Source organism: Diaphorobacter nitroreducens (genome assembly GCF_002214645.1).
Classification (GTDB): Bacteria; Pseudomonadota; Gammaproteobacteria; order Burkholderiales; family Burkholderiaceae_C; genus Diaphorobacter; species Diaphorobacter nitroreducens.
Map to the genome: position 1 here is coordinate 1911937 of NZ_CP016278.1, position 57671 is coordinate 1969607.

General features: G+C 62.7%; 24 protein-coding genes and 1 pseudogene (1 of these 25 running past the window's edge). 7 read left to right on the plus strand and 18 right to left on the minus strand.

What is annotated here, in order from left to right:
• The 3 genes in view from BA022_RS09090 to BA022_RS09100 are tightly spaced (each overlapping or abutting the next) and all read right to left on the minus strand, a layout consistent with a single transcriptional unit that may run on beyond the window.
• Nucleotides 1-167 carry the 5' portion of a penicillin acylase family protein gene (locus BA022_RS09090; protein WP_228403784.1) on the minus strand. 2347 nt of this gene lie to the left of the window's left edge, so the window shows 167 of its 2514 coding nt (coding positions 1-167); it begins with the start codon at nucleotides 165-167; its stop codon lies beyond the left edge, outside the window.
• Nucleotides 155-1201: a histone deacetylase family protein gene (locus BA022_RS09095; protein ID WP_088887287.1), complete on the minus strand. Its 1047-nt coding sequence runs from the start codon at nucleotides 1199-1201 to the stop codon at nucleotides 155-157. The genes BA022_RS09090 and BA022_RS09095 overlap by 13 nt, the downstream gene beginning before the upstream one ends.
• Complete coding sequence (locus BA022_RS09100; RefSeq protein ID WP_088887288.1) at nucleotides 1198-2049, minus strand: formyltransferase family protein; 852 nt, start codon at nucleotides 2047-2049, stop codon at nucleotides 1198-1200. Before BA022_RS09100 ends, BA022_RS09095 begins: the two co-directional genes overlap by 4 nt.
• 345 nt (nucleotides 2050-2394) lie before the next feature.
• On the opposite strand from BA022_RS09100, the gene BA022_RS09105 reads away from it, so the two are divergent.
• Nucleotides 2395-3684 carry a lysine N(6)-hydroxylase/L-ornithine N(5)-oxygenase family protein gene (locus tag BA022_RS09105; protein ID WP_088887289.1) on the plus strand — a complete coding sequence of 430 codons (1290 nt, stop codon included), beginning with the start codon at nucleotides 2395-2397 and terminating at the stop codon, nucleotides 3682-3684.
• A gap of 74 nt (nucleotides 3685-3758) precedes the next feature.
• Nucleotides 3759-5966 carry a TonB-dependent siderophore receptor gene (locus BA022_RS09110; protein WP_088887290.1) on the plus strand — a complete coding sequence of 736 codons (2208 nt, stop codon included), beginning with the start codon at nucleotides 3759-3761 and terminating at the stop codon, nucleotides 5964-5966.
• 37 nt (nucleotides 5967-6003) lie between these two features.
• Here BA022_RS09110 and BA022_RS09115 read toward each other — a convergent pair.
• The 13 genes and pseudogenes from BA022_RS09115 to BA022_RS09175 form a co-directional block, all read right to left on the minus strand.
• Nucleotides 6004-7125 (minus strand): annotated as a pseudogene (locus BA022_RS09115) (transposase); the annotation flags it as partial.
• Nucleotides 7126-7197: 72 nt separating this feature from the next.
• On the minus strand, nucleotides 7198-14517 hold the full coding sequence (locus BA022_RS09120) for a non-ribosomal peptide synthetase (RefSeq protein WP_088887291.1): 7320 nt from the start codon (nucleotides 14515-14517) through the stop codon (nucleotides 7198-7200).
• Nucleotides 14518-27576 carry a non-ribosomal peptide synthetase gene (locus BA022_RS09125; RefSeq protein ID WP_088887292.1) on the minus strand — a complete coding sequence of 4353 codons (13059 nt, stop codon included), beginning with the start codon at nucleotides 27574-27576 and terminating at the stop codon, nucleotides 14518-14520.
• Nucleotides 27576-30920 (minus strand): non-ribosomal peptide synthetase, encoded by a 3345-nt coding sequence (locus tag BA022_RS09130; protein WP_088887293.1) that lies wholly within the window; start codon nucleotides 30918-30920, stop codon nucleotides 27576-27578. Before BA022_RS09130 ends, BA022_RS09125 begins: the two co-directional genes overlap by 1 nt.
• A gap of 10 nt (nucleotides 30921-30930) precedes the next feature.
• A complete protein-coding gene (locus BA022_RS09135) occupies nucleotides 30931-35523 on the minus strand; it encodes a type I polyketide synthase (protein WP_088887294.1) in 4593 nt (1530 codons plus the stop codon).
• A complete protein-coding gene (locus BA022_RS09140; RefSeq protein ID WP_088887295.1) occupies nucleotides 35520-40856 on the minus strand; it encodes a non-ribosomal peptide synthetase in 5337 nt (1778 codons plus the stop codon). The genes BA022_RS09135 and BA022_RS09140 overlap by 4 nt, the downstream gene beginning before the upstream one ends.
• 26 nt (nucleotides 40857-40882) lie before the next feature.
• On the minus strand, nucleotides 40883-41863 hold the full coding sequence (locus BA022_RS09145) for a TauD/TfdA family dioxygenase (protein WP_088887296.1): 981 nt from the start codon (nucleotides 41861-41863) through the stop codon (nucleotides 40883-40885).
• Nucleotides 41860-42558 carry a 4'-phosphopantetheinyl transferase family protein gene (locus tag BA022_RS09150; RefSeq protein WP_088887297.1) on the minus strand — a complete coding sequence of 233 codons (699 nt, stop codon included), beginning with the start codon at nucleotides 42556-42558 and terminating at the stop codon, nucleotides 41860-41862. Before BA022_RS09150 ends, BA022_RS09145 begins: the two co-directional genes overlap by 4 nt.
• Nucleotides 42536-43276 (minus strand): thioesterase II family protein, encoded by a 741-nt coding sequence (locus BA022_RS09155; protein WP_088888580.1) that lies wholly within the window; start codon nucleotides 43274-43276, stop codon nucleotides 42536-42538. Before BA022_RS09155 ends, BA022_RS09150 begins: the two co-directional genes overlap by 23 nt.
• Nucleotides 43277-43287: 11 nt before the next feature.
• On the minus strand, nucleotides 43288-43542 hold the full coding sequence (locus tag BA022_RS09160) for an MbtH family protein (protein WP_088888581.1): 255 nt from the start codon (nucleotides 43540-43542) through the stop codon (nucleotides 43288-43290).
• A gap of 350 nt (nucleotides 43543-43892) precedes the next feature.
• On the minus strand, nucleotides 43893-44141 hold the full coding sequence (locus BA022_RS09165) for a FecR/PupR family sigma factor regulator (RefSeq protein ID WP_088887298.1): 249 nt from the start codon (nucleotides 44139-44141) through the stop codon (nucleotides 43893-43895).
• A 148-nt stretch (nucleotides 44142-44289) separates the two neighbouring features.
• The gene (locus BA022_RS09170; protein ID WP_088887299.1) at nucleotides 44290-44814 is read right to left on the minus strand and encodes a sigma-70 family RNA polymerase sigma factor; all 525 of its coding nucleotides are present in this window, start codon (nucleotides 44812-44814) and stop codon (nucleotides 44290-44292) included.
• A gap of 289 nt (nucleotides 44815-45103) precedes the next feature.
• A complete protein-coding gene (locus tag BA022_RS09175) occupies nucleotides 45104-46084 on the minus strand; it encodes a site-specific integrase (protein WP_088887300.1) in 981 nt (326 codons plus the stop codon).
• 739 nt (nucleotides 46085-46823) lie between these two features.
• Here BA022_RS09175 and BA022_RS09180 point away from each other — a divergent pair.
• The 5 genes from BA022_RS09180 to BA022_RS09200 all read left to right on the plus strand — a co-directional run bounded on the left by BA022_RS09180 (nucleotide 46824) and on the right by BA022_RS09200 (nucleotide 56033).
• On the plus strand, nucleotides 46824-51890 hold the full coding sequence (locus BA022_RS09180) for a DEAD/DEAH box helicase (RefSeq protein WP_228403786.1): 5067 nt from the start codon (nucleotides 46824-46826) through the stop codon (nucleotides 51888-51890).
• A 186-nt stretch (nucleotides 51891-52076) separates the two neighbouring features.
• Nucleotides 52077-52421: a helix-turn-helix domain-containing protein gene (locus BA022_RS09185; RefSeq protein ID WP_088887301.1), complete on the plus strand. Its 345-nt coding sequence runs from the start codon at nucleotides 52077-52079 to the stop codon at nucleotides 52419-52421.
• Complete coding sequence (locus BA022_RS09190) at nucleotides 52408-53691, plus strand: type II toxin-antitoxin system HipA family toxin (protein ID WP_088887302.1); 1284 nt, start codon at nucleotides 52408-52410, stop codon at nucleotides 53689-53691. Before BA022_RS09185 ends, BA022_RS09190 begins: the two co-directional genes overlap by 14 nt.
• Nucleotides 53692-53735: 44 nt before the next feature.
• Nucleotides 53736-54515 (plus strand): hypothetical protein, encoded by a 780-nt coding sequence (locus BA022_RS09195; RefSeq protein ID WP_228403793.1) that lies wholly within the window; start codon nucleotides 53736-53738, stop codon nucleotides 54513-54515.
• 201 nt (nucleotides 54516-54716) lie between these two features.
• The gene (locus BA022_RS09200; RefSeq protein WP_228403794.1) at nucleotides 54717-56033 is read left to right on the plus strand and encodes a Fic family protein; all 1317 of its coding nucleotides are present in this window, start codon (nucleotides 54717-54719) and stop codon (nucleotides 56031-56033) included.
• A gap of 17 nt (nucleotides 56034-56050) precedes the next feature.
• On the opposite strand, the gene BA022_RS09205 is transcribed toward BA022_RS09200, so the two are convergent.
• Together BA022_RS09205 and BA022_RS09210 are read right to left on the minus strand one after the other, a co-directional pair.
• The gene (locus BA022_RS09205; RefSeq protein WP_088887305.1) at nucleotides 56051-56347 is read right to left on the minus strand and encodes a helix-turn-helix transcriptional regulator; all 297 of its coding nucleotides are present in this window, start codon (nucleotides 56345-56347) and stop codon (nucleotides 56051-56053) included.
• A 421-nt stretch (nucleotides 56348-56768) separates the two neighbouring features.
• Nucleotides 56769-57599: an AcaB family transcriptional regulator gene (locus BA022_RS09210; protein ID WP_088887306.1), complete on the minus strand. Its 831-nt coding sequence runs from the start codon at nucleotides 57597-57599 to the stop codon at nucleotides 56769-56771.
• Between the last annotated feature and the right edge of the window lie 72 nt (nucleotides 57600-57671).

Below are 57671 nucleotides of genomic sequence, written 5' to 3' on the forward strand. Positions count from 1 at the left end.
GTGCGCCTGATCTCGACACCTGTCACCACCGGCAGGGCCGATGGCACCGGCGCCTTCGCATGCGAGGCCCCCGCCAACAGCTGCAGCCCACCGCAAAGCATCAACGCCCAGGCGCGCCATCCAGCTGTGCCTCGCCCCTCTCCCAACAACCCGCTCACGAAGAACACGCTTCAAATCCTTCCAGTACATTCAAGACGTTGACACCGATTTCCTCGACCGCGTAGCCACCTTCCAGCACCAAGACCGTGGGCAGCCGGGCGTGGGCGATATCCTCGCCAACCCTGAGGTAGTCTTCACTGCGCAACCGAAATCCGGAGATCGGGTCGGCCTCGAAGGTATCGACCCCCAACGACACCACCAGGGCATCGGCATGGAAATCGCCAATGGCGCGAAGGGCATCCGCCAGCGCCGCGCGCCAAGCAGGGAACACGGTTCCTCGCGGCAACGGGATGTTCAGGTTGAAGCCGCGCCCGGCCTCCAGCCCCACCTCTTCGGCATAGCCCAGGTAGAACGGGTACTCGGTCCGTGGATCGCCGTGAATGCTCGCGAAGAAAACATCGGCGCGCTCGTAGAAGATGCTCTGCGTACCGTTGCCGTGGTGGTAATCGATGTCCAGCACCGCGACCCGCTCCGCTCCACCGTCGCGCAGTGCCTGCGCCGCAAGGGCGGCGTTGTTCAAGAAACAGTAGCCCCCGAAGAAGTCCTGGCCAGCATGGTGGCCGGGCGGGCGCGTCAGCGCGAAGGCCGACCTTGCACCCGAGCGGATGCGTTCGACAGCGGAAAGCGCACACGCCGCACCACCGCGCGCAGCACGCCATGTACCATTGGTGAGCGGCGTACCCACGTCGAATGAGAACAGGCCCATGCGTGCCGCGAAGTTCTCGGGCAACAAATCGCTGCGATGCTGCCGTACCGGCCAAACCGAAGGCAGCGCGTCCCGATCACGATGGGCCGGATTCAGCGCCACCCACTCGTCCCAGGCTCCGCGAAGGAAATCGACGTAGCGCGGCGCGTGAACCCGATGCAACACCGAATCGTCGAAAGACACGGGCTCCTCAATAGCTCCCAGCTGACGACGGCGAAGCTCCTCCAGCACGCGCTCGGCGCGCGCCGCCACCTCGAAGCACGGCACAAACTCGCCGCGAAACATCTCCAGCTTGCCCTGATGATGGACGTGATCGGCGTTGTAGAACGTGATCATGCCGGCTCGTTCGCAACGACATCGGACAGCCCAGCCATGTGCGCCAAACCCTGCTGCAGGGCCGGGAACAGGCTGTTGTTGAAGTTGTTCCAGCGCAGCTCCAGGATGGTGTCCTGCGGATCGATCCGGGTGTTGAGCACGTCGAGGATCACCTCGCCGGAATCGATGCCGTTGTCAACGTAGTGGAACGACGCCCCGGTCATGTCCACCACCGGCACCGGCTTCATCTCCATCGTCTGCCAGTTCACGACCTTCTGGCCTTTCGCCCCATGCAACGCATCAAGAGTTGCATAGGCGCCGCGTCGCTCGTAAGGCGACTCGATCCGGGTGATGCCGGGATGGATGTTGACGATCTTGCGGTCGAACGGCGCCCCCGGACGCACCAACTCGTCAAGGATGACCAGCAGCCCGTCGAGCACCACCAACTCCGCGCCCAGCGTCAACAACTTGTCCAGCAGGCGAGCCTCGAAGGCACTCTTGCCCGCGGCACGCTCGGCCGCATCCAGGGGCAGCCGGCGGTAGGTCGAGGGAATGGCGCACAGCAGATCGTTCACGCGCCGCCCGCCCACCTCAAGCGTCGGTGGATAGAACCACTGCCCACCAGGCTGATACGAGAAGCCGTAATCCTTGACCTGCCCCCTATCCCGAGCCGACCCCTCGTCGTCGTCATAAATGACCGCTTCCAAGGAGTAGGCATCCCCCAGCTTCGTCCCATTCAAGGCCTCGACCAGGTACTCGAGCGGCGACTTCATGTACCGCCGCTCCCCCTTGTATTCGATGGCCTGCCCAGCCTTGTCGGCCGCGGCATTCCTCAACGACCAAACGTAAACAAGCTTCGTCTTTGCCATGTACACCCCATCACCACGAAGTTAGAAGAAATGACCCGCGTACCAGCGCGCGAACGCCCGGCGCGACATGACCAGTGCGGAGCATCCAGCCTGATCACACAGGACGAGGCATCGCGCGGCGAGCCACACAGATCCACACCTACGCATCCAAGACGAACGACCGGCTTGATTGTTTAAGGGTCACCGCACATCGCCCACGAAACCACCCCAAAAAGCGCCGCCCAGGCAGGTCGACTAAACAAACGTCGGGGCACCTCGTCTTGGTATCTGTAACCCGGCCTGACACGTAGCCGGCAACTTGGCGCACCCATGTGGTGCCGATCCAACCTGACATAGGAGTGCGGCATGCTCATTCATGATTTCATCGGCATCGGCTTCGGCCCGTCCAACATCGCGCTTGCCATCGCGCTGGACGAGAAGCGGCTGGCCGGCGCCCAGAACGTCAGCTCGCTGTTCATCGAGCGACAAACGGGCTTCACCTGGCATCCGAACATGGTGCTCGATCACGCGCACATGCAGATCTCCTTCCTCAAGGACCTGGCCACGCTGCGCAACCCGACCAGCCGCTTCACCTTCGTCAACTATCTGCACGAGAAGCAGCGCCTACAGGACTTCATCAACCTCAAGACCTTCTTCCCCAGCCGCCACGAGTTCAGCGACTACTTCGCTTGGGCAGCAGCCCAGTTCGAAGATCGTTGCGTCTATGGCGAAACCGTCTTCGAGGTGTTGCCGGAGAAGCGCGGCGGCGAAGTCACCCTGCTGCGCGTTCGCTCTCGCGACCAGTCCGGCGAGGTACATGAGCGCCTGGCCCGCAACCTCGTCGTGAGCGTTGGCGGCACCGTTCATGTGCCCGAGTGCTTCCGACCTTTCAAGGACGACCCGCGGATCTTTCACTCCCACAACTATCTGGGCAGCATCGCGGCCAACGCTCAAGCTCAAAGGATCGCCGTCATCGGTGCAGGCCAGAGCGCCGCTGAAATCTTCATGGACCTCCATGGCCGACCCAATGCCCCTCAAGTCGACCTCGTCATGCGCGCGCAGGCCATCAAGCCGTCCGACGACAGCCCTTTCGTCAACGAGATTTTCAACGTCGACTTCGTCGACTACATGTACAGCCGCACGCCGGCCGAACGCGCCGAACTGTTGCGCGAGTTCCGCCACGCCAACTACGCCTGCCCGGATCTGGAACTGATTCAGCAGATTTTCAAGGTTTTCTACGAACAGAGGGTCAAGGCAGAGACACGTCACCAGTTCCTGCGCCGGCATGAAGTCAGGGAAGTTCGTACCGCCAACGATGGCATCTACCTGACGCTACACGACCTGAACAACGAACAGGCCAGCACCAGCCGCTATGACGCGGTGGTGCTGGCAACAGGCTACGAGCGCCAGTACCACAAGACTGTGCTCACCTCCCTTGCTCCGTACCTCGGCGACTTCGAGATCGACCGCCACTACCGTCTCAAGACCGCCCCCGACTTCCACCCGGCCATCTTCGTGCAGGGTGCCAGCGAACCGACACACGGCCTGAGTGACACGCTGCTGTCCGTAACCGCGGTGCGCACGGGTGAGATCGGTGCCGCGTTGTTGGCGACGGCACAGTCTCCACAGCAGCGAGTGGCTATTGGCGCCCTGTAATCAGGTCAGCTTCGCTTCCCGTTTCTACCAACCCCATATCCCCAAACACTTACCTTCCGATTAAGCGACCAGTCATGCCAAATCACTTCACCCTGAATGAAAGAGAGGTGCCTTTCGCACAACTCACCCCGATCGCGCGCGCGCTCCAAGCTGGCCTTCTCGGGTTATTTGTCACCGGCATTGCCTGCGCTGCCGAGTCCGCGGAAACTCAAAAGGAACCCCCGGAAGCCACATTGCCGGTAGTGACTGTTAAGGCAAGCGCTGATCAGGAAACGGCGACGGGACCGGTGCAAGGCTATGTAGCGAAGCGTAGTTCCACCGCAACAAAGACTGATACCTCGATCCTTGAAACGCCGCAGTCGATCAGTATCATCACCGCCGACCAAATCAAAGATCAGGGAGCAGGGACGCTCACCGAAGCACTCCGCTATTCCGCCGGGGTCCGGGCGGAAGCATTTGCGCTCAACAATCGGGATGACTCATTCCGGCTACGCGGCGGCAGTGAAGGATCCACTCTACTTAACGGACTTCGCTCGTCCCAATCACATCCGTTCAAACCCTACCTGACAAACGAGCCGTTCGGACTGGAGCGTATTGAGGTGCTGCGCGGGCCTGCCTCCGTAATTGCAGGGCAGAATGGCCCTGGTGGTGTGGTTAACCTGGTGTCCAAACGGCCACAAGCTGACGCCAGTCGCAGCGTGGAATTGCAGGTCGGTAACTACGACCACAAACAAATCGCCGTCGACCTCACGGGGCCCCTCGGTGACGATCAGAACCTGTTGTACCGCTTCATCGCGCTAGGCAAGGACAGCAACTACAGCGTAGACCATGCCAAGAACAACCGCATGTTCGTTGCCCCCTCGCTGACCTGGAAAATCCTGCCGGCAACCCAACTGACGCTGTACAGCGAGTACCAGAAGGACGATTCCGGAACGACCATCAGCTACCTTCCCTATCAGGGAACAATTCAGTCGGCCCCGCATGGAAAAATTTCCCCCTCCTTATTCACCAGCGAGCCAAGCTGGGATCGGAACGGCGGCGAGCGCACCCGGTTTGGATACGAGTTCTCGCACGAGTTCTCACCGGCCTGGAAGTTGCGTCACAACCTGAGACATGACCGCACGGAGGGGGGGTACTTGCAGCTGTATCCAAACTGGTGGGAGGGATTCGTTGACTCCACTGGCGCATCCGATCCGAACGGAACCTATCTGAATCGCACCCTATTCGGCTTCGACAACAAGACAAACGTAACCAACGCTGACCTACTGCTTCAGGGGAACTTAGCCTGGGGCCGAACCCAACACACACTCCTGCTGGGTGTTGACGCGATGCGCGCCAATGTCAGCTACAGAAGGCTCGACGGTAGTGCAACGCCACTGGATGTGTACCACCCGGTATATGGCACATTCCCCGAACCCAGTTTTGATGGGCAACCAACAACCAAAGGGAGCATACGAAACACCGGTATTCTCGTGCAAGACCAAATCAAGATTGACGAGCGCTATGTGGTCGTTGCCGGATTGCGGCATGACCGCGCCAAAACGACGGACGGCGATCAGGTCACTGACAGTAGTGCAACCTCGCGAAATATTGGCTTGGTTTATCTCGCAAATGGCGGGTGGGCTCCCTATACAAGCTATACCGAATCCTTTGACCCACAGGCTGGCTCAGACAAAACCGGAACTGCGTTCAAACCCAGGCGAGGCAAGCAAGTTGAACTCGGGGTTCGTTGGTCTCCAAACAAGCAGGTAACCGCGAGTGCCGCTGCCTACCAGTTAAAGGAGAACAATCGCCTTGCTACCGACCCTGCTGACCCCAACTACTCCATTCAACGGGGCGAAGTGACAGCAAAGGGCGTCGAGTTGGAAATTACTGGGCGCTTTAGAGACTGGGATTTGACCACTAATTACACCTATACCCAAGCCCGGGTCACCCGCACAACGCCCGACGACATCGCGGCTCTCGACAAACAACTTGTGAGCATCCCGAGGCACAGCGCCGCAGCTTGGGCAGTTCATAAGTTTGGCTCTTTCGGGTTGCCAGAACTTAAGGCTGGTTTCGGCATTCGATACGTTGGGAAAACGGGCGATGGGTACGACGATGTGACAGCCCCCTCATACACCTTGATGGATGCCATGGTTGCCTATGAGCCTCATAACTGGCGTATCGCCCTGAATGTCAGCAACTTGACTGACAAGACATATCTCGGCGTTTGCAACTACGGCTATTGCAACTACGGCCCAAGACGGCAGGCAGTGCTGACCGTTGGGTATCGATGGTAGTGACGAGTCCAATTATTCGGCCCTGCGAAACTCATCTTCACTCTGTCGCCGAACTTGGCGTGACGCGCCAGGGTTGCCACACGAAGAGCCGCTCGGCTGGCCCAGTGGCAAGTGCGGCAGTTTGCAGCGTGCTGGCAATGCATGCTGCATACGACGCCACCTGAGAGAAGACCAAAAGTAGGGCCGCCAGCCCCTTGGCGGCAATCGCCCGCAGCAGCCAGCGTATGTTGAACCCTGCTGCGCACAGCACCGCATGCCGCGCGTCACCGCTGCTGCCGCCGAGCCAGCAGCGATCCATGCGGTTGTCGCTCTTGGTGTGACCATTGGCCGGCTCAATCGCCTGTCGCCGCTTGAGCCAGCGGCGCTGCTGCGCATCCAGTGACTTGAACTTGCCACGATGGATGATCTGCACCGGTGCGCAGGCTTCATCTACGCCGCGGAACCCGAGGTCAACAACCGCCGTGGAGGGCCTCACGCCAATGTCTTGCAGCAGCGTGTTGGTCTGCTCCAATTGTTCGGCCAGCGTGTGGCCGTCATACGGGTTACCGGAGAAGGACCTAGCGCCCACCATCTAGCCGTGCCGGTGCGTGACCGCCAGACTGACCTTCACACCGAAGTCGTAAGGCTTCCTGCCCTTGCCCTTGCCGATGCATTCGACCTCGGGTGCGTGCAGCGCGTAGAGCTTGTTCTTGCTGTTGCGCCGCTGGGTGCGAATGCGCTCGGCGCGTTCCAGCCACATCGTCAGCTCCGTGATTGCCAGTGCGGTCAGTTCATGCCCGGTAACTCCCTGCGCAGTCAATTCCAGGCCGTGCCGCGCATTGCGCATGAGTGCGCCCAGGATCGTACGCTGGCGCTTGACCGTGCGGCGCAGGCGCTTGAACTGCTTGGCGTGGGCGTAGCCACCGGCCTTGCGGCGCAGCTCACGGCCCTCCTTGGCAAACGTCTGCTTGAGTGCGATGCCGCAGCACTTGAGCAGTTGCTCGACGCCGGGCTCACCCAGCACGCGGCGAAAGCGGCCGATCTGCGTGGCGTCGCAGGGCAGGCGCGGCTCGTAGTACGCCATGCCACTGAAAAACTGCCAGACCACGTTCTCGCTCCAGCGCTCGCAGAGTTCTTCGTCGCTCAAGTTAAAGGCGTGCTTGAGGTATAGCAGCTCTGACTTTCCCACCGCACCGCTCGCCTCCCGCTGTATAGAGTGGGCGGTGGCGCCGTGAAAAAGTCGCTCTCCGCCTCACACACGGAAATTCAGACACTCCCCGCGAGGATTCCACTCTCCTTTCACCGCAAGTGAGCGTGACACATCCAGCACTAGTTGCTCACATGCAATGATATTCCCGTGCTGAGCATCAACATGTATGCTCGTCACATTCTCATTCCCAAGTTGGGTCTGGATGGATTCAATTTCGCTCCGCTGCCTATCCTTCGCCCACCAACAGTGAATTTGACATCGTATCTGCGGCCACCGGCCGTATGACCTAGACAGCACGGCCTCCATGCAGCGAATAGTCAAGTACACCCTAACCAACTCCCCTGAGCCTATTCCGGAGTACTCGCCAGCCACAACGATCAAACCTTCATCCATCGCCAGGTCCGTCCACGCCCGCAGCGACTGCTCACTTTCCAACGGGTCTTCTATGTGACAAGGCACCAACAAATTTAATCCGTTGTTAGCGGTTGCCTGCCGAAGAAACTCAAGGAAGTCATCCCTCCAGTCCCGATCCTGCAGAGCAGGACCAATAGTTGGTTTAAGCAAAGACGTAGGATCAACCATCCCGAGAAAGGAAACATGCCGACCTGTAGCCTCGAGGCGCGCAGCAGTTAGTGCAGCCAATGGGCCACCCAATGACCAACCAAGTAGGTGAAGTGGTCCAACTGGCTGCACTTCTTGGATTTGAGCTGCATAGTCGCAAGCCATCTGTTGCAACGAATCATCTCTGTGCTTGGGGTCTGCCAAGGTCCGGCATATTAATCCATAGACAGTTCGCCTACTACTTAGCTCTTTCGCAAGCGGCAAATACCCGAGGACTGTGCCGTACCCGGAATGTATGCAAAATAGCGGAAGTTCATTTTTGACGTACGCGTTCAAAAGCATGACTGGCCTTAGCCGTCTCGGTGCCGCCTGAATAGTGGGACTGCTCATGAGATCCTGAAGCGTCACATCCAAGCCTACTATCTTCTTTTGACGAGCCAGATTGACAACTCGCATTGCCGCAATGGAATGTCCACCCAGCTCGAAGAAGTTGTCATGGCGCCCCACGCGCTCCACACCCAGCACCTCGGCCCAGATCTTGGCCAGCGCCTCTTCCACTTCCCCTTGCGGCGCTTCGTATTCGTGCTCGCTCTCGAACCCCGGCTCCGGCAGCGCCTTCCTGTCCACCTTGCCGTTGGCATTGAGCGGCAGGCTCTCCAGCACCACGAGCACACTCGGCACCATGTAGTCCGGCAGTTGCTTGCCCAGCCGCTCGCGCAGCTCACCCGCTTCGATCGCCTGTCCGGCCTGCGCCGACACGTAGCCCACCAGCCTCGCCCCGCCCGGCCCTTCCTTGGCCACCACCACCGCTTCCCTCACCTCGGGCTGCGACAGCAACTGCGCTTCCACTTCTCCCAGCTCGATGCGGAAGCCCCGGATCTTGACCTGGTGGTCGATCCGACCCAGGTACTCCAGTTGCCCTTCGCCGTTCCACCGCACCAGGTCGCCCGTGCGGTACAGCCGCCCTCCCGCCTCATCGAACGGGTCCGCTACAAACCGCTCCGCGCTCAACCCCGAGCGGCCAAGGTAACCTCGGCCCAGCAGCTCTCCCCCGATGTAGAGCTCGCCTGCAACGCCCTGCGGCACTCGCCCCAGCGATTCATCGAGCACATAGGACTGCGTATTGGAGATGGGTTGCCCAATCGGCACTTGGCTCTGGCCGTCATCCCGGCAGGTCCAGCGGGTCACGTGGATGGTGGTCTCGGTCGGCCCATACAGGTTCTGCAGGCTTACGCCCTTGAGCCGATGCAGCGCTTCGCTCTGCGTGGCTGCGGGCATGGCTTCGCCGCCGCAGATCACGTAGCGCAGGCGCGTCTGTACTTCGATGCCTTCATGTGCCAGAAAGGCCTGCAGCATCGCCGGCACGAAGTTGAGCGTCGTGATCTCGTGCTTGAGGATCAGTTCGGTGATCCGTGCAGGATCACGGTGGTCTCCCGGATTGGCCACCACCAGCCGCACGCCGGCCGTCAAGGGCCAGAATATCTCCCACACCGAGACGTCGAAGCAGAACGGTGCCTTGTGCAGCACGGTGTCGGTCGCTGTCAGGCTGTAGGTCTGCTGCATCCAGGTCATGCAACTACTCAATGCGCGATGGCGGATCGTTGCGCCCTTGGGCCGCCCGGTGGACCCCGAGGTGTAGATCACATACGCCAGGTTCTCCCCATGCACCGCCACTTCGGGGTTCTGCGCCAGCTCGTCCGCCAGCTCCAGCCCGTCCAGTTCCAGCACCGCCAGCCCTTCGGCCGCCGGCAGCCGATCCTTCACCGCACTCTGCGTCAGCAGCAACCCAATACCGCTGTCCTCGACCATGTAGGCCAACCGGTCCGCCGGGTACTCCGGGTCCAGTGGCACATACGCCCCGCCGGCCTTCAGGATCGCCAGCAGCCCCACCACCATCTCGATGGAGCGCTCCACCGCGATCCCCACCTTCACCTCCGGCCCCACGCCCAGCGCGATCAGCCGATGTGCCAACCGGTTGGCCCGCACGTTCAGCTCGGCATATGTCAGGGCCTCGTCGCCGAAGAGCAGTGCCACCGCTTCAGGGTGGACCCGGGCTTGCCGCTCGATCAGCCGGTGTACCGGCTGCGCATCCGAGTAGCGCGTCGCGTTCACTCCCCATGCCTGAAGCTGTTGCTGCTCCGCTTCACCCAGCAGTTGAACATCACCCACCGCCTGCTCCGGCCGATCCGACAGCGCTTGCAGCAGTGCCACGTAGTGCCCCGCCATCCGCTCGATCGTGCCCGCCTCGAACAACCCCTCGGCATAACTGAAGCTCACATGCACGTGACCATCAGCGTCTTCGCTGGTGTCGACCGTCAATTCGAACTGCGCACCCTGTTCGCCCAATGCATAGTCTTCCAGCGCAAGTCCGGGCAATTGCTGCAGGGCCCGGTGGTCTTGCCGCTGGTGGTTAACCATCACCTGGAACAGCGGATTGGTGCCCAAGTTACGCTCTGGCTGCAGCGCTTCGACTAATTGCTCGAAGGGCAGGTCCTGGTGGGTCTGCGCACCGAGGGCCGCCTCCTTGGCCTGCTTGAGCACCTGTGCCAGACTCAACCGTCCATTGATGACGTTGCGCAGCACCTGCGTGTTGACGAAGAAACCCACCACGCCTTCGGTCTCTACCCGGTGGCGGTTGGCAATAGGCACCCCCACCCGGATGTCTTGCTGGCTGCTGTAGCGGTGGAGCAGCGCTTGCACGCCCGCCAGCAGCACCATGAACAGCGTCGCCTCTTCGGCTTGCGCCCGCTGGTGCAGTCCCTGCACCAGTTCGCTCGACAATTCAATGCCGTGATGGGCCGCGCTGTACCGCCCGTCGGCACGTCGCGCATGGTCCGCCGGCAGTTGCAGCACCGGGTGTTCGTCGCCCAACTGCGCCTTCCAATACGACAGTTGCCGGTCCTTCTCTCCGGCTTCCAGCCAGTTCCGCTGCCACACCGCGTAGTCGGCGTACTGGATCGGCAGCACCGCCAACTGAGGCTCCTGCCCCTGTATCCGCGCCCGGTATTGCGCCACGAACTCGTCGACGATGATTTGCATCGACCAGCCATCCGAGACGATGTGGTGCATCACCACCACCAGCACGTGCTCGTCGGCCGCTTCCCGGATCAGCCCCACCCGCAGCAGCGGGCCCGCTTCCAGGTCGAACGGCGTCTGGTGCAGCCGGACTGCCACCTCCCGCACCTTCGCTTCGCGCTCCTTCGCAGGCTCCGAGCTCAGGTCCACCTCTTCGATCTGCGCTCGATCATCCGCCTGGATGACTTGCTCGGCCTGCCCGTCCTCTCCACCACGGAACACCGTGCGCAGCGATTCATGCCGCACCACCAGCGCATCAAAACTCGCCTTCAGCGCTTCAACATCCAAATGCCCTCGCAGCCTCAGCGCCCCGCTAATGTGGTATGCCGTACCATCAGGCTCCAATTGCCACAGAAACCATTGACGTACCTGCGCGTACGAGGCCATTTGCGGACCGCCGCTATTCGCCACGGCTAGTACCGGAATCGCTTCTTCTCCTCCACACTGACCTTGGCTGGCCTTGGCCGCCCCGAGCAAACTCTGGTGTTCAAAGATCTGCCGTGGGGCGAGTCCCAGGCCCCTTGCCCGGGCACGGGCCACAACCTTGAGGCTAAGGATTGAATCCCCACCCAGCTCGAAGAAGTTGTCATGGCGCCCCACGCGCTCCACACCCAGCACCTCGGCCCAGATCTTGGCCAGCGCCTCTTCCACTTCCCCTTGCGGCGCTTCGTATTCGTGCTCGCTCTCGAACCCCGGCTCCGGCAGCGCCTTCCTGTCCACCTTGCCGTTGGCATTGAGCGGCAGGCTCTCCAGCACCACGAGCACACTCGGCACCATGTAGTCCGGCAGTTGCTTGCCCAGCCGCTCGCGCAGCTCACCCGCTTCGATCGCCTGTCCGGCCTGCGCCGACACGTAGCCCACCAGCCTCGCCCCGCCCGGCCCTTCCTTGGCCACCACCACCGCTTCCCTCACCTCGGGCTGCGACAGCAACTGCGCTTCCACTTCTCCCAGCTCGATGCGGAAGCCCCGGATCTTGACCTGGTGGTCGATCCGACCCAGGTACTCCAGTTGCCCTTCGCCGTTCCACCGCACCAGGTCGCCCGTGCGGTACAGCCGCCCTCCCGCCTCATCGAACGGGTCCGCTACAAACCGCTCCGCGCTCAACCCCGAGCGGCCAAGGTAGCCTCGCGCCAAGAGATCACCACCAATAAGCAACTCACCGGCAACACCAGAAGGCGCAGGGTTTAGATCCGCGTCCACTACCCATAGCGCCCGTCCCGCCAAGGGTGTGCCAATCGGCATTTGCAGTGGCAGCGGCTTGCCCCCACTCACGTAGGGTTGGCAATCCAGAATCGAGGCCGTCACCGTCGCCTCGGTCGGGCCATAGGTGTTCAGCAGTTTGACGTGCGCCAGCCCCGCTTCCCGCCAAGCATTGAGGCCTTCCGGTGGCATGGCTTCGCCGCCGGCATGAAGCTGGCGCAACACGCCGTAATCACGGATGCCTTGCCGGGCAAAGTCCTGCACCAGCAACAGCCAGTACGCCGTGGTGATATCCACGACACTGATCCGCTTGTCCAGCAGTTGCTGATGGAAGGTAGTGCTGTCCCACAAGGCCGGCCCACGCAAGACTACTGAAGCCCCTTCAATGAGCGGAGGAAACAGCTGCTCAATACAACCGTCAAAGTTCAACGTGGCGAACTGGAGCATCCGATCTGCTTTGGTCAAGCCGAAGAAGTCAAGGGCCACTTGAGCGTGCTCGACCAAGCTGTGATGAGGAATGCCTACACCCTTGGGCCGCCCGGTGGACCCCGAGGTGTAGATCACATACGCCAGGTTCTCCCCATGCACCGCCACTTCGGGGTTCTGCGCCAGCTCGTCCGCCAGCTCCAGCCCGTCCAGTTCCAGCACCGCCAGCCCTTCGGCCGCCGGCAGCCGATCCTTCACCGCACTCTGCGTCAGCAGCAACCCAATACCGCTGTCCTCGACCATGTAGGCCAACCGGTCCGCCGGGTACTCCGGGTCCAGTGGCACATACGCCCCGCCGGCCTTCAGGATCGCCAGCAGCCCCACCACCATCTCGATGGAGCGCTCCACCGCGATCCCCACCTTCACCTCCGGCCCCACGCCCAGCGCGATCAGCCGATGTGCCAACCGGTTGGCCCGCACGTTCAGCTCGGCATATGTCAGGGCCTCGTCGCCGAAGAGCAGTGCCACCGCTTCAGGGTGGACCCGGGCTTGCCGCTCGATCAGCCGGTGTACCGGCTGCGCATCCGAGTAGCGCGTCGCGTTCACTCCCCATGCCTGAAGCTGTTGCTGCTCCGCTTCACCCAGCAGTTGAACATCACCCACCGCCTGCTCCGGCCGATCCGACAGCGCTTGCAGCAGTGCCACGTAGTGCCCCGCCATCCGCTCGATCGTGCCCGCCTCGAACAACCCCTCGGCATAACTGAAGCTCACATGCACGTGACCATCAGCGTCTTCGCTGGTGTCGACCGTCAATTCGAACTGCGCACCCTGTTCGCCCAATGCATAGTCTTCCAGCGCAAGTCCGGGCAATTGCTGCAGGGCCCGGTGGTCTTGCCGCTGGTGGTTAACCATCACCTGGAACAGCGGATTGGTGCCCAAGTTACGCTCTGGCTGCAGCGCTTCGACTAATTGCTCGAAGGGCAGGTCCTGGTGGGTCTGCGCACCGAGGGCCGCCTCCTTGGCCTGCTTGAGCACCTGTGCCAGACTCAACCGTCCATTGATGACGTTGCGCAGCACCTGCGTGTTGACGAAGAAACCCACCACGCCTTCGGTCTCTACCCGGTGGCGGTTGGCAATAGGCACCCCCACCCGGATGTCTTGCTGGCTGCTGTAGCGGTGGAGCAGCGCTTGCACGCCCGCCAGCAGCACCATGAACAGCGTCGCCTCTTCGGCTTGCGCCCGCTGGTGCAGTCCCTGCACCAGTTCGCTCGACAATTCAATGCCGTGATGGGCCGCGCTGTACCGCCCGTCGGCACGTCGCGCATGGTCCGCCGGCAGTTGCAGCACCGGGTGTTCGTCGCCCAACTGCGCCTTCCAATACGACAGTTGCCGGTCCTTCTCTCCGGCTTCCAGCCAGTTCCGCTGCCACACCGCGTAGTCGGCGTACTGGATCGGCAGCACCGCCAACTGAGGCTCCTGCCCCTGTATCCGCGCCCGGTATTGCGCCACGAACTCGTCGACGATGATTTGCATCGACCAGCCATCCGAGACGATGTGGTGCATCACCACCACCAGCACGTGCTCGTCGGCCGCTTCCCGGATCAGCCCCACCCGCAGCAGCGGGCCCGCTTCCAGGTCGAACGGCGTCTGGTGCAGCCGGACTGCCACCTCCCGCACCTTCGCTTCGCGCTCCTTCGCAGGCTCCGAGCTCAGGTCCACCTCTTCGATCTGCGCTCGATCATCCGCCTGGATGACTTGCTCGGCCTGCCCGTCCTCTCCACCACGGAACACCGTGCGCAGCGATTCATGCCGCACCACCAGCGCATCAAAACTCGCCTTCAGCGCTTCAACATCCAAATGCCCTCGCAGCCTCAGCGCCCCGCTAATGTGGTATGCCGTACCATCAGGCTCCAATTGCCACAGAAACCATTGACGTACCTGCGCGTACGAGGCCATTTGCGGACCGCCACTTCCTGCCGAATAGATTGGCAGCTGCCCAAAGTCGATCCCGTTGTCCTTCAGGGCATCCAGAAACGCCCTTTGTTTTTCTCTGGAAAGGCAGACAAATCGTCTGGCAATCTCATGCTTGCCAATCTTCATTCAAGTCTCCAGAAGCTCCATTAGAACAGCCATTTGCTCAACGTCCACAGCGTTTTCGTTTTTTGCTATTTGTTCGGCCAACTTCGCGGCCAACAGAACTAGCGTGGGGGTCTCGAAGCAAGACCGCAGGGGAAACCTGACAGAAAGCCGCTCCAGCAGCTTCGTTTGCAGCCGCAGTGCGGCAAGCGAATCCCCCCCCAGCTCGAAGAAGTTGTCATGGCGCCCCACGCGCTCCACACCCAGCACCTCGGCCCAGATCTTGGCCAGCGCCTCTTCCACTTCCCCTTGCGGCGCTTCGTATTCGTGCTCGCTCTCGAACCCCGGCTCCGGCAGCGCCTTCCTGTCCACCTTGCCGTTGGCATTGAGCGGCAGGCTCTCCAGCACCACGAGCACACTCGGCACCATGTAGTCCGGCAGTTGCTTGCCCAGCCGCTCGCGCAGCTCACCCGCTTCGATCGCCTGTCCGGCCTGCGCCGACACGTAGCCCACCAGCCTCGCCCCGCCCGGCCCTTCCTTGGCCACCACCACCGCTTCCCTCACCTCGGGCTGCGACAGCAACTGCGCTTCCACTTCTCCCAGCTCGATCCGGAACCCCCGGATCTTGACCTGGTGGTCGATCCGACCCAGGTACTCCAGTTGCCCTTCGCCGTTCCACCGCACCAGGTCGCCCGTGCGGTACAGCCGCCCTCCCGCCTCATCGAACGGGTCCGCTACAAACCGCTCCGCGCTCAGACTCGGGCGGTTCAGGTAACCTCGCGCCAGCACTGCTGAACCAATATAGAGCTCACCTGGCACGCCAATTGGCGCCTTTTCAAGATGTGAATCAAGAACACGCAAATGGGCATTTGATGCTGGCCGCCCTATCGGCGGCAACTCATTTGGAAAATCCCGCTCAGCAAAGAAATCACTGACAACGTGCGATTCTGTCGGGCCGTACTGATTGATCAGGTGGCACTGACTCTCACTCGCCAACCACGCCCGAATAGGCGGCGTCAACTTAAGCTGCTCACCTGCAGTAATGACCTGTTTCAATGTGGGCAATCTCGTGACCGACGCAAGAGCCGATTCGACAAATAACTGCAATACCGCGAACGGAAGAAAAACTCTTTCGACTGATTGCTTGGAAATGAGGTCAATCAACAGGGAAAAATCGTGACGATCACCCTTATTTGTTTGAACCAGAGTTCCGCCTGAAATCAGGCAAGAGACTACCTCCTGAAATGCAACATCGAAGCATGGCGATGCAAAAAGAAGGGTTCGATAAGTACCGGGAAGCCGTACCAGCTGCCACTCCATCAGGCTAGACAGGACGCCATGCGACATTGCTACGCCTTTGGGACGACCGGTAGACCCCGACGTGTAGAGCACATATGCAAGGTTGCTCGCTTGCAACTCAACGAGGGGATCGTGCGATGACTCTGAAGTTAGATCGATGACATCCAACTCAAGCACGGAAAGTACTGACTGCGACTGAACCCTACGCCGGAGATGGCTTTGTGTCAGCAGTATTGAAGCCTCACTGTCTTCGAGTACATACCCAAATCGCTCAGCAGGGTATTCTGGATCTAGTGGAACATACACCCCGCCAGCCTTTAGTATCCCAAGAAGTCCTACCACCGTATCGAGGGAACGCTCTACGGCAATAGCCACCTTTACTTCTGGCTTGACGCCCAGCTTAATCAAGTAATGTGCCAAACGATTCGCTCGACAGTTTAGTTCGGCAAAACTGACTTCCACTTCCTCAAAAACAAATGCCAATACATTCGGTAACTCTTGTGCCCGCCGCTCAATGCGGCGGTGGACTGGCTCACGTCCCGCATAACATTGCGAACTCTTTTCCAACTGCTTTTGCAGAATTACGTCTTTATCATTTTCTACATTCAGTGCGCATGCCAATTGCCTTCCATCGCTCTCAAGCGCAGCAATAACATTGACCAATGCCGTTCGTATGTAACCACACAGCCGTTCCGCTGCCATGGATTCAGCAACCTGTACCACGATCTGGAAACTGCCGCCGAGATCATCGACATTGATCAGCATTGGATAGTTGGTCCGCTCCTCGCCGCCCAGCGACTCCATGCCTTCCCAGGCTCCAACCGTTGCCTCTGCGCCTTGCTCCACGCTGTAGCGGTAGTTGAACAAGGCCGAGAACAAGGGCGTACCACCGGGCAGCCCACTGCAGCGCTGCGCCAGCGACAGGCTGGCATGCTCGTAGTGCAGCAGATCGGTCAGCCCCACATGGGTCTCGCGCAGGCTTTGAAGCACGCTGCGCGCACCCAGCCTGATACGGATGGGCAGGGTGTTGATGAACATCCCCAGTGCTCTCTCCGCGCCTTCCCCCCCCTGCATGCGCCCGAACAGCACGGTGCCGAACACCACGTCGTCTTTACCTGTGGTCTTGGCCAGCACCTGAGCCCATGCCAAGTGGAACAAGCTGGCCGCACTCACCCCATGCCGCTTGGCTTGCTGCCGGATACGCGCGGATAGCTCCGCCTCCAGCTGCAACTGTGCTTCTTCGATAACACCGCCATCACCCCGCACTTCCGACAACCCAAAAGGCGCCGTCGGCTCTTCCACATCGCCCAGCATCTTGGTGAAGAAGGCTTCGTGCTCGGCCGGACTCGCGCCCAGCCGTGACTGCGCCACGAAGCGCCGGAACGGCACCGGCTCGGGCAGCTCCGCCTCCCGCCCTTGCTGGAAGAGGGCAATCTCTTCAACAATCAGTTCCAGCGTGGTGTGGTCCAGCACCAGGTGGTGGCTGGGCAACTGCAGCAGCCACCGCCCTTGCTCCGTGTCGTGCGCCGCCACGGCCTGGATCATCGGCGCCGTCCTCACATCGATGCGATGGTGCCGCGGATCCACATGAGCGTTCAACCGCTCAGCCACGCTGCCGGAGGCAATATCCTGAAGCCACTCGATCTGCAGTTGGGCCTGGCGGTAGACGACCTGTACCGGCTCTTCAAGCCCCTCCCACAGCACCGCCGTACGCAGGATGTCATGGCGCTCGATCACCCGATTGAAACTGGTGATGAAACGCTCCAACCGCTTGCGGCTATCAAAGCCGAGCAGTCGGTGGGTGACATAAGCGTCGCCCTGTTGTTGCAGCCTGTGGTGGAACAGAATCCCTTCTTGCAGCGGCGCCAAGGGGTAGATGTCCTGGATGTTGGCCGCACCACCCGGCACTGCCACTTCCACACGCCTGATTTGCTGCGCATCAAGCTCCACCAGCGTCAGCATCTCAGGCTGGATTGCCAGGCAATCCAGCGGGATGAGGTTGGGTGGAACAGGCACTTCGCGACGATCCTCGTTCTGCGCAACCGCCTGCGCAAAGGCCGCCAGTTCAGGCTGCTGGAACAGGGTACGTACCTGCACCGCCAAGCCCTGTGCACGCATGCGCTCAAGCACGCTCAGCGCCAACAACGAATGTCCACCCAGCTCGAAGAAGTTGTCATGGCGCCCCACGCGCTCCACACCCAGCACCTCGGCCCAGATCTTGGCCAGCGCCTCTTCCACTTCCCCTTGCGGCGCTTCGTATTCGTGCTCGCTCTCGAACCCCGGCTCCGGCAGCGCCTTCCTGTCCACCTTGCCGTTGGCATTGAGCGGCAGGCTCTCCAGCACCACGAGCACACTCGGCACCATGTAGTCCGGCAGTTGCTTGCCCAGCCGCTCGCGCAGCTCACCCGCTTCGATCGCCTGTCCGGCCTGCGCCGACACGTAGCCCACCAGCCTCGCCCCGCCCGGCCCTTCCTTGGCCACCACCACCGCTTCCCTCACCTCGGGCTGCGACAGCAACTGCGCTTCCACTTCTCCCAGCTCGATCCGGAACCCCCGGATCTTGACCTGGTGGTCGATCCGACCCAGGTACTCCAGTTGCCCTTCGCCGTTCCACCGCACCAGGTCGCCCGTGCGGTACAGCCGCCCTCCCGCCTCATCGAACGGGTCCGCCACAAACCGCTCCGCGCTCAGACTCGGGCGGTTCAGGTAACTGCGGGCTAGGCCGATGCCACCCAGATATAGCTCGCCAGACACGCCGGCGGGCACCAAGTTCAGGCCTTCGTCGAGCACATGCGTCTGGATGTCGCTAATGGGCTGACCGATCGGTACTTGGCTGCGTCCGTCGTTGCGGCAGGTCCAGTGCGTGACGTCGATGGCCGCTTCGGTGGGGCCGTAAAGGTTGTGGAGCCCGGCTTGCGGCAGGCGCTTGAACACGTCGTTCTGCGCTTCCGCCGACAGTGCTTCGCCGCTGCACACGATGCGCGCGAGGCTGGTGCAGGCTTCGATGCCTGCGTGCGCCAGGAAGGCCTGCAGCATCGAGGGTACGAAGTGCAGCGTGGTGACGTGGTGTTGTCGGATCAGTTCAACCAGGCGTTGTGGGTCGCGGTGATCGCCCGGCTTCGCCACCGCCAATCGTGCGCCCGTCATCAGCGGCCAGAAGAATTCCCACACCGACACGTCGAAGCTGAAGGGAGTTTTCTGCAGGACCGTGTCCGAATCGGTCAACCCATAGGCCTGTTGCATCCACTTCAAGCGGTTGTAGAGCGAGCGGTGTCGGTTGGCGGCCCCCTTAGGCCACCCAGTCGACCCCGAGGTGTAGATCACATACGCCAGGTTCTCCCCATGCACCGCCACTTCGGGGTTGTGCGCCGGCTCGTCCGCCACGTCCAGCCCGTCGAGCTCCAGCACCGTCAGCCCTTCGGCCGCCGGCAGCCGATCCTTCACCGCGCCCTGCGTCAGCAGCAACCCAATCCCGCTGTCCTCGACCATGTAGGCCAGCCGATCCGCCGGGTACTCCGGGTCCAGCGGCACGTACGCCCCGCCGGCCTTCAGAATCGCCAGCAGTCCCACCACCATCTCGAGGGAGCGCTCCACCGCGATGCCGACCTTCACCTCCGGGCCCACACCCAGCTGGATCAGCCGATGTGCCAACCGGTTGGCCCGCGTGTTCAACTCGCCGTAGCTCAGCACCTCGTCGCCAAAGAGCAATGCCACCGCTTCAGGATGGGCCCGGGCTTGCCGCTCGATCAGCCGGTGTACCGGCTCGGCGTTCGGGTAGCGTTGTACGTTCTCACCCCAGCTCTTGAGCTGTTGCCGCTCCGCCTCAGTGAGCAGCGCCACTTCGCCCACCGCCTGCTGCGGCCGCTCCGACAGCGCCTCGGCAATACCAGCCACGGCCGCCTGCATGTACTCGCACAGCCGCTGCGCACCGACGGACTGATTGGCCTGCCCCACCAGTTGGAAGCCTTGCCCCAGATCATCCACCGACATGCCTACCGGATAGTTGGTCCGCTCCTCGCCACCCAGTGATTCCATGCCTTCCCAGGCAAGAATGGCCGCGTCCGCCTCCTGATCTGCGCTGTAGCGGTAGTTGAACAAGGCCGAGAACAGCGGCGTGCCACCTGGCAGCCCGCTGCAGCGCTGTGCCAGCGACAGGCTGGCGTGCTCGTGGTGCAGCAGATTGGTCAGCCCCGCATGGGTCTCACGCAGGCTTTGCAGCACGCTTCTCGCACCCAGCTTGATGCGGATGGGCAGCGTGTTGATGAACATGCCCAGAGCTCGCTCCGCTCCTTCGCCGCCTTGCATGCGCCCGAACAGCACGGTGCCGAACACCACGTCGTCCTTGCCCGCGGTCTTGGCCAACACCAGCGCCCACGCCAGATGGAACAGACTGGCCGCGCTCACCCCATGCCGCTTGGCCTGCTGCCGAATCCGCGCGGACAGTTCTGCCTCCAGCGGCAGCTTCACCTCTTCAATGTCGCTACCATCGCCCTGCACGTCCAGCAGCCCGAACGGCGCCGTCGGCTCATCTACGTCGCCCAGCATCTTGGTGAAGAAGGCTTCATGCTCGGCCGGATTCATGCCCAGTCGTGCCTGGGCCACGAAGCGGCGGAACGGCACCGGCTCGGGCAGCTCCGCTTCCCGGCCTTGCTGGATCAGCGCAATCTCTTCGACGATCAGATCGAGTGTCGTGTGATCCAGCACCAGGTGGTGGCTGGGCAACTGCAGCAGCCACCGCCCTTGCTCCGTGTCATGCGCTGCCACGGCCCGGATCATCGGTGCCTTCCGCACATCGATGCGATGGTGCCGCGGATCCACATGAGCGTTCAACCGCTCGGCCACGCCGCCTGAGCCCACATCCTGAAGCCACTCGATCTGCAGTTGGGCCTGTCGATGAACGACTTGCACCGGTTCCTCGAGCCCTTCCCATAGCACCGCCGTGCGCAGGATGTCGTGGCGCTCAATCACTCGGTTGAAGCTGGCGACGAAACGCTCCAACCGCTCCTGACTGTCAAAGCCAAGCAGGTGTGGGGTAACGTAGGCATCACCCTGCTGTTGCAGCATGTGGTGGAACAGGATCCCTTCCTGCAGCGGTGCCAGCGGGTAGATGTCCTGGATGTTGGCCGCACCACCCGGCACTGCCACTTCCACACGCCTGATTTGCTGCGCATCAAGCTCCACCAGCGTCAGCATCTCCGGCTGAAGAGCCACGCAATCCGTCGGAATGAGATTGGGCGGTACGACGACTTGGCGACGATCCTCGTTCTGCGCAACCGCCTGCGCAAAGGCCGCCAGTTCAGGCTGCTGGAACAGGGTACGTACCTGCACCGCCAAGCCCTGTGCACGCATGCGCTCAAGCACGCTCAGCGCCAACAACGAATGTCCACCCAGCTCGAAGAAGTTGTCATGGCGCCCCACGCGCTCCACACCCAGCACCTCGGCCCAGATCTTGGCCAGCGCCTCTTCCACTTCCCCTTGCGGCGCTTCGTATTCGTGCTCGCTCTCGAACCCCGGCTCCGGCAGCGCCTTCCTGTCCACCTTGCCGTTGGCATTGAGCGGCAGGCTCTCCAGCACCACGAGCACACTCGGCACCATGTAGTCCGGCAGTTGCTTGCCCAGCCGCTCGCGCAGCTCACCCGCTTCGATCGCCTGTCCGGCCTGCGCCGACACGTAGCCCACCAGCCTCGCCCCGCCCGGCCCTTCCTTGGCCACCACCACCGCTTCCCTCACCTCGGGCTGCGACAGCAACTGCGCTTCCACTTCTCCCAGCTCGATGCGGAAGCCCCGGATCTTGACCTGGTGGTCGATCCGACCCAGGTACTCCAGTTGCCCTTCGCCGTTCCACCGCACCAGGTCGCCCGTGCGGTACAGCCGCCCTCCCGCCTCATCGAACGGGTCCGCTACAAACCGCTCCGCGCTCAACCCCGAGCGGCCAAGGTAGCCTCGCGCCAAGAGATCACCACCAATAAGCAACTCACCGGCAACACCAGAAGGCGCAGGGTTTAGATCCGCGTCCACTACCCATAGCGCCCGTCCCGCCAAGGGTGTGCCAATCGGCATTTGCAGTGGCAGCGGCTTGCCCCCACTCACGTAGGGTTGGCAATCCAGAATCGAGGCCGTCACCGTCGCCTCGGTCGGGCCATAGGTGTTCAGCAGTTTGACGTGCGCCAGCCCCGCTTCCCGCCAAGCATTGAGGCCTTCCGGTGGCATGGCTTCGCCGCCGGCATGAAGCTGGCGCAACACGCCGTAATCACGGATGCCTTGCCGGGCAAAGTCCTGCACCAGCAACAGCCAGTACGCCGTGGTGATATCCACGACACTGATCCGCTTGTCCAGCAGTTGCTGATGGAAGGTAGTGCTGTCCCACAAGGCCGGCCCACGCAAGACTACTGAAGCCCCTTCAATGAGCGGAGGAAACAGCTGCTCAATACAACCGTCAAAGTTCAACGTGGCGAACTGGAGCATCCGATCTGCTTTGGTCAAGCCGAAGAAGTCAAGGGCCACTTGAGCGTGCTCGACCAAGCTGTGATGAGGAATGCCTACACCCTTGGGCCGCCCGGTGGACCCCGAGGTGTAGATCACATACGCCAGGTTCTCCCCATGCACCGCCACTTCGGGGTTCTGCGCCAGCTCGTCCGCCAGCTCCAGCCCGTCCAGTTCCAGCACCGCCAGCCCTTCGGCCGCCGGCAGCCGATCCTTCACCGCACTCTGCGTCAGCAGCAACCCAATACCGCTGTCCTCGACCATGTAGGCCAACCGGTCCGCCGGGTACTCCGGGTCCAGTGGCACATACGCCCCGCCGGCCTTCAGGATCGCCAGCAGCCCCACCACCATCTCGATGGAGCGCTCCACCGCGATCCCCACCTTCACCTCCGGCCCCACGCCCAGCGCGATCAGCCGATGTGCCAACCGGTTGGCCCGCACGTTCAGCTCGGCATATGTCAGGGCCTCGTCGCCGAAGAGCAGTGCCACCGCTTCAGGGTGGACCCGGGCTTGCCGCTCGATCAGCCGGTGTACCGGCTGCGCATCCGAGTAGCGCGTCGCGTTCACTCCCCATGCCTGAAGCTGTTGCTGCTCCGCTTCACCCAGCAGTTGAACATCACCCACCGCCTGCTCCGGCCGATCCGACAGCGCTTCGACGATACCGGCAATGGCAGCCTGCGTGTACTCGCACAGCCGCCGCGCACCGATGGACTTGCTGACCTGCCCCACCAGTTCGAAGCCTTGCCCCAAGTCGTCCACCGACATATCAATCGGGTAGTTGCTCCTCTCCGCGCCGTCTGTTACTTCCATTCCATCCCAGGCACCAACCATTGCACCGCTACTCTCTTGCACGCTGTAGCGGTAGTTGAACAAGGCCGAGAACAGCGGCGTGCCACCTGGCAGCCCGCTGCAGCGCTGTGCCAGCGACAGGCTGGCGTGCTCGTGGTGCAGCAGATTGGTCAGCCCCGCATGGGTCTCACGCAGGCTTTGCAGCACGCTTCTCGCACCCAGCTTGATGCGGATGGGCAGCGTGTTGATGAACATGCCCAGAGCTCGCTCCGCTCCTTCGCCGCCTTGCATGCGCCCGAACAGCACGGTGCCGAACACCACGTCGTCCTTGCCCGCGGTCTTGGCCAACACCAGCGCCCACGCCAGATGGAACAGACTGGCCGCGCTCACCCCATGCCGCTTGGCCTGCTGCCGAATCCGCGCGGACAGTTCTGCCTCCAGCGGCAGCTTCACCTCTTCAATGTCGCTACCATCGCCCTGCACGTCCAGCAGCCCGAACGGCGCCGTCGGCTCATCTACGTCGCCCAGCATCTTGGTGAAGAAGGCTTCATGCTCGGCCGGATTCATGCCCAGTCGTGCCTGGGCCACGAAGCGGCGGAACGGCACCGGCTCGGGCAGCTCCGCTTCCCGGCCTTGCTGGATCAGCGCAATCTCTTCGACGATCAGATCGAGTGTCGTGTGATCCAGCACCAGGTGGTGGCTGGGCAACTGCAGCAGCCACCGCCCTTGCTCCGTGTCATGCGCTGCCACGGCCCGGATCATCGGTGCCTTCCGCACATCGATGCGATGGTGCCGCGGATCCACATGAGCGTTCAACCGCTCGGCCACGCCGCCTGAGCCCACATCCTGAAGCCACTCGATCTGCAGTTGGGCCTGTCGATGAACGACTTGCACCGGTTCCTCGAGCCCTTCCCATAGCACCGCCGTGCGCAGGATGTCGTGGCGCTCAATCACTCGGTTGAAGCTGGCGACGAAACGCTCCAACCGCTCCTGACTGTCAAAGCCAAGCAGGTGTGGGGTAACGTAGGCATCACCCTGCTGTTGCAGCATGTGGTGGAACAGGATCCCTTCCTGCAGCGGTGCCAGCGGGTAGATGTCCTGGATGTTGGCCGCACCACCCGGCACTGCCACTTCCACACGCCTGATTTGCTGCGCATCAAGCTCCACCAGCGTCAGCATCTCCGGCTGAAGAGCCACGCAATCCGTCGGAATGAGATTGGGCGGTACGACGACTTGGCGACGATCCTCGTTCTGCGCAACCGCCTGCGCAAAGGCCGCCAGTTCAGGCTGCTGGAACAGGGTACGTACCTGCACCGCCAAGCCCTGTGCACGCATGCGCTCAAGCACGCTCAGCGCCAACAACGAATGTCCACCCAGCTCGAAGAAGTTGTCATGGCGCCCCACGCGCTCCACACCCAGCACCTCGGCCCAGATCTTGGCCAGCGCCTCTTCCACTTCCCCTTGCGGCGCTTCGTATTCGTGCTCGCTCTCGAACCCCGGCTCCGGCAGCGCCTTCCTGTCCACCTTGCCGTTGGCATTGAGCGGCAGGCTCTCCAGCACCACGAGCACACTCGGCACCATGTAGTCCGGCAGTTGCTTGCCCAGCCGCTCGCGCAGCTCACCCGCTTCGATCGCCTGTCCGGCCTGCGCCGACACGTAGCCCACCAGCCTCGCCCCGCCCGGCCCTTCCTTGGCCACCACCACCGCTTCCCTCACCTCGGGCTGCGACAGCAACTGCGCTTCCACTTCTCCCAGCTCGATGCGGAAGCCCCGGATCTTGACCTGGTGGTCGATCCGACCCAGGTACTCCAGTTGCCCTTCGCCGTTCCACCGCACCAGGTCGCCCGTGCGGTACAGCCGCCCTCCCGCCTCATCGAACGGGTCCGCTACAAACCGCTCCGCGCTCAACCCCGAGCGGCCAAGGTAACCTCGGCCCAGCAGCTCTCCCCCGATGTAGAGCTCGCCTGCAACGCCCTGCGGCACTCGCCCCAGCGATTCATCGAGCACATAGGACTGCGTATTGGAGATGGGTTGCCCAATCGGCACTTGGCTCTGGCCGTCATCCCGGCAGGTCCAGCGGGTCACGTGGATGGTGGTCTCGGTCGGCCCATACAGGTTCTGCAGGCTTACGCCCTTGAGCCGATGCAGCGCTTCGCTCTGCGTGGCTGCGGGCATGGCTTCGCCGCCGCAGATCACGTAGCGCAGGCGCGTCTGTACTTCGATGCCTTCATGTGCCAGAAAGGCCTGCAGCATCGCCGGCACGAAGTTGAGCGTCGTGATCTCGTGCTTGAGGATCAGTTCGGTGATCCGTGCAGGATCACGGTGGTCTCCCGGATTGGCCACCACCAGCCGCACGCCGGCCGTCAAGGGCCAGAATATCTCCCACACCGAGACGTCGAAGCAGAACGGTGCCTTGTGCAGCACGGTGTCGGTCGCTGTCAGGCTGTAGGTCTGCTGCATCCAGGTCATGCAACTACTCAATGCGCGATGGCGGATCGTTGCGCCCTTGGGCCGCCCGGTGGACCCCGAGGTGTAGATCACATACGCCAGGTTCTCCCCATGCACCGCCACTTCGGGGTTCTGCGCCAGCTCGTCCGCCAGCTCCAGCCCGTCCAGTTCCAGCACCGCCAGCCCTTCGGCCGCCGGCAGCCGATCCTTCACCGCACTCTGCGTCAGCAGCAACCCAATACCGCTGTCCTCGACCATGTAGGCCAACCGGTCCGCCGGGTACTCCGGGTCCAGTGGCACATACGCCCCGCCGGCCTTCAGGATCGCCAGCAGCCCCACCACCATCTCGATGGAGCGCTCCACCGCGATCCCCACCTTCACCTCCGGCCCCACGCCCAGCGCGATCAGCCGATGTGCCAACCGGTTGGCCCGCACGTTCAGCTCGGCATATGTCAGGGCCTCGTCGCCGAAGAGCAGTGCCACCGCTTCAGGGTGGACCCGGGCTTGCCGCTCGATCAGCCGGTGTACCGGCTGCGCATCCGAGTAGCGCGTCGCGTTCACTCCCCATGCCTGAAGCTGTTGCTGCTCCGCTTCACCCAGCAGTTGAACATCACCCACCGCCTGCTCCGGCCGATCCGACAGCGCTTGCAGCAGTGCCACGTAGTGCCCCGCCATCCGCTCGATCGTGCCCGCCTCGAACAACCCCTCGGCATAACTGAAGCTCACATGCACGTGACCATCAGCGTCTTCGCTGGTGTCGACCGTCAATTCGAACTGCGCACCCTGTTCGCCCAATGCATAGTCTTCCAGCGCAAGTCCGGGCAATTGCTGCAGGGCCCGGTGGTCTTGCCGCTGGTGGTTAACCATCACCTGGAACAGCGGATTGGTGCCCAAGTTACGCTCTGGCTGCAGCGCTTCGACTAATTGCTCGAAGGGCAGGTCCTGGTGGGTCTGCGCACCGAGGGCCGCCTCCTTGGCCTGCTTGAGCACCTGTGCCAGACTCAACCGTCCATTGATGACGTTGCGCAGCACCTGCGTGTTGACGAAGAAACCCACCACGCCTTCGGTCTCTACCCGGTGGCGGTTGGCAATAGGCACCCCCACCCGGATGTCTTGCTGGCTGCTGTAGCGGTGGAGCAGCGCTTGCACGCCCGCCAGCAGCACCATGAACAGCGTCGCCTCTTCGGCTTGCGCCCGCTGGTGCAGTCCCTGCACCAGTTCGCTCGACAATTCAATGCCGTGATGGGCCGCGCTGTACCGCCCGTCGGCACGTCGCGCATGGTCCGCCGGCAGTTGCAGCACCGGGTGTTCGTCGCCCAACTGCGCCTTCCAATACGACAGTTGCCGGTCCTTCTCTCCGGCTTCCAGCCAGTTCCGCTGCCACACCGCGTAGTCGGCGTACTGGATCGGCAGCACCGCCAACTGAGGCTCCTGCCCCTGTATCCGCGCCCGGTATTGCGCCACGAACTCGTCGACGATGATTTGCATCGACCAGCCATCCGAGACGATGTGGTGCATCACCACCACCAGCACGTGCTCGTCGGCCGCTTCCCGGATCAGCCCCACCCGCAGCAGCGGGCCCGCTTCCAGGTCGAACGGCGTCTGGTGCAGCCGGACTGCCACCTCCCGCACCTTCGCTTCGCGCTCCTTCGCAGGCTCCGAGCTCAGGTCCACCTCTTCGATCTGCGCTCGATCATCCGCCTGGATGACTTGCTCGGCCTGCCCGTCCTCTCCACCACGGAACACCGTGCGCAGCGATTCATGCCGCACCACCAGCGCATCAAAACTCGCCTTCAGCGCTTCAACATCCAAATGCCCTCGCAGCCTCAGCGCCCCGCTAATGTGGTATGCCGTACCATCAGGCTCCAATTGCCACAGAAACCATTGACGTACCTGCGCGTACGAGGGCGGGCATGAGGAGGAAACCGATTCATCACGAGCGAGAATTGGAAACTGACCGATGGCCAACCCTTCCAATCTTATCTTTTGATAAACCACTCGGCGCTGTTCGAACCCAAGCCGGGCAAAACGTTCTGCAATTCGATGAGTTGTCAGGCTGTTCATTACACAGTTTCCAGACCATCAATAAAAGAATCAATCTCAGACAGGGTATTAACCATGGATTTCGTAGGCGAATAACAAACAAGCAGTGAAGCCGTCTCAGACAATGTGGGAGCAACAAAAACATCCCTAATGGCCAGATCAACCTGCATGAGAGACTGAATACGAGCTACCACCTGCACGGCCATCAACGAATGCCCACCCAGCTCGAAGAAGTTGTCATGGCGCCCCACGCGCTCCACACCCAGCACCTCGGCCCAGATCTTGGCCAGCGCCTCTTCCACTTCCCCTTGCGGCGCTTCGTATTCGTGCTCGCTCTCGAACCCCGGCTCCGGCAGCGCCTTCCTGTCCACCTTGCCGTTGGCATTGAGCGGCAGGCTCTCCAGCACCACGAGCACACTCGGCACCATGTAGTCCGGCAGTTGCTTGCCCAGCCGCTCGCGCAGCTCACCCGCTTCGATCGCCTGTCCGGCCTGCGCCGACACGTAGCCCACCAGCCTCGCCCCGCCCGGCCCTTCCTTGGCCACCACCACCGCTTCCCTCACCTCGGGCTGCGACAGCAACTGCGCTTCCACTTCTCCCAGCTCGATGCGGAAGCCCCGGATCTTGACCTGGTGGTCGATCCGACCCAGGTACTCCAGTTGCCCTTCGCCGTTCCACCGCACCAGGTCGCCCGTGCGGTACAGCCGCCCTCCCGCCTCATCGAACGGGTCCGCTACAAACCGCTCCGCGCTCAACCCCGAACGACCCAGGTAGCCTCGCGCCAAGCCGTCGCCGGCCACGTACAGCTCGCCTGCCACACCGATCGGTGCGAGGTTAAGCGAGCCGTCCAGCACCCTCAGGCCAAGGTCCGGGATGGCTACGCCGACCGGGCTGCGCTGGCCCTGCAGGTCCGCTTCCGTGATCTGGCGGTAGGTGACGTGTACGGTTGTCTCGGTGATGCCGTACATGTTGATCAGCTGTGGGCTCTGGTCTCCCCAGTGCTCGACCCACGGGCGCAGTCGCTGTGGGTCCAGCGCTTCGCCGCCGAAGATCACGGCGCGCAGCGCCAGGCGCTCGTCGTAGAGGCCGGGCACATTCATGAGCTGGCCGAAGGCCGAGGGGGTCTGGTTGAGTACCGTCACCCGATGCCGGCGCAGCAGTTGCAGGAAGTCTTCCGGCGAGCGGCTGACCCAGTAGGGCACGATGACCAATTGCCCGCCGCTGCATAGCGCGCCGAAGATCTCCCAGACCGAGAAGTCGAAGGCGTAGGAGTGGAACATCGTCCAGACGTCGTTCGTACCGAACCGGAACCACGCGTCCGTGCTGCCGAGTAGCCGCGTGACGTTGCGATGGCAGAGCTGGGCGCCTTTGGGTCTTCCTGTCGACCCCGACGTGTAGATCACGTACGCCAGGTTCTCCCCATGCACCGCCACTTCGGGGTTGTGCGTGGACTCGTCCGCCACATCCAGCCCGTCGAGCTCCAGCACCGTCAGCCCTTCGGCCGCCGGCAGCCGATCCTTCACCGCGCCCTGCGTCAGCAGCAACCCAATCCCGCTGTCCTCGACCATGTAGGCCAGCCGATCCGCCGGGTACTCCGGGTCCAGCGGCACGTACGCCCCGCCGGCCTTCAGAATCGCCAGCAGTCCCACCACCATCTCGAGGGAGCGCTCCACCGCGATGCCGACCTTCACCTCCGGGCCCACACCCAGCTGGATCAGCCGATGTGCCAACCGGTTGGCCCGCGTGTTCAACTCGCCGTAGCTCAGCACCTCGTCGCCAAAGAGCAATGCCACCGCTTCAGGATGGGCCCGGGCTTGCCGCTCGATCAGCCGGTGTACCGGCTCGGCGTTCGGGTAGCGTTGTACGTTCTCACCCCACGCTTGGAGTTGTCGACGCTCAGCTTCACCTAGCAGCTCCACATCCCCAACCGCCTGCTCAGGACGCTCGGCCAGCGCTTGCAGTACCGCCACGTAGTGCCCCGCCATCCGCTCGATCGTGCCCGCCTCGAACAACTCCTTGGCGTAGGTGAAGCTCACGTGCACGCGACCATCACCGTCTTCGGTACTCTGCAATGTCAACTCCAACTGCGCGGCCGGCTCTTCGAATTCAATTCGCTCAACAGCGAGCCCTGGCCATTCCTGCTCCTGGAGGCAGTCATACCGCAGATGATTGAACATCACCTGAAAGAACGGCTGAGCGCCTGGAGTACGTGCGGGCTGCAGTACCTCGACTAGGCGATCAAACGGTAGATCCTGATGGGCTTGTGCACCGATGGCGGAATCACGCGTCTGATCCAGCAGATCGAACAGTGACATTCGGCCATCGACCCGGGCCGTTATCACCTGCGTGTTGACGAAGAAACCCACAACACCCGCCATCTCCGCCAGGTTCCGGTTGGCGATAGGTACGCCAACCATCACGTCCGCCTGCCCAGAATGCCGGTACAGTAGCGTCTGATACCCAGCAAGAAGGACCATAAACAGCGTGCCCCCTTGTGCCCGCGCACGGTGGCGGAGGCGATCAGTCAGGCCCGCAACAAGCGTCTGGGTGTGTCGAGCGGCGGCGTAGCACCCATCCGGTCGACGAATTCGATCCGCAGACAAGAGTTGGCCGGTCTCCGCGATGCCGATCTGCTGTCGCCACCACTCGAGTTGCCGCTCGCTCTCAGCGCTTTCGATCCATCGTCGCTGCCAAAGTGCATAGTCGCTATAGCGAATCGGCAGCACAGGCAGTTCCGGTGCACACCCTTGCACGCGCGCGCGGTACTGCTGCGTCAACTCATCAAGGATAATTCGCGTTGATTGCGCATCAGAAATGATGTGGTGCATCACTACAATCAGTCGATGCTCGCAGTCCGCAATCCGCATAAGGACTGCACGCAGCAATGGACCCGATGTCAGGTCAAACGGCCTGAGCAACACCCGCAGGGTCTCTTCCCAGATCCGGGTATCTCGAACGCTATGGTCCAGTGTACTCAGATCGACGCAAGGCAACTCGAACGGTGCAGCCTCCAACACGACCTGCTCCGCAACACCGTCACCTCGGTCCATGAAGACGGTGCGCAAAGACTCATGGCGCAGCACGAGCGCCTGAATACTCGCTCGCAATGCATCCTTATTCAGCACGCCGCAAAGCCGAAGCCCACCACTCAGGTGATAGGCTGCGCTCTGCGGTTGCAGTTTCCAAAGGAACCACATGCGCTGCTGCGCAAATGACATTTCAGCCCGATCACCGTGAGTCCCTCGCACGATGGTGGCTCGTGGTTCCGCGCCACCCGCTTTGCCTCGCAAACGGATCTTCAGCGCAGCTAGTTGCTCCGAATCCAACCGAGATCGACGCTCGGACAAGTCTTGTTGATTTGACATTGTTTAGCTCTCAGCTGAAAACGGCGGCGGAGTCTGTGGTGGCGACTGACGAATCAAGGCCCTCAATCTCCTCAATGAGACGAGACTCGACCAGCACGGCCAACGCGGCAACAGAGGGGTTCTTGAACAACGCTGCGGGATGAACGTCCACGCCATAGTCACGACGCACTCGGGCCAGCAGCTGAATGGCAAGCAGAGAATCACCGCCAAGCTCAAAGAAATCGTCGTGAATACCGATCGATCCAATGCCAAGGAAATCACCCCAAAGCGCTACCAGGTCAGATTCAAATTCACTCGTAGCTTCCGCATACGGTGTCGGTAACTGAGGCCGGGGGTACCGGTGAGCCTTGGCAACGGACTCCGGCAAGAGTCGATCTGCAAGCCCCGTGGAGTTCACTTCGGCAAATTGGCGCTCGAGCGCAGCAGTCGAGACCACGACTTGTGCTACAGACAATTCATTCAGCAAGGCTTCGAGCAGTTCCCCGCCTTGCGCAGGTGCAATACCTCGATCCTCGGGCAGCCTCTGCCCAGAAGCCATGCCCACCTCGCGCCAAGCATCCCAATTGACCGATATGACATGACCCCTGAGCTGACTCTCGCTGGCAGCGAATGCATCCAGAAAGCAGTTGGCTGCGCAGTAGTCGATTTGTCCAAAACCACCGACGACTGCGGTCAACGACGAACAGAGCATGACAAACGAAAGCGGCTCAGAACCAAGGGCCTCCATCAGGTTCCTTGCTCCGACCAGCTTGGGATTTATGACCCGTGACGCAGCCTCACGCGTCCTACTTGACATCATCCCGCCGCCGGCAATACCAGCCGCATGAATGGCCCCATCGATCGACCCAAAGCGCAACCGTGCTGCCTCAATGGCCGAGCGCATCTGGGCTGTGTCCTCGACATCGGCCTGAAGAACCAATACCTCAGAACCAAGAGATTCCAGTTCGAGCAGAGACCTCACTTGAGCGGACAAGGCATCGTCCTGGCTTCCTATTGCCACCAGCGCTTGCCACGCATCTCTCGGTGGCAATGCCGTACGCCCGATGAGCACTAAGCGCGCCCGCCAGCGTTGAGCCAGGTGTCGAGCCAGCGTAAGCCCGATGCCCCCCAATCCGCCGGTGATGAGGTAAACACCTTGCCGACGAATACGCTGGACGCCTTGAGATTCAAGACGAACAGGCTCGAACACTTTTGTCCAACGGAACGCGCCACGATAGGCCACGACGTCGCCCGTCCCGATCGCGCACATCTCCGCGACGATCTGCTGCGCAAGACGCCCCTCACCGGTACCATCGGCAGGCAGAACCACGTCAACCAACCGGCACGACACCCCCGGAAATTCCTGCGGAATCACCTTGCACGGTCCATGTAGGGTGGCCTTCTCCGGACAAAGCGGCTCCATGCCCGTGATGTCCTCGACCTGATTGGCCAACACCGTGATGGCGACCCGTCTTTCGCCGACTGGCGGGTTGATCGCGTCCATGGCTTGCGCCAACGCCATTAATGCATGGAAGCCGTCCTCGACGACTTCCGAAAGTTTCGACACCCCCGGTACATCAAGGCACCACAAGTGGCAGATGTGGGTCACCGCCCCCATCCGTGCTTCGACTGCTCGGAACAATTTCTCGAAGTCTGTGCGCTCACCGGGATTTAGTTCATACAGGTGAGAATCCAGTTGCCTGAACTGCTTCCCTTTAAGAACACGGATGACGAGAAAACCAATATCGGAAAGACGCTGATGCAGACATCTACTGAGCCCCACCTCATCTCCGAGCAACAGCATTACTCCATCATGATGGTCGACCGAGGAAGGAGGCAGCACCAAACCGCCGCGCCGCCATGCCGGCACATAGAACCAGTCTCTCCAATCACGATGGATGCCCGGCAACTCCTCCACAGCCGCACGTCCGCGCTCAAGCTTTGGCGGAGCAACCCAATATGACTGGTGCTCAAACGGATAGCCCGGCAAAGGCACCCGGCGAAGGGTGCCATGGTCAGAAGCCATGCCAGCATCGATCACCACACCGTGCGCCCAAAGCTGAGCTAGGCAGCGCAGCGGCTGTTGTACGCTGGAAGCGGATTCGCGAGGATGGCACTGAGATGCAAGGACAGCCCTGCGTGCACCCGCCAGCGGATGCCGCCGAGCCAGACCACTGAGGCCGTCCCCTGGACCCACCTCAAGCAGCATACGGTCTGGTTTGGAGAGCAACTCGCCGAGGCCGTCGGAAAACCGCACAGTGCCCCGCAAGTGCTGCACCCAATAGTCGGCGCTACAAGCCTCTTCAGACGTGATCCAGCGGCCTGTCAAATTGGATACAAAGGGAATCCTCGGCGGGCTCAAGACGATGCGTGAAACAATCGCCCGGAAATCACGCAGAACAGGGTCGAGCATATGAGAGTGGAAGGCATGCGAAACATGCAAACGCCGCGCGGCGACACCGCGTTCGACCAATTGCCGCTCGACAGCATCGATCACCTCGACAGGCCCTGAGAGCACACCCAGTTCCGGCGCATTGACCGCAGCGACATCACAGCCAACAGCCAACAGGCGTAGCTCTGCTTCGGGCAGGCTCACAGCCAGCATGGCCCCAGATGGCGTGGACTGGATCAATCGACCGCGTGCTGCCACCAACTCAAGCGCGTCCTCAAGTGAAAATACGCCAGCAAGGCAAGCAGCCACGTACTCGCCAATGCTGTGCCCCAGCATCGCATCGGGCTTCAGCCCCCAACTCATCCAGAGCTGCGCCATGGCGTACTCGATGACGAACAGCGCCGGCTGAGTGATGGCAGTCTGAGCCAAGCGCAAGGTCGCCTCGTTCTCACCCGATACCTCTTTCGGGTAAATCAGTTCACGAAGGTCCAAAGCCAAAGGTGAGGCCAGGCGCACGCAACAACGATCCACCATGTCGCGGAACACATGTTCACGCTCATAGAGCGAGCGCGCCATGTCGACATGCTGCGCCCCTTGGCCGGGAAACAAGAAAGCCACCGTTGGGCATTCCGACAGGACATGCCCGCTGACGAACGAAGCACCGGCACGAGAGGTCAGCGCGCCAATGGCTTCGGCATGATTGCGGGCGAGCACCGCAGCCCGATACCCAAATCGCTTGCGTCCCCACCTCAGGGTATGCGCCACATCGGGCAGGTTCTGCTCGGGATGCTGACCAAGGTGCTGTGCCAATTGTTCGATAGACCTGGTCAGTGCCCCCTGGCTGCGAGCCGAAAGCAAGAGCAGCTCGGCGTCATTCACCTGCGGAGTGATGCCTTCGCTCATTGAGGGCGCCTCCTCCAAAATGACATGCACATTGGTACCGCCCATGCCGAAGGCACTGACACCGGCCCGGCGTGGCGTCTCGCCCGCAGGCCACCGCCGCACTTCAGTGTTCACATAGAAGGGGCTGTTGGCAAAATCGATTGCGGGGTTTGGTTGTTCGAAGTTCAAGCTGGGCGGCAGTGTCTGGTGCTTGAGCGCCAAAACGGTCTTGATCAAACCAGTAACACCAGCGGCAGCATCAAGGTGACCGACGTTGGTCTTCACCGACCCAATTGCGCAGTAGCCTCGCCGGCTGGAACCAGCGCGAAAGGCCTGCGTCAATGCGGCGATCTCGATCGGGTCGCCAAGCGTGGTGCCCGTGCCATGCGCCTCCACGTAGCCGATTGAGTCCGACGACACTTCAGCCATCGCCTGTGCGGCCAGAATCACCTCCGCCTGACCATCGACGCTGGGGGCGGTGTAGCCCACCTTCGCTGCACCATCATTGTTGAGTGCAGAACCTTTGATCACTGCATGGATCGTGTCACCCTCGGCCAGTGCATCGCTCAGGCGCTTAAGCACCACGATGCCCGCACCGCTACCGATCACAGTACCAGCCGCCCTCGCATCGAAGGCGCGGCAGTGGCCATCAGGGGAGAGGATCGCCCCGGGCTGGTAGTGGTACCCACCGTCCTGCAACAGGTTGAGCCAGACGCCGCCGGCCAAGGCCATGTCGGTCTCGTGATTCAACAAGCTGCGACATGCCAGATGCACCGCGACCAGCGAAGTGGAACAAGCTGTTTGCACAGAGACCGCCGGACCACGCAGATCCAGTTTGTAGGCCACGCGGGTGGCCAGAGAATCCTTGTCGTTGCCATTCATCAGGCCCAGCAGCGAAGCAATATCGCTGGAACGCCAGTCCACTCCCGCCAGCAAGTGACGCAGCAAATAGACATTGGCACCGCTTCCCGCGTAGACACCAACGAGCTTCGTCCGGTCGTCTCCGGCATGGCCTGCATGTTCGAGTGCGTGCCAAGCAGTTTCTAAGAAGATGCGGTGCTGCGGATCGAGTTGTTCGGCATCTCGCGGTGAATAGCCGAAGAATCCGGCATCGAACTGGTCTATTCCCTCCAGCACGATCCCAGCCTTGACATATTCCGCATCGGTCAGGTCCGACTCGGAGACACCGCGCTCGCGCAGCGCTTGGTCTGCAAATGCCGTCACCGATTCAACACCGTCACGAATGTTGCGCCACAGCGCATCGATGTCGTTAGCCCCTGGAAAACGGCCGGCCATGCCAACGATGGCCACTTCGACGCCGCTTGCTTCGTACTCAATAGAATTACTCATGTGGGAATCCTTTCGGCGACGGGTTTTCGCACCAGAAATGCACCTTTCTGTCTGCGCGCGCGGTCGTTCACACGTTGTGTATCCGCGCTGGTCTGACCCCCGCCTTCACGCAAAAACGCAGCCGCAGCCCCTACCGTCGAATACTTGAATAGGTCGATCACCGAGAGCTCAACCTTCAGCTCGTGCCCGATTCGACGGTGCACTTTCAGCAGCAGCAGAGAATGCCCGCCGACATCGAAGAAGTTGTCGTGTCGGCCCACGCGCTCCACACCCAGCACCTCGGCCCAGATCTTGGCCAGCGCCTCTTCCACTTCCCCTTGCGGCGCTTCGTATTCGTGCTCGCTCTCGAACCCCGGCTCCGGCAGCGCCTTCCTGTCCACCTTGCCGTTGGCATTGAGCGGCAGGCTCTCCAGCACCACGAGCACACTCGGCACCATGTAGTCCGGCAGTTGCTTGCCCAGCCGCTCGCGCAGCTCACCCGCTTCGATCGCCTGTCCGGCCTGCGCCGACACGTAGCCCACCAGCCTCGCCCCGCCCGGCCCTTCCTTGGCCACCACCACCGCTTCCCTCACCTCGGGCTGCGACAGCAACTGCGCTTCCACTTCTCCCAGCTCGATGCGGAAGCCCCGGATCTTGACCTGGTGGTCGATCCGACCCAGGTACTCCAGTTGCCCTTCGCCGTTCCACCGCACCAGGTCGCCCGTGCGGTACAGCCGCCCTCCCGCCTCATCGAACGGGTCCGCTACAAACCGCTCCGCGCTCAACCCCGAACGACCCAGGTAGCCTCGCGCCAAGCCGTCGCCGGCCACGTACAGCTCGCCTGCCACACCGATCGGTGCGAGGTTAAGCGAGCCGTCCAGCACCCTCAGGCCAAGGTCCGGGATGGCTACGCCGACCGGGCTGCGCTGGCCCTGCAGGTCCGCTTCCGTGATCTGGCGGTAGGTGACGTGTACGGTTGTCTCGGTGATGCCGTACATGTTGATCAGCTGTGGGCTCTGGTCTCCCCAGTGCTCGACCCACGGGCGCAGTCGCTGTGGGTCCAGCGCTTCGCCGCCGAAGATCACGGCGCGCAGCGCCAGGCGCTCGTCGTAGAGGCCGGGCACATTCATGAGCTGGCCGAAGGCCGAGGGGGTCTGGTTGAGTACCGTCACCCGATGCCGGCGCAGCAGTTGCAGGAAGTCTTCCGGCGAGCGGCTGACCCAGTAGGGCACGATGACCAATTGCCCGCCGCTGCATAGCGCGCCGAAGATCTCCCAGACCGAGAAGTCGAAGGCGTAGGAGTGGAACATCGTCCAGACGTCGTTCGTACCGAACCGGAACCACGCGTCCGTGCTGCCGAGTAGCCGCGTGACGTTGCGATGGCAGAGCTGGGCGCCTTTGGGTCTTCCTGTCGACCCCGACGTGTAGATCACGTACGCCAGGTTCTCCCCATGCACCGCCACTTCGGGGTTGTGCGTGGACTCGTCCGCCACATCCAGCCCGTCGAGCTCCAGCACCGTCAGCCCTTCGGCCGCCGGCAGCCGATCCTTCACCGCGCCCTGCGTCAGCAGCAACCCAATCCCGCTGTCCTCGACCATGTAGGCCAGCCGATCCGCCGGGTACTCCGGGTCCAGCGGCACGTACGCCCCGCCGGCCTTCAGAATCGCCAGCAGTCCCACCACCATCTCGAGGGAGCGCTCCACCGCGATGCCGACCTTCACCTCCGGGCCCACACCCAGCTGGATCAGCCGATGTGCCAACCGGTTGGCCCGCGTGTTCAACTCGCCGTAGCTCAGCACCTCGTCGCCAAAGAGCAATGCCACCGCTTCAGGATGGGCCCGGGCTTGCCGCTCGATCAGCCGGTGTACCGGCTCGGCGTTCGGGTAGCGTTGTACGTTCTCACCCCACGCTTGGAGTTGTCGACGCTCAGCTTCACCTAGCAGCTCCACATCCCCAACCGCCTGCTCAGGACGCTCGGCCAGCGCCTGCAGTACCGCCACGTAGTGCCCCGCCATCCGCTCGATCGTGCCCGCCTCGAACAACTCCTTGGCGTAGGTGAAGCTCACATGTACCCGGCCATCAGCGTCTTCGCTGGTGTCGACCGTCAGTTCGAACTGCGCATGCTCGTTCCCGATAGACATTTCGGACACCGACCAGCCCAACCGCCGCTGCAATGGGGAAAGATCCCTCTGCAAGTGGTTGAACATCACGTCGAAGAGCGGAGTTGCGCCCAGATTGCGCTCCGGCCGCAATGCCTCCACGATCTGCTCGAATGGCAGTTCCTGATGCGTTTGAGCACCAAGCGCGGTCTCCCTGGCCTGCGCCAGCACCTGGGCTAGGCTCATGCGCCCCTCGACGCTATTGCGCAGCACCAGCGTGTTGACGAAAAACCCCACTACGCTCTGGAGCTCGGCACGCGAGCGGTTGGCCACCGGCACGCCAACACGGATGTCGTGCTGGCCGGAGTAACGGTGCAGCAGTGCCTGAAGAGCTGCCAGCAACACCATGAAGAGCGTGGCGCCATGGGCTTCCGCCGGCCCGCGCAAGCCTGCTACCAGCCCCTTGGGGAGTTCGAAGCCGTGTTGCCCCGCCCGGTACCGGGCAACCGCCTGACGCGGATGATCGGCGGGCAAGGCCAGAACCGGCTGCGCTTCGCCTGGCGGCACGCCGAGTTGTTTCAGCCAGTACGCCAGCTGCCGTTCTCTCGACTCCTGGTCCGGATGGTCGTGTTGCCAGACAGCGTAGTCCGCATACTGGACCGCAGGAGTTGGCAACGCCTCACCACCAGCTTGTCGAGCCGCGTACATCGCAGCCAATTCGTCGACAAGAACCTGCATCGAGGCACCGTCGGAAACGATGTGGTGCATCACCAGTGCCAAGATGTGAACCTGATCTTCCAGTCGCACGAGCGCCGCCCGAACCAAGGGACCGGCCGTCAGATCGAAGGGCTGCGTCTGGAGCGCTTGCAGCGTTTCTGCTGCGTGAGTTTCCCGCTCCTCACACACCACGCTGCGAAGGTCGAACATCTGAAGGTCCAGGCCCCCGCCGGCACGAACGATCTGCTCGACTTCACCATCCGGCCGCGCACGGAACACGGTGCGCAACGATTCATGCCGTTTGGCCAGATCATCGACGGCCAGCCGCATGGTTTCTACATCCAGTGCACCTGCGATGCGTAGCGCGCCCTGAACATGGTAGGCGGTGCTCAACGGATCGAGCCGCCACAGGAACCACTGCCGCTGCTGGGCTGAAGACAAAGGCAAGGGCTCGGTGCGACGCTCCGCGGGCAGGACTGGAATAGCCACCACCGACGTCCGCGCACCGGTTTTCTGGCAAGCCCGAACGCCCTCGGCCTGCGCCCCAAGACGCGGCAGCTCGAAAACCTGCCGGACCGGGAAATCGATACTCCACTTCTGCGAGATATGCGCTGCCAGTTGCACGGCAGCCAGCGAGTTGCCACCCTGAGTGAAGAAGTGCGCATCGCTGCCGTAGTTCCGCGTCGACTCATGCCCAAGCACCTGACGCCACATGCCGGCCAGCGTCTGCACCGTCTCGTCCTGAACGGCGTCATCGCCCGTGGCCGGATTGCCACCGGTCAGGCCTGCGCCCAAAACGAAGCATCCGCTCTCGAAAATCGCATAGGCATCGAGCGAGCGTTCCGCCCACCCTTTGCGGCAGGCAGCGCGCTGCAGCTTGCCGCTGGACGTCTTGGGTAAGGCCCCGGGGTTGAGCAGCACGACCGCCTTCGGTGCCTCGCCGCACTGCTCGCTCACCGCTATGCTCAGGGCATCAACCAGCACCTGCGGCGGCACGAGCTTCTGCAACCCTCGCGAGACCTCGGCAGCGACGCCGACGCCTTCCTGTCCATCAAAGTTCACCGCGAAGGCAGCTACCCGGCCTTTGCGCACCGCCTCGACCTCGGCCTCGACCACGCGCTCAATGTCCTGCGGGTAAATGTTGTGCCCACGCACGATGATCATGTCCTTGAGCCGCCCGGCCACGAAGATCTGCCCGTCATGCACGAAGCCCAGATCACCAGTGCGCAGCCAGCGACATCCGGCGCTCTCGACGAAAGCCTCTGCAGTTTCATGCGGCTTGTTCCAGTAGCCCGCGGCCATGCTGGGCCCCGCGGCCCAGATCTCGCCGATGGCACCCTCGGCGGCTATCTCGCCGGATTGCGGATCGACGATTCGCACCTCATGCTCCGAGGGAACACTGCCGCAGCCGACCAACGCCGCACCATCGGCGTCGACGGCCACCTTCCGCTTCGCGAGCGCCTCGGTATCGAAGCGGCTCACCACCATGCCGGTGCCCCGGCGCCCACCCGTGATGAAAAGCGTGGCCTCGGCCAGGCCATAGCAGGGATACACCGCACCGGCGCTGAATCCCACCGGGGCATAGCGTTCGATGAAGGCATCCATCGTGTCGTGCCGCACCGGCTCGGCGCCGGTGTAGGCCACGCGCCAGCTCGACAGATCCAGCCCCTCGGTCTGCGCCTCCTTGACCCGATCCAGGCACAGCCGGTATGCAAAGTCGGGACCGCCGCTGATCGTTACCCGATGGCGCGAGATCATCTCCAGCCAACGCAGCGGGCGCTCGAGGAAGAAGCGCGGCGAAGACAGCACGCAGGGAATGCCGCTGTAGAAGGGCTGCAGCAGTCCGCCGATCAGGCCCATGTCATGGAACAGCGGCGACCACACGCCGAATTTGTCATCGGCGCCGATCGAGAGTCCCTCACGGATCGCCCGCTCGTTGGCCATCAGGTTTCCGTGCGTCACCATCACCCCTTTGGGGGCCGAGGTGGAGCCGGACGTGTACTGGAGGAAGGCGACGTCTTCGCCGGCAGGTTGGTGCGGGCGCCAATCGCTGGCGATAGCCGGATCGACTTGGTCCACAGCCACCACCGTCGACACACCGAACTGGCTGGCAGCGGCCCCCACCAGCGCCTGGAGCGAACTCAAGGTCAGGATCCCCCGCGCCTGGGCATCCGCGGCAATACCGGCGAGCCGAGCCAGATGCTGCGGTCGCGCCGACTCCGGCGGGAATACCGGCACTGCGATCACGCCCGCATGAAAGCAAGCAAACATACTGACCGCATAGTGCTCATCGTTGTCGAGCAGGATCAGTACCCGATCGCCCTTCTCGAAACGGCCCTGCAGCACGGCGGCGAGCGCATGCACGCGATGCCCGAAGACGCGATAGGTCAAGGCCGTCTCGACGAGTTGGTCGTCGCGTTCCGCAACGACGGTCAGCGCAACATCCTCAGGCCGGTTGGCAACAAGTTGCTGCAGGCGTTCGATAAAGTTCGCAGGGTGAACAAATACGTTCTCTTGCGACACGGGCTGTGTCGTCATCAGGTTTTCCTCACTCGGCTATGCGTTTAGAACTTGCCCAGATTGCTGTGGGGCTCGGCCATGGCCACAACCACTTTGCGCGGCCCCTTTAAGGGCGAACGCGCATGGGCGATCAGCATGTTGTCGAGCATCGTGACGTCACCCTTTTCCCAGAGGCACGACACCGTCTCGGCATCCAGCACGGCGCGCACTTCGTCGAGCATCACATCGGGAATGGGTGAGCCATCGGCAAAGTAGGTGTTGCGCGGCACGTTCTCGATGCCCAGCAATTCCTCCAGCGACTCGCGGACCTCGGGCTGCAGGTTGGAAATGTGGAAGAGGTGGGCCTGGTTGAACCACACCACCTCGCCAGTGACCGGATGGGTCTCGATGGCCTGGCACAACTGGGTGGTGCGCAAATCCCCATCTGGCTTCCACTCCCAGCTGATGCCGGCCTTGCGGCAGAAAGCCTCGACCTCATCGCGGCGCTCGGTGTTGAATACTTTTTGCCAGGGCACGTCGAAGTCACCGTAGTTGCGCACGTAGAGAATTCCGGGTGCGAAGCGATCCCGGATCGAAGCAGGCATGCGCCGGTAGATCGCCCGACTATCGGCAATGGGCGTTTCACCCCCTTCGGTTGCCGGTGTCACGCAATGGAACCAGGCCTTCATCGGCCACATGCGCGTATAGGCCTGCTCGTTGTGAAGCGGAATCGACTGGTGGGCCGGATACTCGGTCGTGGTGTAGACGCCGCCACCCACGGCCGTGCGGGGCGTGGAACCGAACTCGTAGCTCAGCAGCGGGTGGCCAAACCCGGCCGCAAACTCGCGGAAGCTCTCGACCGAGGGCACCTCGAAACCACGCAGCAGCACACCACCGACCGTGGCCACCTGCGCCTCGATCTCGGACCGCAAGCGCGGCAAGGCATCCAGGAGCGACTCGCCGGTCTGTGAGGGCGTGATCAGCGTCGGCAGATCGGAGCCCGGCGGAGCCGTACGTTCGAATCGGGTCATCATCAGTTCAGTCATCTCAGTTCTCCCATACCGTCCGACTGCCAAGCCAGGGTGGCGGCATAGCCGGGCGGCGAATCGAGGCGAAGGGCATTCACACGAGGCCAGTCCATCCCATCGTGGCGTATGTCATAGCAAGAGTCGCCGGCGGATTCGGACCTCAACACGGAGAGCTGCTGCAGATGCTCCGCAACGCCAAGACCCAGCGCCTTCAACACTGCCTCCTTGGTGGCCCAGCACTCGAAGAAGTCGACACGTCGATCGTCGGGCAACTGCCGCTCAAACGCCGACAGCGCCTGCAAGGACAAACCGACCACATCGCAATGCGGATGGCGGCGCTCGATGTCGACGCCGACAGGGGCGCGCTCGGACAAGGCGATCAAGGCGAAGCTGCCGGCATGGGACACGTTGAAGAAGATGGCCGGGTTGGACGAACACGCCGCCTCCAGGCGCGGCTTGCCATATGAGTTGGTCACAAACCTCAGCGTCTGCGGGCGGCGACGCAGGCGCGCGCCCAGCAGCCGCCGCAATGCCGCACGCGTGACGACGAAGCGAACCTTGTCGCCATGCCGGAGGAAACGCAGCGCGCGCACACCCTCTTCTTCGCTCAGCAAGGCCCAGTCGGCATCCGACAACGGCGCGTCCAGATCCAGCGCAAGCTGGAACACGTCGATGCCGGCAGGCAGCGAATCAGGCAGACGCTGCGGCTGCATGGCCCACCCCGGAAAACTGGTGCGTCAGTTCCCGCACCACTGCAGCGACCACCCGCTGCTCATGCTGGCGAATGAAGAAATGCCCGCCATCGAACCAGTCAAGCGAGAACACGCCACCGGCCTCGCGCCGCCAGGCCTCGATGCGCTCGGCGGCAATATCGTCCTGCCGCCCCGCAAGGGTGTGCATCGGCACGGAAAGCGGCTCGCCCGCCTGGTATCGAAAGCTCTCGCAGACACGGTAGTCCGCACCCAGGGTGTCGAGGGTCAGGCGCAACAGCTCATCGCTGGCAAGCACCTCCTCGGGCGTACCGCCCTGCTTGCGCAGATCGGCGATCAGGGCCGCATCGTCGTTCTTGCCGGCAAAGCGATCCGGGTCGCGGCGCGAGGGCGCAGGACTGGCGGAGACGAACACTGCCCGAGGCATGGGCTTGGCCAGCGCGCGCTGACGCTGCGCTACGCCATAGGCCAGCAAGGCCCCCATGCTGTGACCGAACAAGGCGTAACGGCCTTGCATCGCTGCCGCCTGCTCATCACAGATCTGCGCCACGAGCCGCTCGAAGTCCTCGACGAAAGGCTCGCCCAACCGACCGCCCCGCCCCGGCAGTTCCACCGGCACCACGCGGATCCACTCCGGCAGCAGGCGGCGCCACCGCAGGTACATGGTGGCGCTCGCGCCTGCGCATGGCAGGGTCAGCAGATCGATGAACGGCGACCTCATGGAACCGGCCATCAGGCAGTCGCAGCAGCGGACGGGGCGGCCTTCGAGGACTGTTCGTCCATCCACTTGCGCAGCGACAGCGGGCGCATGTCGGTCCACGTCTTTTCGACGTAGTCGAGGACGGTCTTCTTGTCCCCCTTGATGCCTTCGACGGCCTTCCAGCCACCGGGTACGGCCTTCCAGTGAGGCCAGATGGAATACTGTTCTTCGTGGTTGACGAGAACGATGAAGGTCTCGTCCTCGCGGTCAAAGCAACTGGTCGACATGGGCATCCTCGTGCAGTGAAGAGAAAGCGACCTCGCGCGCTGCCGGCCCGTTTGCCGACACGCTGGTCACTGCCTTCAAAGACGAGACAGCCGTCGATTTGTTTAGTCGCCAGACATCTCACAGCGGCTCATGGCGAGCCGGAAACGACGGGGCAGCCCATCGCAAACACGCGCAGGACATCCACTCGGCGACGCACGCGAAATGCATGTCACGTGAGAAAGACGCACTGAGACACCGTCAGCGCAACAGCTGCGCCAATCGGTGTCTGGGTAACGCGCGGAGGGGGAACAACGCAACTGGTCGGGCGCAATGGACCCGACGCTCGACTTCAGAGCTGGGCAAAAGACGGCTAGCGTTCGCCGTCGGGTTCCGTACAGCCGGGGATGTCGATATCGTTGACAGGAGGAACCAGACCAGCCATCAGCCACAAGCGCCTGGCCTTGTCATAGGCTTGACGATGGACAGGATCGGCAGCAAGCCAGTGTGCCAGTTCGGCATCGGCGACCGCATCAAAACCTTGGCGCTCATGCTGACGTGTCACCCAGGACCAGGCGATGTCCCAAATCGGATCCTGCTTCGGATTCACTTCTTCGCCCATTGGCTGCCTTCTGAATACTGGGTGGCTGATGGCGCTATCGAATAGCACAAGTCGTTGAATGATGACAGCTATGTGACCAAAGCGCAAAAACTCACCGGGGACCGGCGCCCGTTATTTCCGGTATTGCTTGAGGCAGATCGAGCCATCGTCACGCCCCATCCAGCAGATCGCGGCACGACGCGACGGCCTGTGTTGCGTCCCTGAGCATGAAATTCACGAGCGTGGCGGAGCATCCCAACTGCTGCGCAATGTCCCGCTGCGTCAGCCCACCCAGCCGATACAGCTCGAACGCGTGTCGCGTCCTGGGCGGCAGGGTTCCGAGAACCGCGTCAATGGCATCGAGCACTTGCCGCTCATGGAGACACCGCTCCGGAACACAACCGCCGGCAACCTGAGGAAGCTCCCCATCTTCGGTGTAGATGCGGTACGTCGACTCGACGGCCTGACGACGGCAGTGATCGAGCGCCAGATTGCGGACCACCTGGCAGCAGTAGCAGTAGGGCTTGTCCACATTGCGCGCGCATGCACCTTCAACGAGCTTCAGGTAGGCATCCTGCGTCACCTCATCCGCGATCTCTGGGGTGCCCACGATCTTCTGGGCGATGCGGCGGAGTTGCGCGCGGTGCGCAACGAAGACCTCTTTGAGCGCCGCTCCCGGCGAATCCATCGACATTGCAGCGCCTCTCTGTTCAGGTGATTCGTTGTTTTACTTGCCCATCATAACTGCGAATAATTCTTATTCACGAAGCACTGAAAGTCAACCGTTTCGACTGCATCCAGTGCTTGGTTCAAGGTCAAATGATGGAACTTGCGCACCGTCACACCGAACCCAAAGCACATCGCACTGGCGCTTGGTACGACCGGTCTGCGCTTCGGCCATGGTGATCCGCATGGTGCAAGGGACCGCTGCTGGGCCGCTGTGGGCCCAAGGTGCGACTGCGCCCCCATCGAGGGCGTCCGCTTCAGCTCGCCACTCGATCCGACAGCATGGTGGTGGAGAAGGAAATCGCGGCGATATCCGCATCCGGGTACAAGTCGGTCATCAACTCGACCATGTCGGGGCGAGGCGGCAACAACTCGCGAACAGCCTGCTTTTCGGTGATACCCAGGATGAGCCCGATCTGCTCCTCGTCCGCCCCGCGTGCATCCAGGCGAAACGCCACCGTGCGTCTCAAGGTCACGGCCGACAGGCCATGCATGTTGATGCGCTTGAAGATCTTGCGATAGGTATCGAGCATCTGCCGGCACAAGTAGCGGGGCCGACCGTCGGCATCCAGGCAGTGCACGACGTAGGGCTGGCCGGCATCGTTCAGGAACAGCCGGGCAGACGGGTCGAAGCCCCGGTAGGGTTCGCCGGCCAGCAGCGCCCTGCCCTGTTGGGCAAGCCGGAACTCGAGATAGGCATCGATGGCCCGGATGGCCGCCGAACTCCGGAAAAACAGCGGGCGCGACTTCCGGTTGACCGATGCCGCCGCCCGCATTTCGGAACAACTGCGGACCGAGCCATCCGGATCCAGGTAGTCGCCGATCTCCAGGCGGGCAACCTCCAGAGGTCGCGCGCCCGTTGCCAGCACGATGTGGATCAGCGCCATGTCGCGCAAAGGCCATGGACTGCGCAGGCCGGCGCGGCGAATCATCGTCCAGACCTCCTTGTCGGAAAGGACTTGCGGTTGCGCGGCCGGAGCCGCCTCGCCAGCCTCAAAACGGGCGATCGCCGCCTCGACCTCGACTCGGAATGCACGCAACTTATGGACGTAGCCCGTTGCTTCCAGGTTGAGCCCGTTGATGCCGACCTGCCGCTGCAGCAGCCTGGCCAGACGCTTGACCCGGTGCTCGATCGCCGTACGGGTCAGCCCATAGGCAGAAGCGGCGACGTCATAGGTCTCCCCGGCAAGGACTGCCTTGAGTATGGCAATGGACAGGCGGGTTGACTCACTGTGCATTTCAGACGGGCAGCATGCGGATTGGCCTGCCTCCGATGCTCCCGTTCCACCCCGAGGCGAGACAGGAGAAGTTCGGCCCAAATCGGCACGAACTCGACATCAGCTCCAGGCCGGATGGCTTGCCGGTTACTCTCGGCTGGCGTTCCCGGCTCCGCACACAGATCGCACTGCCCATGCATTCCCCACCTCATGCCGCCTTGCCTGAGCGGTCGGCGCTGAAGAAGGAAATGCCTGGCGCCGCACAACATCCCACAGCCAACCACTGCCGTCGGCTCACTCGATGAAGCGCAAACATCCGGCTGCGGTGGGGAGGCGCCCCACCAGGCCAGTTCGGCTGTCGCGACATCCCCAAAAGTTCGGGATCCCGGGACGTTGGGCGTGACGCGCGGCTGGCGGACGTTGCAGACCGCACGGGGCGCGAGACACTGAACGGGCTTGCGGGTCATCGCGACCCGGTGCATGTCCCAAGCGGACATTCCGATCACCTCGGCGTTGCGGTCGTCACCCGCCTTGCAGACAAAGCCGCAGGCCGCGCCACACGGCACGGATCGGCGAGCCCTGGCAGCACACGCAGCCCGGCGCCAAAGTCATCGTTCATCGCACGCAGCCATTCCGGTCCTTACGCGACCGCTGGTCTGCCCACGGGTCAGTACCGCATCGGCCCATTTTTCCAACCTCATCGAGGAGTTCCACTCCTCATGACGGGCGGGGGGACTCCTTGTTTATCTGGAGTCCTCCCATGGTGAGAAAAGCCTCACGTTGTTCCGCATCCTATTGGCTGCCGGGCTTCGAGCCCGAAGCCGTTGCCACCGCCGAACAACCCATCGCCTTGCCGTCTTCGCCGGTGGGCCTTCCCGAAAGCGCATCGGTGCTGTCACAGGTCGTCGCCGCATTCGGTGCGACAGCCGAGGTCGGGGCGAGCGCCGAGCCTGAGACACAGGTGCAGCCCCGCGCTGAAGTGGCAACGCCACGGCAGCCCAGTTGGCGGCCGGTCGTCGTTGAACCGACCCGCTCCCCCCGGCTGAGCGTCCCCCGCCTGCGCCCGAACGACCTGGATGGCTTGGCCGGTACCACGGCCAAGTTCGATGCCAATGTGCAGGCCATCGAAACGCTGGTGCGTGTCGAGACCGGGCAACGCACGCCGGACGGCGATGAACGCCGCGCCCTCGTGCGCTACACCGGCTGGGGCAGCCTGCCGGCGGCCTTCAACCTCGCCGGCAAGGAGGCGGCTTGGAATGCGCGCGCCCAGCGCCTGCAAGCCCTGCTGGGCGAAGCCGACTACACCTCGGCCCGGGCCTCGGTCAACAACAGCCACTACACGTCGCTGGCGGTGATCGACGGCCTGTGGACGGCGGTACAACGCCTGGGCTTCAGCGGCGGGCGCATCCTTGAACCGGCCGCCGGCATTGGCCACTTCATCGGCGCCATGCCGGAAGCACTGCTGGCGAAGTCTCAAGTCACCGCGGTGGAAATCGACCACCTGTCGGGCCGCATGTTGCAAGCGCTGTACGCACCGGCCGGCGTCACGGTCCACGTGGCCCCGTTCGAGAAGCAGTCCTTTCCGGACAGCTGGTTCGACCTGGTCATCGGCAACGTTCCGTTCGGCAACTACAAGGTGCCGGACACGAGCAACCGGCCCTGCGCGGGCTTCAGCATCCACAACTACTTCATCGCCCGTTCGCTGGACCTGGTTCGCCCCGGCGGCCTGGTGGTTCTGATCACCAGCAGCCACACGCTGGAGTCTTCCAGCACGGTCGCGCGCCGGCATCTGGCTGCGCAGGCCCACCTGCTCAGCGCAATCCGCCTGCCCAGGGGCGCGTTTGCCGAACTGGCGGGCACGGAGGTACAGACCGACGTCCTGATCCTGAGGAAACGGGAAGGTTCGGAAACGGTAGACGGCGACTGGATCGAGCGAACCCAGGCGCCTGACGGCCTGATCGACCCGAGCCATGGGCGGCCCTACATGCAGGTCAACACCTGGTACGCCCGACACCCCGAGTGGGTCATCGGCCGCTTGCACATGCAAAGCAACGGCTACGAGGAAGTGCCGACGGCGGTCTTCGAAGGCGACCTCGCTGCCGCCCTATCTGAGCGGATCGCGATGTTGCCCGAGGGCATCTACCGTGCCGCCAAGTCGGCTGCTCGGATCGTCCATGCGCCCGTCCCCGCGGAACCTGGTGCAAGGCCAGGGACCTTCCGCATCCGCAATGGCCGGATACACCGGGTGGAAGGCGGCTCGCTAGTCGACGTGCATGAGCAGTTCAACGCCACTCAGCGGTCGCGGATCACTGGCATGTGCGCGATCCGCGATCATGCCCGCGCCCTGCTGGACACCCAGCTGGCCGAGGATGGCGACGACAAGCTGCGCCCCCTGCGGTCGATGCTCAACGGCACCTACGACCGCTACGTGGTGAAGTATGGCTGCCTGTCGACGCGGGCCAATGCGCTCGCGTTCCGGCGTGACCCGGATTACCCGCTGCTGCTCTCGCTTGAGCACCACGATGAAGAGACGGACTCCGCCCGCAAGGCGGCCCTGTTCACCCAGCGTACGTTGAAGCGCGTCACGGCACCGACCTCGGCTGACGAGCCGACGGCCGCACTGGCCGCGTCGATGCAGTGGCGCGGGCGGGTCGATCCGGCCTACATGGGACGACTCCTGTGCGCGCCCACCGATGCGGTGACGACGGCACTGGCCGACGCCGGCCACATCTTCCACGACCCGTCCGACGACGAATGGAAGACGGCCGATGAGTACCTGTCCGGCAATGTCAAGGTCAAGCTTGAGCAGGCCAGGATGGGTGGCGAGGCCTATCGGCGCAACACCGAGGCCCTGGAGCGTGTCCAGCCCGAAGATCTGCCGCCGGCGTCAATCGAGGTTCGCCTCGGTGCCGTCTGGATTCCGGCGGCCGACGTCGAAGCTTTCCTGCAAGAGGGCTTGGAACTGAAGGACTGCAAGGTCGCCTATTCGGCCGAAGCGGGTGCCTGGTCAGTGCAGTACTCGGAGTGGTCGGTGCGGCAAAGCGTCAAAGCCACGCAGGAATACGGCACCTCGCGCATGAATGCGGTGGAACTCGTCCTGTGCGCGCTCAACGTGCAGACCCCGACGGTCAAGGACTATGCGCCCGAGAAGGACGCCTACGTGGTCAACCCCACGGAGACCTTGGCCGCTCGGGAGAAGCTCGGCCTGCTGAAAGATCGCTTCGCTACCTGGGCTTTCGAGGACATGACCCGGCGCGAGCGACTGTGCGCGCTCTACAACCGCCTGTTCAACGCCACCCGGCCGAGGACTTACGACGGTTCTCACCTGGTGCTGCCGGGGTTCTCGCAGTGCTTCAAGCTGCACCCGCAACAACCGAACGCGGTGTGGCGCATCGTGCAGTCCGGCAACACCGGGCTGTTTCACACGGTGGGCGCCGGCAAGACGGCGGTATGCGTCATCGCCAGCATGGAGCTGCGCAGGCTGGGCTTTGCAGCCAAGCCTTGCCATGTTGTCCCGAACCACATGCTGCAGTCGTACACGGCGGAATTCGTCCGGCTCTATCCCCAGGCCTCGGTACTGATGGCCACGAAGGAAGACCTGGAAGGCGACCGCCGCAGGGAGCTCGTCTCGCGCATCGCCACCGGCGATTGGGATGCGGTGGTCATCACCCATTCGAGTTTCGAGCGTATCAAGACATCCCCCGAGTTTTCCGAGGGGTTCATCAAGGAGGTCATCCATGACATAGAACTGGCCGTGCGCGCGGCCAAGAGTGAAGACCGATCCAACCGGATCGTCAAGCAACTGGAGAAGATGAAGAAGAGCTGGGCGGCACGCCTGGAGAAGTTGTCGGCGCAGGGCAAGAAAGACGACCTGCTGACCTGGGAGCAACTGGGCATCGACTGGCTGTTCGTGGACGAGGCGCATTTGCACAAGAACCTTTTCCGCTTCTCCAAGATGCGGGTGGCAGGTTTGCCAATGGCCAGTTCCGAGCGTGCCTTCGATCTGTACCTGAAGACGCGCTACACGATGCAGTTGCATGGCAACCGGCAGCGCGGGGTGGTGTTCGCAACCGCGACACCCGTGGCCAACACCATGGCCGAGATCCACACCATGCAGCGCTACCTGCAGCCCAACCGGCTGGCAGAGCTCGGCCTGCAGCAATTCGATGCCTGGGCCGCCACCTTCGGGGAAGCGGTCACGGCGCTGGAGATCGCCCCGGACGGCAGCGGCTATCGGATGCACACGCGCTTCGCGCGCTTCATCAACGTGCCCGAGCTGATGTCGATCTTTGGGGAGGTCGCGGACATCCAGACTGCCGCGATGCTGAAGCTGCCGGTGCCCAAACTGCGCGGCGGAAAAGCCCGCGTCATGGCCTGCCCGCCGAGCCCGCAGTTGAAGGCCTTCGTGCAGACCCTGGTCGAACGTGCCGCAGCGATCCGCAATGGCCACGTGAAGCCCGACGAGGACAACATGCTGGCGGTGACCAACGACGGCCGCAAGGCCGCACTGGACTTCCGGTTGATCGCGCCATCGGCGCACTTCGACACGGCGGGCAAGGTAGCCGCATGCGTGCGTGAGGTGCATGCCATCTGGCAGCGCACGGCAGCAACACGCGGGGCTCAGTTGATCTTCTGCGACTTGTCGTCCCCCAAGGGTGGCAAGGCTTTCAGCGTCTATGACGATCTGCGCAGAAGGCTCATCGACGCCGGCATTCCCGAGCAGGACATCGCGTTCATCCATGACGCGGACACCGACGCCCAAAAGGCGAAGCTCTTCAAGGCGGTGCGGGAAGGCCGTATCCGCGTGCTGTTGGGGTCGACCCAGAAAATGGGGATCGGCACCAACGTGCAGGACCGGCTGGTCGCTCAACACGACCTCGACGCGCCATGGCGTCCGTGCGACGTGGAGCAGAGAGAGGGCCGCATCCTGCGGCAGGGCAACATGAACGAAGAAGTGGACATCTTCCGCTACGTAACCGAGGGGTCCTTCGATGCCTATTCCTGGCAGACCCTGGAAACCAAGGCACGCTTCATCGCGCAGGTCATGCGTGGAGACCGAGGCATCCGCTCCGTCGAAGATGTGGCGCTCGCCGCCCTGTCCTACGCGGAGGTCAAAGCCCTGGCATCGGGCAACCCGCTCGTCATCGAAAAGGCGGGTGTGGACGCGGAAGTGGCCAAACTCTCGACGCTCCATTGGGTGTGGCGCAACCAGCGCTATGCCAATGAGCGCGAAGTGGCCGATCTGCCGATGTTGATTGCCTCGCTGGAGAAGAAACTGGCGGCTCACGAGGCCGACCTGTCTCGGATGGAACCCCAAACGATGGGCAACATCGCGGTGGAGATTGGCAAACAGCGTCTCGTCGGCCCAGATGCGGTTGGAGAGGCGTTGCGAGCGATGGTGCTGGCGGTGAAGGAGGAAGCCACCCGTGGCCGGCTGCGCGTGGATCGCGCCGTCGGCCGCTTCGGCGGGTTCGACCTCGGCATCGTCTGCGCCAGCGGAGAACACACGCCGATGTACTACCTGGCGGGCAACGCCGTCTATGAGGCAACGCCCTACCAAATGGGGCCGGCCCTCGTGGCGGGACTGCTCGCCACGCTCGACATCGTCAAGGAATCGGCCAGCAAGGCCGGCGCCTTGCTGCAAACACGCCGCAAGCGCCTGGTCGACCTGCAGGTCGAACTGAGCCGGCCGTTCGAGCATGCCCTTCGCTTGCAGACGCTACAAGCACGCCAGGCTGCACTGATCGAACAGCTCGACCTCACGAAGGACGAAGCCGGCAGCCAGGCGGCTGACGCCGATGCTGGCGCAGCGCTCGTCGCTGCGTGATGAACTCCCCTCGGTCGAAGGATCGGGGGGATTTTTTCGCACATTAGCATCACACCCACTCGCCAAAAAGACGACTGAAACCAGTCTTAAACCGGATAGGGGTCTTCGAGACCAACATCAGTTGACGAATCCATCACGTAAAAGTATGCTGAAACCAATCTAAAGCAGACCAGGATTGATTTCAACATGCCCCGCCCTCTTCAACTGAGTCAGACTGCGCCTTTTGCCGTCCGGGATGGCGCCCAGCGCATCGGCGAACGTTTGACCCTGGCGCGCAAACGCCGCCGGCTGACCCTGCGCGACGTGGCCGCCAAGGCGGGGATCAGCTACGACACCGCACGTGCCGTGGAAGCCGGCAATCTGCAAACCGGCCTGGGCGCCTATCTGGCCATGCTCTGGGCAATGGGCCTGGAGTCAGAGATCCAGGCGTTTGCCGACCCCGAACGCGACGAAGAAGGCAAGCAACTGGAGATCACACGCCTGCCGCAACGGATTCGTCACCGCAAGGAGAACTTCGATGGCGAGTTCTGACCAGCGTGCCTACGTCTACCTCCAGCTACCGCAGTCCATGGAGGTCGTGACGGCGGGGTTCTACGAACTGGACTTCCCGCAAGGGGTGCCGACAGGCTCATTCGTCTACAACCCGGCCTACCTGCGACGCGCCGACGCGGTACCCCTTGAGCCCTACGAACTACCCCTGGCACCCAGGCGCGTGCAGACGGTCAAGCTCAAGGGCATCTTCGGCACCCTGCGCGACGCATCTCCCGATGCATGGGGCCGCCGCATCATCGAGAAGCACACCGAACGCACCGACCTCACCGAGGTCGACTACCTGCTGCACTCGCCCGAAGACCGGGCCGGCGCCCTGTCCTTCGGACGCGACAAGGTACCTCCCGCCCCGATCCGCAAGTTCAACCAGGTCATCCAGTTGGAAGCCCTGCTCGCCGCGGCCGAACAGTTCATGGAAGACGAAGCCGCGGGCAAGCCGGGCGTACCCGAGCAGATGCTTGAGCTCCTGCAGCCCGGCACATCCATGGGCGGCGCCCGTCCGAAGAACGTGGTCGAGGACGCGCAAGGGCTATGGCTTGCCAAGTTTCCAGACAAGGGAGACAAGTGGAACAACGCGCGTGTCGAAGGCGCGATGCTCGCCCTGGCACAGGAGTGCGGCCTGCGCGTTGCCAGGCATCGCATCGAGACCGTCGCCGGCAAGGACGTCCTGCTCGTGCAGCGCTTCGACCGTACCCTGACCGCGGACGGCTACCTTCGGCATCGCATGGTCAGCGGCCTGACTGCGCTGGGTGCGGAGGACTCACATGGCGATCGGGCCAAGTGGTCCTACCTGCTGCTGGCCGACGAACTTCGGCGGCGAAGCGCGCAACCGACTCAAGACCTGGAAGAACTGTTTCGGCGCATGGTGTTCAACGCCCTCATCTCGAACACCGACGACCATCCGCGCAACCATGCTCTGATCGCAGCCACGGACAAGTGGGAACTGTCACCAGCATACGACCTGACGCCCAACCCGCTGACCAGCGCAGAAAAGCGGGACCTCGCCATGACCTGTGGAATCTTCAACCGCTACGCGAACCGTGCCAATCTGCTCTCGCAACACGGGCAGTTCAAACTCTCCCTGGAACAGGCAACGGCTATCGTCAACCAGCTCCAGCAGGTGGTGACGGCTCGCTGGCATGCAGTGCTGCGGCAACAAGGCGCAACGCCCGCCAACTGCGACACACTGGCCGGCGCATTCAACTATCCGGGCTTCCAACTGGATCCCGTCGTGGTGCTCGCAGGCCAGTAGTCCCCCACCCAGCCCATGCAATGTTTCAAAGGAAGGATGCGTCCGTGCCCCCGTCACCCGAAGCACTCGAACAAGCCTGCGCGGACTACCGGCAGTATCTCCATGCGATCCTCGAACCCGCGATGGCGGAACTGCGAGCCGATATCGCTGCGCAGAACGTCCGGCTGCATCGGGTCTTCGGCGCCAACCTGTTCCTCGCCCATGCAGTCGACTACATCCTGGCGATTCGCAAGACCGCCGGTCTCGATGACCGCAGGGGCGAGTTCGTCCGGCAGTTCGACGAACTGTTCTGCGTGGACGGTGCACGCCTCAGCAATCGGAAGTTCGAGCTCATCGATGCCATCAACAACGCGCTCAAGCACATCCGGCTCGACCCGGAGCGGTACCGTGCGCTCGAGCAGCGCTACGGCCCGATTTCCTTTCAGAGTCTGTACGAAGAAGAAGGGCGCGTGCTGTGCCTGCTGGAAGGCTACCGCTTTGACTATGCCCGTGTCGTGCTGCTTCCTGCTTGCCAAGCCTTGCTGAGCTGGGCGTTCGAGACCACCGATGACGTCCTGGCATTCGCCCGCGGCGAGTTCGAAATCAGCGACTGGTCCGCCGACGACGAGTTGATGGCGTCGGACGATCCGGCCGATGCCATTGATCAGATGATCGTTGGCTGCAACCCCGAATGCCAGTACTGCGGTGAACACGAACAAGACTGCTACTGCGCGGAGTTCGTCTTCGAAGGCGAACAAGGTCGATTCGAACCGCGGTTCCGCGCCGACTTCGACTTCGATAGGGTCATGTCCAGGATTTCGGGGGCATACGCCCGTAGCACATGAGACAGCCTCCACCACCAGAGGCCAAGGACAAAGGACGAGGCCGACGCAGTGCTCGTCGCTGCATGATGCCCCCGGTCGCAAGACTGGGGGTGTCTGTAGCCAGATCTTTGGATCAGGCGCGGGATACCCGAGGGCCGCTCATCTCCCAGCGCCACCTCACGCAGTTGAGCTCGCTACGGGTCCCGCACGGCAGACCGGTGCTTGCAGCATCTTTACGGCATTAGTAAAATTTCAAGCGTGATTTTTATTAGCGACGAGCGCTATTTAAGCCGCCTTAACTTACGCGCCATGCCCACCCGCGACACTTCACAAGACACCCAGCCGACGAATCCCAGAATCGGGCGCTACGTGTCGACCGTAGCCTTTGACGAGACCGTCAACGCCTACGTTCCGCCCGCCCTGCCGCCCGAACCACCGCTGGCGCTTTCAGCACAGCTACTGCAGCGACTGAGCGAGGCCGACCGGGCGATTGGCCGACTGGATGGCGTGGCCATGCTACTCCCCGACAAGGCCTTGTTCCTCTACATGTACGTGCGCAAGGAAGCGGTCCTGTCCTCGCAGATCGAAGGCACCCAGTCCACCCTGGACGATCTGCTCCAGTTCGAGAACGCGGCGCTGGTCGGCAAGCCCCTCGACGACATCACCGAGGTGTCCAACTACGTGGACGCGATGATGTATGGGTTGAGTGTCCTGCGCGACCCGAAAGGATTGCCGCTGTGCCTGCGCCTGCTGCGGGACATGCACGCCCGGCTCCTGCAGAAGGGTCGCGGGCAGGGCAAGAATCCGGGCGAGTTCCGCCGCTCTCAGAACTGGATCGGTGGCACGCGTCCGGGCAATGCCCACTACGTGCCGCCGCCGATCAACGAAATGAAGAAGTGTCTGGGGGATCTCGAACGCTTCCTCCACGACGACTCCGGATTCATCCCTCCGCTCATCAAGGCCGGGCTACTGCATGTGCAGTTCGAATCCATCCACCCGTTCCTGGACGGCAACGGACGCCTGGGACGCCTGATGATCGCCCTGTTCCTCGTGGAGAAGAAGATCCTCCACGAACCCCTGCTCTACCTGAGCCTGTACCTCAAGACCCACCGGGAGCAGTACTACCGGCTGCTGCAGGACGTTCGGCTGCGCGGAGACTGGGAGACCTGGACGGAGTTCTTCCTCACGGGCGTGGCAGAAACGGCCAACAACGCCTACGAGAGCGCGATGCGCATCGTGGCGCTATTTCAGGCGGACAGGGAGCGCATCGCGGCATGCGGCGAGCAGACCAACTCCATGCTCCGAATCCACGAACTGCTCCAAACACACCCGTTCCTCAACGCAGCCCAGGCCAAGGAGAAAACCGGCCTCAGCGCCCCGACGGTCAACAAGGCCTTCGAAGCGCTGGAGAACCTCAAGGTCGTGGGAGAAATCACCGGCAAGCAGCGCGGCCGCGTTTTCGCCTACACGGAGTTCCTGAAGATTCTGGAAAGCGGCACAGAGGTTCAGCAGCCACTCAGGCCGGATTCAGCCAGTTGACCGACAGGATGCGCGGATCACCCGTCTGCCGCGCCATCACCCCCCTGCTTTTCAATCCACGCACGGATGTCCTCCGCGCGCCAGGCGGTGATGCGACCGGATATCTTGACGGGTGCGGGGAAGGTCTTCGCCCTCACCCTGCGCCACAAGGTCGAATGCGAGAAGGGAAGGAATTGCAGCAAGCGCGCTTCACGCAGGAAGCCGGTTTGAGGCAGGACGGCAGGTGCGTCTTGGCAGACGCGAGCAGGCCTTGACGCCTGCCAGGATGGGATTGCGGTGGGCATGTTCGGTTCCTCATGGATGCCGAAGTTCATGACCCCCTCCGTCGCGATCGTGCTAGGTCAGATTCGAACGATCGCTAGGGAAGCAAACACAGGACATGCCGCCGGCTTCCCGGGCGACGGCAAAAAAATAAAACGAACGCATGGCGGGCCTGGCGGGCCGCTACGAAAAACAGAAAAAACGAGTGATCTCGCGCGGGATTGGCGAGTCGCTTTCAGCAGGGCGGGTGACGTCCGCTACGTCCGGCGCGACGATCACGCCCGGAGGAACCCGGCACCCCACCCGCTTGCAGCACGGGAGGGGATGGCCGGTTCCGATACGGTAACGCACGTCATGAGCGTCAATCAACACCTCATATCATGCTGCGGCACGACACCACACCCAAAGGCCCTGTGGGCACGCGAGATGGGTGGTGCAGCCACGCAAGCCGCCCGGCAGTGACGGCGACCGTCCTCAGCGATCACCCTCCGGGCCTTCTCCCGGCTCAGGCATGGACGCCTCGGATTCCAAGGGATCGACAGATCGATCGACTGCATCGTCCGCCAAGTCGACGAGCACGACACGGGCTTCCGGCTCGGCAAGATCACCTTCCGTATCCCCGTCACCCTCAACACCCCCGTCCTCCCCTGCGCGCACGGCGCCAGGGGAAGCCGACGCGTTGCCACCGCCAGCGGCGCTCGCGGCCAGCGCGTTCATGCGCCGGCGCAGCCCGGTTGCCAGACTGCGCGCCGAGTTCGCCACGTCGCGGACCTGGCGCTTGAGCGTGGCACGCTGGATATCGAGCGCCTGTGTGGTGATGACCTCATGGATCTCCAGCGTCTGCAGCAAGGGCATCAGTTGGTCGATCTTGCCGATCAGATCCAGGTAGCGCCGGCCGGTCGACGAGATGATCCCGACCTCGATTTCCAGGGCTTGCGTGTCGTAGGTGGCCGAACTTGTGATGCCGTTGGCCTGGAACAGCGCTTCAGCGCCGTCGATGGCCTTGTTGAGCGCTTCGGCCACCGTATCGATACGCGCCTTGATGGCCGCCTCGACCTTGGCCACATCGTCCGAGTCCAGGCGCGTGCGCGCCAGCACGGAAATGAAGTGGGCGTTGAGCTGCAAGGTGCTGAAGAAGCGCACGAACAGACGCTTGCCTTCGGCGCTTGTCAGACGCGTGACCACTTTAATGCTTGCAGCTTCAACGCGACGGAAGTCAACCTTTGCCTCGCGAGCCAGGATGCGTGCGTTCACCGCGCCTTCGTCGGTCTTGACGATCTGCGCACCGGAGAATTTCGTTGCCATGGGAGACCTCTCTGCTGTCGACTTGAAGCAGATCGTCCTCGTCTGGCAGCTTGAACTCCACCCGAATATCCC

Excerpts from the sequence above, each read along its gene's own strand:
- BA022_RS09095 (WP_088887287.1), bottom strand. The coding sequence starts at position 1,201 with ATGATCACGTTCTACAACGCCGATCACGTCCATCATCAGGGCAAGCTG.
- BA022_RS09100 (WP_088887288.1), bottom strand. The coding sequence starts at position 2,049 with ATGGCAAAGACGAAGCTTGTTTACGTTTGGTCGTTGAGGAATGCCGCG.
- BA022_RS09105 (WP_088887289.1), top strand. The coding sequence starts at position 2,395 with ATGCTCATTCATGATTTCATCGGCATCGGCTTCGGCCCGTCCAACATC.
- BA022_RS09110 (WP_088887290.1), top strand. The coding sequence starts at position 3,759 with ATGCCAAATCACTTCACCCTGAATGAAAGAGAGGTGCCTTTCGCACAA.
- BA022_RS09120 (WP_088887291.1), bottom strand. The coding sequence starts at position 14,517 with ATGAAGATTGGCAAGCATGAGATTGCCAGACGATTTGTCTGCCTTTCC.
- BA022_RS09125 (WP_088887292.1), bottom strand. The coding sequence starts at position 27,576 with ATGAACAGCCTGACAACTCATCGAATTGCAGAACGTTTTGCCCGGCTT.
- BA022_RS09130 (WP_088887293.1), bottom strand. The coding sequence starts at position 30,920 with ATGTCAAATCAACAAGACTTGTCCGAGCGTCGATCTCGGTTGGATTCG.
- BA022_RS09135 (WP_088887294.1), bottom strand. The coding sequence starts at position 35,523 with ATGAGTAATTCTATTGAGTACGAAGCAAGCGGCGTCGAAGTGGCCATC.
- BA022_RS09140 (WP_088887295.1), bottom strand. The coding sequence starts at position 40,856 with ATGACGACACAGCCCGTGTCGCAAGAGAACGTATTTGTTCACCCTGCG.
- BA022_RS09145 (WP_088887296.1), bottom strand. The coding sequence starts at position 41,863 with ATGACTGAACTGATGATGACCCGATTCGAACGTACGGCTCCGCCGGGC.
- BA022_RS09150 (WP_088887297.1), bottom strand. The coding sequence starts at position 42,558 with ATGCAGCCGCAGCGTCTGCCTGATTCGCTGCCTGCCGGCATCGACGTG.
- BA022_RS09155 (WP_088888580.1), bottom strand. The coding sequence starts at position 43,276 with ATGAGGTCGCCGTTCATCGATCTGCTGACCCTGCCATGCGCAGGCGCG.
- BA022_RS09160 (WP_088888581.1), bottom strand. The coding sequence starts at position 43,542 with ATGTCGACCAGTTGCTTTGACCGCGAGGACGAGACCTTCATCGTTCTC.
- BA022_RS09165 (WP_088887298.1), bottom strand. The coding sequence starts at position 44,141 with ATGGGCGAAGAAGTGAATCCGAAGCAGGATCCGATTTGGGACATCGCC.
- BA022_RS09170 (WP_088887299.1), bottom strand. The coding sequence starts at position 44,814 with ATGTCGATGGATTCGCCGGGAGCGGCGCTCAAAGAGGTCTTCGTTGCG.
- BA022_RS09175 (WP_088887300.1), bottom strand. The coding sequence starts at position 46,084 with ATGCACAGTGAGTCAACCCGCCTGTCCATTGCCATACTCAAGGCAGTC.
- BA022_RS09180 (WP_228403786.1), top strand. The coding sequence starts at position 46,824 with ATGGTGAGAAAAGCCTCACGTTGTTCCGCATCCTATTGGCTGCCGGGC.
- BA022_RS09185 (WP_088887301.1), top strand. The coding sequence starts at position 52,077 with ATGCCCCGCCCTCTTCAACTGAGTCAGACTGCGCCTTTTGCCGTCCGG.
- BA022_RS09190 (WP_088887302.1), top strand. The coding sequence starts at position 52,408 with ATGGCGAGTTCTGACCAGCGTGCCTACGTCTACCTCCAGCTACCGCAG.
- BA022_RS09205 (WP_088887305.1), bottom strand. The coding sequence starts at position 56,347 with ATGAACTTCGGCATCCATGAGGAACCGAACATGCCCACCGCAATCCCA.
- BA022_RS09210 (WP_088887306.1), bottom strand. The coding sequence starts at position 57,599 with ATGGCAACGAAATTCTCCGGTGCGCAGATCGTCAAGACCGACGAAGGC.